This window comes from Yimella radicis (assembly GCF_054778255.1).
The window spans coordinates 399363-455758 of record NZ_BAAGZR010000009.1 but is presented as its reverse complement, the minus strand read 5'-3'; the positions used below and the strand labels follow the sequence as shown (position 1 = coordinate 455758).

At 67.3% G+C, this 56396-nt stretch carries 56 protein-coding genes and 2 tRNA genes (2 of these 58 cut by a window edge); 34 read left to right on the top strand and 24 right to left on the bottom strand.

Annotated features, from left to right (window positions below):
• On the bottom strand, positions 1 to 743 hold the beginning of the coding sequence (pepN, locus tag ACYU8W_RS09265; RefSeq protein ID WP_499468493.1) for an aminopeptidase N. It extends 1831 nt beyond the left edge of the window; 743 of the gene's 2574 nt are visible here — the first part of the coding sequence; it begins with the start codon at positions 741 to 743; its stop codon lies beyond the left edge, outside the window.
• A gap of 147 nt (positions 744 to 890) precedes the next feature.
• Here pepN and ACYU8W_RS09260 point away from each other — a divergent pair, with 147 nt between their 5' ends.
• The 3 genes from ACYU8W_RS09260 (at position 891) to ACYU8W_RS09250 (ending at position 3251) form a co-directional block, all read left to right on the top strand.
• Positions 891 to 1508 carry a mycothiol-dependent nitroreductase Rv2466c family protein gene (locus tag ACYU8W_RS09260; RefSeq protein ID WP_499468572.1) on the top strand — a complete coding sequence of 206 codons (618 nt, stop codon included), beginning with the start codon at positions 891 to 893 and terminating at the stop codon, positions 1506 to 1508.
• Between the two features lie 16 nt (positions 1509 to 1524).
• Positions 1525 to 1992, top strand: a complete 468-nt coding sequence (locus tag ACYU8W_RS09255) for a ribose-5-phosphate isomerase (protein WP_499468491.1) — start codon at positions 1525 to 1527, stop codon at positions 1990 to 1992.
• A gap of 128 nt (positions 1993 to 2120) precedes the next feature.
• Positions 2121 to 3251, top strand: coding sequence for a PP2C family protein-serine/threonine phosphatase (locus tag ACYU8W_RS09250; protein WP_499468489.1), 1131 nt, complete (start codon positions 2121 to 2123; stop codon positions 3249 to 3251).
• A 148-nt stretch (positions 3252 to 3399) separates the two neighbouring features.
• Here the strand turns inward: ACYU8W_RS09250 and ACYU8W_RS09245 are convergent.
• A tRNA-Pro gene (locus ACYU8W_RS09245) sits at positions 3400 to 3473 on the bottom strand.
• Positions 3474 to 3587: 114 nt separating this feature from the next.
• Between ACYU8W_RS09245 and ACYU8W_RS09240 the strand changes: the two genes are divergently transcribed.
• The 5 genes from ACYU8W_RS09240 (at position 3588) to clpX (ending at position 8102) form a co-directional block, all read left to right on the top strand.
• Positions 3588 to 3661: transfer RNA gene (locus tag ACYU8W_RS09240), tRNA-Gly, on the top strand.
• Positions 3662 to 3702: 41 nt separating this feature from the next.
• Positions 3703 to 5088: a trigger factor gene (tig, locus tag ACYU8W_RS09235; protein ID WP_499468487.1), complete on the top strand. Its 1386-nt coding sequence runs from the start codon at positions 3703 to 3705 to the stop codon at positions 5086 to 5088.
• A 270-nt stretch (positions 5089 to 5358) separates the two neighbouring features.
• Entirely contained in the window at positions 5359 to 5946 is a 588-nt protein-coding gene (locus tag ACYU8W_RS09230) for an ATP-dependent Clp protease proteolytic subunit (RefSeq protein WP_129624971.1), read from the top strand.
• 29 nt (positions 5947 to 5975) lie between these two features.
• Positions 5976 to 6623 (top strand): ATP-dependent Clp protease proteolytic subunit, encoded by a 648-nt coding sequence (locus tag ACYU8W_RS09225; protein ID WP_129624882.1) that lies wholly within the window; start codon positions 5976 to 5978, stop codon positions 6621 to 6623.
• A gap of 204 nt (positions 6624 to 6827) precedes the next feature.
• Positions 6828 to 8102, top strand: a complete 1275-nt coding sequence (clpX, locus tag ACYU8W_RS09220) for an ATP-dependent Clp protease ATP-binding subunit ClpX (RefSeq protein WP_129624883.1) — start codon at positions 6828 to 6830, stop codon at positions 8100 to 8102.
• 68 nt (positions 8103 to 8170) lie between these two features.
• On the opposite strand, the gene ACYU8W_RS09215 is transcribed toward clpX, so the two are convergent.
• The 11 genes from ACYU8W_RS09215 to valS all read right to left on the bottom strand — a co-directional run bounded on the left by ACYU8W_RS09215 (position 8171) and on the right by valS (position 18749).
• Positions 8171 to 8929 carry an iron ABC transporter ATP-binding protein gene (locus tag ACYU8W_RS09215; RefSeq protein ID WP_499468485.1) on the bottom strand — a complete coding sequence of 253 codons (759 nt, stop codon included), beginning with the start codon at positions 8927 to 8929 and terminating at the stop codon, positions 8171 to 8173.
• Positions 8926 to 9954, bottom strand: a complete 1029-nt coding sequence (locus ACYU8W_RS09210) for an iron chelate uptake ABC transporter family permease subunit (RefSeq protein WP_499468483.1) — start codon at positions 9952 to 9954, stop codon at positions 8926 to 8928. Before ACYU8W_RS09210 ends, ACYU8W_RS09215 begins: the two co-directional genes overlap by 4 nt.
• Positions 9951 to 10964 (bottom strand): ABC transporter permease, encoded by a 1014-nt coding sequence (locus ACYU8W_RS09205; RefSeq protein WP_141927964.1) that lies wholly within the window; start codon positions 10962 to 10964, stop codon positions 9951 to 9953. Before ACYU8W_RS09205 ends, ACYU8W_RS09210 begins: the two co-directional genes overlap by 4 nt.
• On the bottom strand, positions 10961 to 11980 hold the full coding sequence (locus ACYU8W_RS09200) for a siderophore ABC transporter substrate-binding protein (RefSeq protein WP_499468481.1): 1020 nt from the start codon (positions 11978 to 11980) through the stop codon (positions 10961 to 10963). The genes ACYU8W_RS09205 and ACYU8W_RS09200 overlap by 4 nt, the downstream gene beginning before the upstream one ends.
• Positions 11981 to 12066: 86 nt before the next feature.
• Positions 12067 to 12564 (bottom strand): hypothetical protein, encoded by a 498-nt coding sequence (locus tag ACYU8W_RS09195; RefSeq protein WP_499468479.1) that lies wholly within the window; start codon positions 12562 to 12564, stop codon positions 12067 to 12069.
• A gap of 26 nt (positions 12565 to 12590) precedes the next feature.
• On the bottom strand, positions 12591 to 13034 hold the full coding sequence (locus tag ACYU8W_RS09190) for a hypothetical protein (RefSeq protein WP_499468477.1): 444 nt from the start codon (positions 13032 to 13034) through the stop codon (positions 12591 to 12593).
• Positions 13035 to 13053: 19 nt separating this feature from the next.
• Positions 13054 to 13866 carry a DUF58 domain-containing protein gene (locus tag ACYU8W_RS09185; RefSeq protein ID WP_499468475.1) on the bottom strand — a complete coding sequence of 271 codons (813 nt, stop codon included), beginning with the start codon at positions 13864 to 13866 and terminating at the stop codon, positions 13054 to 13056.
• On the bottom strand, positions 13859 to 14845 hold the full coding sequence (locus ACYU8W_RS09180; RefSeq protein ID WP_499468473.1) for an AAA family ATPase: 987 nt from the start codon (positions 14843 to 14845) through the stop codon (positions 13859 to 13861). Before ACYU8W_RS09180 ends, ACYU8W_RS09185 begins: the two co-directional genes overlap by 8 nt.
• On the bottom strand, positions 14842 to 15333 hold the full coding sequence (locus ACYU8W_RS09175) for a hypothetical protein (RefSeq protein WP_499468471.1): 492 nt from the start codon (positions 15331 to 15333) through the stop codon (positions 14842 to 14844). The genes ACYU8W_RS09180 and ACYU8W_RS09175 overlap by 4 nt, the downstream gene beginning before the upstream one ends.
• Complete coding sequence (locus ACYU8W_RS09170) at positions 15326 to 16012, bottom strand: DUF4129 domain-containing protein (protein ID WP_499468469.1); 687 nt, start codon at positions 16010 to 16012, stop codon at positions 15326 to 15328. The genes ACYU8W_RS09175 and ACYU8W_RS09170 overlap by 8 nt, the downstream gene beginning before the upstream one ends.
• Positions 16013 to 16109: 97 nt before the next feature.
• Complete coding sequence (valS, locus tag ACYU8W_RS09165) at positions 16110 to 18749, bottom strand: valine--tRNA ligase (protein WP_499468467.1); 2640 nt, start codon at positions 18747 to 18749, stop codon at positions 16110 to 16112.
• Positions 18750 to 18889: 140 nt separating this feature from the next.
• Between valS and ACYU8W_RS09160 the strand changes: the two genes are divergently transcribed.
• The 7 genes from ACYU8W_RS09160 to ndk all read left to right on the top strand — a co-directional run bounded on the left by ACYU8W_RS09160 (position 18890) and on the right by ndk (position 26769).
• A complete protein-coding gene (locus ACYU8W_RS09160) occupies positions 18890 to 19456 on the top strand; it encodes a GAD-like domain-containing protein (RefSeq protein ID WP_499468465.1) in 567 nt (188 codons plus the stop codon).
• Between the two features lie 403 nt (positions 19457 to 19859).
• Positions 19860 to 23186, top strand: coding sequence for an isoleucine--tRNA ligase (ileS, locus tag ACYU8W_RS09155; protein WP_499468463.1), 3327 nt, complete (start codon positions 19860 to 19862; stop codon positions 23184 to 23186).
• Entirely contained in the window at positions 23183 to 23713 is a 531-nt protein-coding gene (locus ACYU8W_RS09150) for a GNAT family N-acetyltransferase (protein WP_129624896.1), read from the top strand. Before ileS ends, ACYU8W_RS09150 begins: the two co-directional genes overlap by 4 nt.
• Positions 23710 to 25101 (top strand): bifunctional folylpolyglutamate synthase/dihydrofolate synthase, encoded by a 1392-nt coding sequence (locus ACYU8W_RS09145; protein ID WP_499468461.1) that lies wholly within the window; start codon positions 23710 to 23712, stop codon positions 25099 to 25101. The genes ACYU8W_RS09150 and ACYU8W_RS09145 overlap by 4 nt, the downstream gene beginning before the upstream one ends.
• Positions 25098 to 25481 (top strand): DUF4233 domain-containing protein, encoded by a 384-nt coding sequence (locus ACYU8W_RS09140; RefSeq protein WP_499468459.1) that lies wholly within the window; start codon positions 25098 to 25100, stop codon positions 25479 to 25481. The genes ACYU8W_RS09145 and ACYU8W_RS09140 overlap by 4 nt, the downstream gene beginning before the upstream one ends.
• Entirely contained in the window at positions 25481 to 26320 is an 840-nt protein-coding gene (locus ACYU8W_RS09135) for an undecaprenyl-diphosphate phosphatase (protein WP_129624898.1), read from the top strand. The genes ACYU8W_RS09140 and ACYU8W_RS09135 overlap by 1 nt, the downstream gene beginning before the upstream one ends.
• A 26-nt stretch (positions 26321 to 26346) precedes the next feature.
• The gene (gene ndk / locus ACYU8W_RS09130) at positions 26347 to 26769 is read left to right on the top strand and encodes a nucleoside-diphosphate kinase (RefSeq protein WP_499468457.1); all 423 of its coding nucleotides are present in this window, start codon (positions 26347 to 26349) and stop codon (positions 26767 to 26769) included.
• Positions 26770 to 26845: 76 nt separating this feature from the next.
• Here ndk and ACYU8W_RS09125 read toward each other — a convergent pair whose 3' ends face one another.
• Positions 26846 to 27388, bottom strand: coding sequence for a MarR family winged helix-turn-helix transcriptional regulator (locus tag ACYU8W_RS09125; RefSeq protein ID WP_141927973.1), 543 nt, complete (start codon positions 27386 to 27388; stop codon positions 26846 to 26848).
• A 317-nt stretch (positions 27389 to 27705) separates the two neighbouring features.
• Here ACYU8W_RS09125 and ACYU8W_RS09120 point away from each other — a divergent pair, with 317 nt between their 5' ends.
• The 7 genes from ACYU8W_RS09120 (at position 27706) to ACYU8W_RS09090 (ending at position 35212) form a co-directional block, all read left to right on the top strand.
• Positions 27706 to 27843 carry a hypothetical protein gene (locus ACYU8W_RS09120; protein WP_499468455.1) on the top strand — a complete coding sequence of 46 codons (138 nt, stop codon included), beginning with the start codon at positions 27706 to 27708 and terminating at the stop codon, positions 27841 to 27843.
• Positions 27844 to 27877: 34 nt separating this feature from the next.
• Positions 27878 to 28906: a rod shape-determining protein gene (locus tag ACYU8W_RS09115; protein ID WP_281279542.1), complete on the top strand. Its 1029-nt coding sequence runs from the start codon at positions 27878 to 27880 to the stop codon at positions 28904 to 28906.
• Positions 28907 to 28955: 49 nt separating this feature from the next.
• Complete coding sequence (locus ACYU8W_RS09110) at positions 28956 to 30284, top strand: aspartate aminotransferase family protein (protein WP_499468453.1); 1329 nt, start codon at positions 28956 to 28958, stop codon at positions 30282 to 30284.
• Between the two features lies 1 nt (position 30285).
• Positions 30286 to 31119, top strand: coding sequence for a rod shape-determining protein MreC (gene mreC, locus ACYU8W_RS09105; protein ID WP_499468451.1), 834 nt, complete (start codon positions 30286 to 30288; stop codon positions 31117 to 31119).
• Positions 31116 to 31604 carry a hypothetical protein gene (locus ACYU8W_RS09100; RefSeq protein WP_499468449.1) on the top strand — a complete coding sequence of 163 codons (489 nt, stop codon included), beginning with the start codon at positions 31116 to 31118 and terminating at the stop codon, positions 31602 to 31604. The genes mreC and ACYU8W_RS09100 overlap by 4 nt, the downstream gene beginning before the upstream one ends.
• Positions 31605 to 31618: 14 nt before the next feature.
• Positions 31619 to 33646: a penicillin-binding protein 2 gene (gene mrdA / locus ACYU8W_RS09095; RefSeq protein WP_499468447.1), complete on the top strand. Its 2028-nt coding sequence runs from the start codon at positions 31619 to 31621 to the stop codon at positions 33644 to 33646.
• Positions 33647 to 33883: 237 nt separating this feature from the next.
• On the top strand, positions 33884 to 35212 hold the full coding sequence (locus ACYU8W_RS09090) for a prenyltransferase/squalene oxidase repeat-containing protein (RefSeq protein WP_499468445.1): 1329 nt from the start codon (positions 33884 to 33886) through the stop codon (positions 35210 to 35212).
• A 363-nt stretch (positions 35213 to 35575) separates the two neighbouring features.
• Here ACYU8W_RS09090 and ACYU8W_RS09085 read toward each other — a convergent pair whose 3' ends face one another.
• On the bottom strand, positions 35576 to 36166 hold the full coding sequence (locus tag ACYU8W_RS09085; RefSeq protein WP_499468443.1) for a hypothetical protein: 591 nt from the start codon (positions 36164 to 36166) through the stop codon (positions 35576 to 35578).
• Positions 36167 to 36220: 54 nt separating this feature from the next.
• Between ACYU8W_RS09085 and ACYU8W_RS09080 the strand changes: the two genes are divergently transcribed.
• The 5 genes from ACYU8W_RS09080 (at position 36221) to ACYU8W_RS09060 (ending at position 42873) form a co-directional block, all read left to right on the top strand.
• Complete coding sequence (locus ACYU8W_RS09080; RefSeq protein ID WP_499468441.1) at positions 36221 to 37372, top strand: energy-coupling factor transporter transmembrane component T; 1152 nt, start codon at positions 36221 to 36223, stop codon at positions 37370 to 37372.
• Entirely contained in the window at positions 37369 to 38997 is a 1629-nt protein-coding gene (locus ACYU8W_RS09075; RefSeq protein ID WP_499468439.1) for an ABC transporter ATP-binding protein, read from the top strand. Before ACYU8W_RS09080 ends, ACYU8W_RS09075 begins: the two co-directional genes overlap by 4 nt.
• A complete protein-coding gene (locus tag ACYU8W_RS09070; RefSeq protein ID WP_499468437.1) occupies positions 38994 to 39818 on the top strand; it encodes an ECF transporter S component in 825 nt (274 codons plus the stop codon). The genes ACYU8W_RS09075 and ACYU8W_RS09070 overlap by 4 nt, the downstream gene beginning before the upstream one ends.
• A 122-nt stretch (positions 39819 to 39940) precedes the next feature.
• Positions 39941 to 40210 carry a 30S ribosomal protein S15 gene (rpsO, locus tag ACYU8W_RS09065; protein ID WP_129624911.1) on the top strand — a complete coding sequence of 90 codons (270 nt, stop codon included), beginning with the start codon at positions 39941 to 39943 and terminating at the stop codon, positions 40208 to 40210.
• A 179-nt stretch (positions 40211 to 40389) separates the two neighbouring features.
• Positions 40390 to 42873, top strand: coding sequence for a polyribonucleotide nucleotidyltransferase (locus tag ACYU8W_RS09060; RefSeq protein WP_499468434.1), 2484 nt, complete (start codon positions 40390 to 40392; stop codon positions 42871 to 42873).
• Positions 42874 to 42942: 69 nt separating this feature from the next.
• Here ACYU8W_RS09060 and ACYU8W_RS09055 read toward each other — a convergent pair whose 3' ends face one another.
• Complete coding sequence (locus ACYU8W_RS09055) at positions 42943 to 43392, bottom strand: META domain-containing protein (protein ID WP_499468433.1); 450 nt, start codon at positions 43390 to 43392, stop codon at positions 42943 to 42945.
• 52 nt (positions 43393 to 43444) lie between these two features.
• Here ACYU8W_RS09055 and ACYU8W_RS09050 point away from each other — a divergent pair, with 52 nt between their 5' ends.
• From ACYU8W_RS09050 to ACYU8W_RS09035, 4 genes are all read left to right on the top strand, one after another.
• On the top strand, positions 43445 to 43786 hold the full coding sequence (locus ACYU8W_RS09050) for a hypothetical protein (RefSeq protein ID WP_499468431.1): 342 nt from the start codon (positions 43445 to 43447) through the stop codon (positions 43784 to 43786).
• 80 nt (positions 43787 to 43866) lie between these two features.
• Entirely contained in the window at positions 43867 to 44910 is a 1044-nt protein-coding gene (locus tag ACYU8W_RS09045; protein WP_499468429.1) for an LLM class flavin-dependent oxidoreductase, read from the top strand.
• 118 nt (positions 44911 to 45028) lie between these two features.
• Positions 45029 to 46675, top strand: coding sequence for an alkaline phosphatase D family protein (locus ACYU8W_RS09040; protein WP_499468427.1), 1647 nt, complete (start codon positions 45029 to 45031; stop codon positions 46673 to 46675).
• Between the two features lie 93 nt (positions 46676 to 46768).
• Entirely contained in the window at positions 46769 to 47719 is a 951-nt protein-coding gene (locus ACYU8W_RS09035; RefSeq protein ID WP_499468425.1) for a class I SAM-dependent methyltransferase, read from the top strand.
• Positions 47720 to 47726: 7 nt separating this feature from the next.
• On the opposite strand, the gene ACYU8W_RS09030 is transcribed toward ACYU8W_RS09035, so the two are convergent.
• On the bottom strand, positions 47727 to 48005 hold the full coding sequence (locus tag ACYU8W_RS09030; RefSeq protein WP_499468423.1) for a DUF6457 domain-containing protein: 279 nt from the start codon (positions 48003 to 48005) through the stop codon (positions 47727 to 47729).
• The gene (gene mobA / locus ACYU8W_RS09025; protein ID WP_499468421.1) at positions 47998 to 48591 is read right to left on the bottom strand and encodes a molybdenum cofactor guanylyltransferase; all 594 of its coding nucleotides are present in this window, start codon (positions 48589 to 48591) and stop codon (positions 47998 to 48000) included. Before mobA ends, ACYU8W_RS09030 begins: the two co-directional genes overlap by 8 nt.
• A 72-nt stretch (positions 48592 to 48663) precedes the next feature.
• Here mobA and dapB point away from each other — a divergent pair, with 72 nt between their 5' ends.
• Positions 48664 to 49410, top strand: coding sequence for a 4-hydroxy-tetrahydrodipicolinate reductase (gene dapB, locus ACYU8W_RS09020; RefSeq protein ID WP_499468419.1), 747 nt, complete (start codon positions 48664 to 48666; stop codon positions 49408 to 49410).
• A gap of 69 nt (positions 49411 to 49479) precedes the next feature.
• On the top strand, positions 49480 to 50151 hold the full coding sequence (locus ACYU8W_RS09015; protein ID WP_239702094.1) for a DedA family protein: 672 nt from the start codon (positions 49480 to 49482) through the stop codon (positions 50149 to 50151).
• Here the strand turns inward: ACYU8W_RS09015 and ACYU8W_RS09010 are convergent.
• From ACYU8W_RS09010 to ACYU8W_RS08995, 4 genes are read right to left on the bottom strand one after another with little or no spacing between them, the layout of a single operon-like run.
• Positions 50135 to 50761: a LutC/YkgG family protein gene (locus tag ACYU8W_RS09010; RefSeq protein ID WP_499468417.1), complete on the bottom strand. Its 627-nt coding sequence runs from the start codon at positions 50759 to 50761 to the stop codon at positions 50135 to 50137. The genes ACYU8W_RS09015 and ACYU8W_RS09010 overlap by 17 nt on opposite strands.
• Positions 50758 to 52224 (bottom strand): LutB/LldF family L-lactate oxidation iron-sulfur protein, encoded by a 1467-nt coding sequence (locus ACYU8W_RS09005; protein ID WP_499468415.1) that lies wholly within the window; start codon positions 52222 to 52224, stop codon positions 50758 to 50760. The genes ACYU8W_RS09010 and ACYU8W_RS09005 overlap by 4 nt, the downstream gene beginning before the upstream one ends.
• Positions 52221 to 52961 carry a (Fe-S)-binding protein gene (locus tag ACYU8W_RS09000; RefSeq protein WP_129624924.1) on the bottom strand — a complete coding sequence of 247 codons (741 nt, stop codon included), beginning with the start codon at positions 52959 to 52961 and terminating at the stop codon, positions 52221 to 52223. The genes ACYU8W_RS09005 and ACYU8W_RS09000 overlap by 4 nt, the downstream gene beginning before the upstream one ends.
• Complete coding sequence (locus ACYU8W_RS08995) at positions 52961 to 54694, bottom strand: L-lactate permease (RefSeq protein ID WP_239702093.1); 1734 nt, start codon at positions 54692 to 54694, stop codon at positions 52961 to 52963. Before ACYU8W_RS08995 ends, ACYU8W_RS09000 begins: the two co-directional genes overlap by 1 nt.
• Before the next feature lie 152 nt (positions 54695 to 54846).
• Between ACYU8W_RS08995 and ACYU8W_RS08990 the strand changes: the two genes are divergently transcribed.
• On the top strand, positions 54847 to 55569 hold the full coding sequence (locus ACYU8W_RS08990) for a FadR/GntR family transcriptional regulator (protein WP_499468414.1): 723 nt from the start codon (positions 54847 to 54849) through the stop codon (positions 55567 to 55569).
• Positions 55570 to 55582: 13 nt separating this feature from the next.
• On the opposite strand, the gene ACYU8W_RS08985 is transcribed toward ACYU8W_RS08990, so the two are convergent.
• Both ACYU8W_RS08985 and ACYU8W_RS08980 read right to left on the bottom strand, forming a co-directional pair.
• Positions 55583 to 55897, bottom strand: coding sequence for an AzlD domain-containing protein (locus tag ACYU8W_RS08985; protein ID WP_499468413.1), 315 nt, complete (start codon positions 55895 to 55897; stop codon positions 55583 to 55585).
• Positions 55894 to 56396 carry the 3' portion of an AzlC family ABC transporter permease gene (locus tag ACYU8W_RS08980; RefSeq protein ID WP_499468411.1) on the bottom strand. The gene runs 286 nt beyond the window's last position, so 503 of the gene's 789 nt are visible here — the last part of the coding sequence; its start codon lies beyond the right edge, outside the window; its stop codon occupies positions 55894 to 55896. The genes ACYU8W_RS08985 and ACYU8W_RS08980 overlap by 4 nt, the downstream gene beginning before the upstream one ends.

Sequence of the window (56396 nt, the reverse complement as noted above, 5' to 3'; positions counted from 1 at the left end):
AATCCGCGTTTGGTGCAGTCGAACACGTTGTCGGAGTCGAGGAACTCGCTCAACGACCTGCGGCAGTAGATCGCCAGCGGCACCTCGCCGCGACGGGTCGAGACGCTGTCGCGGACGACGTCGTACGGGCCTGCGACGAGCGCAGTGATGTAGGACGACATGACCGGGGTGGCCCCGAACGACCAGGTTGCGGTCGGGCGCTCGTTGCCGGAAGGGTCGCGCCAGGTGTGCTCGGCGGGCTGCGGTTCGGGGGTCGGCTGGTTGGAGACGATCTGCCAATGGGCGGGCGCGGTGACGGTGAAGCGGAACGTGGCCTTGAGGTCGGGCTGATCCCACACGGCGAACATCCGGCGGCAGTCGGCGACCTCGAACTGGCTGTAGAGGTAGACCTCGTTGTCGACCGGGTCGACGAAACGGTGCAGGCCCTCACCGGTGTTCATGTAGGTGCCGGTGCCTTCGACCCGCAGCCGGTTCTCGCCGGAGCGCACCGTCAACGCGATGCGCGCACCGTCGTAACTGCCGGCGGCGTCGAGCGATTCGCCGTTGAGTTCGAGGCCGGTGACGGTGCCGTCGACGAAGTCGATGAAGGTGTCGCCGTCCTGCTCGGCGGTGAAGACCACCTCGGTGACGGATCCGAACGTTTTCTCCTCGCTCGTCAGATCGAGGGTCACGTCATAGGACGCGACGTCGATCAGTGTCGAGCGGCCCTCGGCCTCGGTACGGGTCAGGTTGGTGGTTGCCACCGATGAACTCCTTCGTGGGGATCCGGACGTGAGCACTTCGTCGGGCGCACGCGGACGACATGCTCCCACGCGGGCGTCCGACGCGTTTGGCAGGATGAGCACGTGACTGACACCGACGCCCCGCAGGGCGGCCGAAAGACGGCCGAGATGTTCTTCGATCCGATGTGCCCGTGGGCCTGGATGACCTCCCGCTGGATGATGCAGGTCGAGCAGGTCCGTGACGTCGACGTCACCTGGTCGGTGATGTCGCTCAGCGTCCTCAACGAGGGCCGCGATCTGCCGCAGAGCTACCGCGAGATGCTCGACCGCGGGTGGCTGCCGGTGCGAACGGTGATCGCCGCCGAACTCTCGGTGCCGCAGGACGAGCGGAACGACGTCCGTAAGAAGCTGTACGACGCGATGGGTCAGCGCATCCACCTCGAAGGCCGCGGACGCGACGAGCAGGACCTGCGTCAGGTCTGCGTCGAGGCGCTCGAGGACGCCGGTCTGCCGGCCGATCTGATCGACCGCGCCGAGAACGTCCCCGGTGACGAGGTCGACCAGGCGTTGCGTGCTTCGCACCAGCGGGCGATCGACCTGGTCGGTGACGAGGTCGGGACGCCGGTCGTGGCGTTCGAGGGCGTCGCGTTCTTCGGCCCGGTGGTCACCCCGGCACCCAAGGGCGAGGCCGCCGGCAAGCTCTGGGACGGCTGCCTGCTGGTCGCCGGCACGCCCGGCTTCTACGAACTCAAGCGCACCCGCGACGCCGACCCCGACTTCAGCTGAAAGAGAGAGAAGCCTCATGCGAGTTCACATCGGTGGCGACCACGCCGCCTACGAGATGCAGCGCGGCCTGGTCGAATGGCTGGTCGAGCAGGGCCACGAGGTGGTCGACCACGGTCCGGCGCAGTACGACGAGCAGGACAACTACCCGGTCTATGTGCTGCGCGCCGCCGAAGGTGTCGCCGCAGACCCGGGATCGTTGGGCATCGTGCTCGGCGGGTCCGGCAACGGCGAGCAGATAGCGGCCAACAAGGTGAAGGGCATCCGCGCGGCGCTGTGCTATTCGACGGAGTTGGCGCAGCTCGCCCGTGAGCACAACGACGCTCAGATCATCTCGTTGGGTGGACGCTTCCATACCCAGGAACAGGCCCAGGCGATGGTGAAAGTGTTCCTCGAGACGCCGTACGCCGGAGTTGCCCGTCATCAGCGGCGCTTGGACATGGTGACTGCGTATGAGAACAGTGGAGAGTTGCCCGCCGAGGACTAGCCCGACACACCCGCACGGGTGCTTGGCGGGAGGGCAGGGTACGCCCCTCGCGGCTCGATAGGGGAGAAACGGGTATGGATTTGTCCAACTCATTTCCCTATACATCGCCGGACGGTTAGCGTGGCGGCATGGGAATCGAGCAATCGCTGTCACCGGGACTGTCGTCCCGGCCGATGCGCTGGCTCCTGCGTCGGCAGCGGACGGCGGCACCCACCTTCGACCTGCCACGCTCGGCCTGGATCGTCACCGCCGCAATCGTCACGATCGCGACGTTCCTGGTGTTGTTGTTCGAGGTTCGTCCCGACTACAGCTACGCGCTCTTCCTCCCGCCGGTGCTCGCGAGCGGTCTGATGCTCAGTGGCCGGCTCATGGGGATCGCGCTCGCGTATTGCTGTCTGGCGTTCGTCCTGGTCGCCTTCATCCTCACTCCCGACCTCACCGAGCGTGCGGCCACCAGCGCGATCGCGATCGGCGTGACCGCCGCCGTCGTGGCGGCCCTGGACCGCACCTGGACGCGCAGCAGCGGCATCTCCCACCAGGTTGCGACGACCCTGCTCACCGACCTGCGCCGGCGGCACGAGGTGCAGACCCACATGCCCGACCTGCCACCGGGCTGGAGTCTCGACAGCGCGGTGATGCCCGCTCACGACGAGGCGTTCTGCGGCGACGTCGTGGTCGGTTGCGAGGTCAGCGGAGTCTTCAATGCTGCGGTGCTCGACGTGTCGGGCAAGGGCTCGACCGCCGGATCCCGGGCCGTATTGCTCGGTGGCGCTGTCTCCGGTCTGCTCGGTGCCCTTGAACCGTCCCGCGTCCTGCCCGCCATCAACGACTACCTGGTCCGTCAGGGCTGGACCGACGGTTTTGCGACCGCGACCCACGTCGCCGTCGACCTCGCCGACGGTGCCTTCTCGCTCGGTTCGGCCGGGCATCCGGCCGCCGTGCAGTTTCACGCCGGCGCCGGACGCTGGGAAGCGATGACCACTGAGGCCGGGGTCGTCCTCGGCATCATCGACCACCTCACCGAGCGCGACTACCCCCGGGTGCGCGGGCAACTGCTGCCCGGCGACATCCTGGTGCTGTTCAGTGACGGCGTCGTGGAGCACAAGGACGTCGACATCTCCCAGGGCATCGACCGCATGCTCGGTCATGCGGAGCGCGAGATCAGTTCCTCGATCGTGGGCTCGGCCAAGCGCATCTGCCAGACCGCCCGGGCCGGCGAGACCGACGACCGCACGGTCGTCGTCCTGCGCCGTAACTGACCCCTCTCGCCGACTTCGGCTCGGCGGCTTTTCAGGCCGTCGATTTCGCCCCCGTGTTCGGCAACGCGCGAGTCCTCGACAGTTGCGCACGCTATGACCTGCGCGACCGTCGATAACTCGCGCATCTAGTACAGGCGACGCCCGGACGTCGGGGTAGCCGGATTCGAACCGGCGGCCTTCCGCTCCCAAAGCGGACGCGCTACCAAGCTGCGCCATACCCCGTATCGGTATGTTGCTGACCGGTTTTTGCTGCGGTCGGCAGAGTAGGTAGGCTAACCCCTCGGTACATCAGACCGGACGTCGGGCCGCCCGACGCGAAGGTCGCCGATGTTCCGTGCGGGCGTAGCTCAATGGTAGAGCCTCAGTCTTCCAAACTGATTACGCGAGTTCGATTCTCGTCGCCCGCTCCAGTAATGAGCGAGACCGTTCCCAACCCTTTGGAGTGCCTGTAGTGAAGAGCGCCGTCGAGACCCTCAACCCGACCCGGGTCAAGCTGACCGTCGAGGTGCCGTTCGAGGAGCTCAAGCCGAGCCTGGACGCCGCGTACACCGCGATCGGCAACCAGGTTCAGATCCCCGGCTTCCGCAAGGGCAAGGTGCCGGCCCGGATCATCGAGCAGCGCTTCGGCCGCGGTGCGGTCGTCAGCGAGGCGATCAACGAGGCCCTGCCGAACTTCTACGCCCAGGCCATCGAGGAGAACGACCTGCAGCCGCTGGGTCAGCCCGAGGTCGACGTGACCGGCGCTCCGACCGAGGGCGACGACCCGCTGGTCTTCACCGCCGAGGTCGACGTGCTTCCCGAGTTCGACCTGCCCGACTTCTCGGCCATCAAGGTCGAGGTCGAGCCGTTGAAGGTCACCGACGAGGACGTCGACGCCGAGGTCGAGGCGCTGCGTGAGCGTTTCGGCACCCTGAAGACCGTCGAGCGCGCCGCCACCAAGGGCGACTTCGTGACGATCGACCTCAAGGCGTCCATCGGTGACGAGGAGATCGACAGCGTCGAGGGCATCTCCTACGAGGTCGGTGCAGGCAACATGCTCGAGGGCATGGACGAGGCACTCGAGGGCCTGCAGGCCGGCGAGTCCAAGGACTTCACCGCGGCGCTGGCCGGTGGCGAGCACGAGGGTCAGGACGCGTCCTGCACCGTGACGCTGCAGGCGGTCAAGGAGCGCGAGCTGCCCGAACTCGACGACGACTTCGCCCAGCTGGCCTCCGAGCACGACACGATGGACGAACTGCGTGAGCAGTTGAGCCAGCAGGCGGAGAACTCCAAGCGTTTCCAGCAGGGTGTGCAGGCGCGTGACAAGGTGCTGGAGCACCTGCTCGAGAATGTCGAGATCGCGCTGCCGCAGAGCATCATCGACGCCGAGGTCAACAACCACCTTGAGGGCGAAGGCCGCATGGACGACGACGAGCACCGCGCGGAGGTCGACGAGTCGACCCGCCGGGCGCTGAAGTCGCAGATCCTGCTGGACAAGATCGTGGCGCAGGACGACGTCAAGGTCTCCCAGGAGGAACTCATCGAGTACCTCATCATGTCGGCGCAGCAGTACGGCATGGACCCGAACACCTTCGCGCAGGCGCTCGACCAGCAGGGCCAGGTGCCGCAGGTGATGTCCGAGGTCGGTCGCCGCAAGGCGCTGGCGTCCGTCCTGGAGAAGGTCGAGGTTGTCGACACCGACGGCAACACCGTCGACCTGAACCAGGAGATGGAGGTCGAGGACGACTTCGACGGCGAACTCGACGGCAGCGACGAGGACGACATCGAGACTGAGACCGAGACCGAGACCGCCGATGTTTCGACCGAGGTCGAGGACGAGGGCACGAAGGACGCCTGATCAGGCTCCGCACACTGCGCGAACACCGCGTGAAGGCGCACGAGCACCCGCTCGTGCGCCTTCGCCGTCCCCGGGGCGGACCGACCGAAAAATGTGCGGACGGTGGCTCTTGCGCTCAGGGCGAACAAGGGTCCGGGTCGGGACGAAACCGTCGGTGGTGCGCGTTAGGGTCGAGTGGAAGTGGACATCGGTCCCGTAGGAACGACAGAACGAACAGATGGAGTAACGATGACGGAGCGCAGCAACGCGCCGGTCGGCACGCCGGTCGGCATGGCCACCCAGCCGGTCGCCGGCCTCGACGACCAGATCTACAACCGGCTGCTCAAGGAACGCATCATCTTCCTGGGCTCGGACGTTCGTGACGACAACGCGAACGCCATCTGCGCGCAGCTGCTGCTGTTGGCGGCCGAGGACCCGGAGAAGGACATCTGGCTGTACATCAACAGCCCCGGTGGTTCGGTGACCGCAGGTATGGCGATCTACGACACGATGAACTGGATCCCCAACGACGTCGCGACCGTGGCGATGGGCCTGGCTGCCTCCATGGGCCAGTTCCTGCTCTCGGCCGGCACCAAGGGCAAGCGCTACGCCACCCCGCACGCGCGCATCATGATGCACCAACCCTCCGGTGGTATCGGCGGTACGGCCTCCGACATCCGTACCCAGGCCGAACTGCTGCTGGGCATGAAGAAGGAACTCGCCGAACTCATCGCCGAGCACACCGGCCAGTCGGTCGACCAGGTCGAGAAGGACTCCGACCGCGACCGTTGGTTCTCGGCCCGTGAGGCCAAGGAGTACGGCTTCGTCGACCACGTCTTCGAGCGTTCGGTCGACGCCCCGGGTGAGGTGCAGGCATGAGCTACTCGATGAATCCGCTTGGAGCACAGATGAATTCGAACAACCAGGGCGGGCTCTACGTGCCGCCGAGCAACCGCTACATCCTTCCGCAGTTCGAGGAGCGCACCTCGTACGGCATGAAGCGGTCCGACCCGTACAACAAGCTGTTCGAGGACCGCATCATCTTCCTCGGCGTGCAGGTCGACGACGCGTCCGCGGACGACATCATCGCCCAGTTGGTCGTGCTGGAGAGCCAGGACCCCGACCGCGACATCCTCATGTACATCAATAGCCCGGGTGGTTCGTTCACCGCGCTGACCGCGATCTACGACACGATGCAGTACATCCAGCCGGATGTGCAGACCTTCGTGATCGGGCAGGCCGCCTCGGCTGCCGCCGTCCTGCTCGGCGCGGGTGCACCGGGCAAGCGGTTCGCATTGCCGAACGCGCGCATCCTGATCCACCAGCCGGCGATGGAGGGCTCGGGCGGTACGGCCTCCGACCTGGAGATCACCGCCAACGAGATCTTCCGGATGCGTGACTGGCTGGAGCAGACGATCGCCACGCACACCGGCCGTTCCAAGGAGCAGGTCGAGCGTGACATCGAGCGCGACAAGATCCTGACCGCCGCCGAGGCCAAGGAGTACGGCCTCATCGACGAGGTGCTGGCTTCGCGTAAGGCCTCGCTTCAGCCGTGAGCGCCCGGTGATGGTGCGCACGTGAGGTGAGGGTCCCGATCCCGGGTGGATCGGGACCCTCAGCGTTAAGCCCTCGGCGGACACGCGTGACGCGACGCCCGACACCGGGGTTCAATGAAGGTGGCTGTCGTAGCCAGCAGGTAGCGTCGTCCGAGTCATGCGAACCAAGGACGCATGGCGAGTCGAGCAGGGAGAAGGAAGCGCGTGGCACGTATGGGAGAGAGCAGCGATCTGCTGAAGTGCTCGTTCTGCGGAAAGAGCCAGAAGCAGGTCAAGAAGCTCATCGCCGGACCGGGCGTCTACATCTGCGACGAGTGCATCGACCTGTGCAACGAGATCATCGAGGAAGAGCTGGCCGAGACCAGCGAGCTGGGCCTGGAGAAGCTGCCCAAGCCCAAGGAGATCTTCGAGTTCCTCGAGCAGTACGTCATCGGTCAGACTCCCGCCAAGCGTTCGCTGGCCGTCGCGGTCTACAACCACTACAAGCGCATCCAGGCCGCCGAGCAGGCGCCGAAGAAGGACGCCGACGGTGTCGAGATCGCCAAGAGCAACATCCTGCTGATCGGCCCGACCGGGTGCGGCAAGACCTACCTGGCGCAGACCCTCGCCCGCATGCTCAACGTCCCGTTCGCGATCGCCGACGCCACCGCGCTGACCGAGGCCGGTTATGTCGGTGAAGACGTCGAGAACATTCTGCTGAAGCTGATCCAGGCCGCCGACTTCGATGTGAAGAAGGCCGAGACCGGCATCATCTACATTGACGAGATCGACAAGGTCGCCCGCAAGAGCGAGAACCCCTCGATCACCCGCGACGTCTCCGGCGAGGGCGTGCAGCAGGCGCTGCTGAAGATCCTGGAAGGCACCAGCGCCTCGGTGCCCCCGCAGGGCGGACGCAAGCACCCACACCAGGAGTTCATCCAGATCGACACCACCAATGTGTTGTTCATCGTGGGTGGAGCGTTCGCCGGCCTGGAGAAGATCATCGAGAGCCGCGCCGGCCGACAAGGCCTGGGCTTCGGCTCCGAACTGCGTCAGGCGTCCGACCCGATGTCCAGCTTCGCCGAGGTGTTGCCCGAGGACTTGATGAAGTTCGGTTTGATTCCCGAGTTCATCGGGCGTCTGCCGGTCATCACCACCGTCGAGCCGATCGACCGCGACGGCCTGGTGTCGATCCTCACTGAGCCGCGCAACGCGTTGGTGAAGCAGTACCAGAAGATGTTCGAGATCGACGGCGTCGAGTTGGAGTTCACCCCGGACGCGATCGAGGCCGTTGCCGAGCAGGCGAACCTGCGCGGCACCGGCGCTCGCGGCCTGCGCGCGATCATGGAAGAGGTGCTCATGCCGGTCATGTTCGACGTCCCCAGTGACGACGACATCGCTCGTGTGGTGGTCACTCGTGAGGTCGTGCTCGACAACGTCCTGCCGACGATCGTGAAGCGCGAGCCCCGCAAGCGCACGCAGCGCAAGGAATCTGCCTGACAGACAACGAAATCGGCCCCCTCGAGATCCATCTCGAGGGGGCCGATCTGTTCGGTCGCGTGGCGGACTCACTCGAAGTAGACGGCCACGCGGCGTCCGCGCGCCTCGAGCACCTCGACGTCCACCTCGTACACCTCACGCAGCACGTCCGGGTCGATGATGAGTTCGGGGGAGCCCTGCGCGAGCACCCGACCGTCGCGCATCGCGATGATCTGGTCGCAGTAGGCGGCGGCGATGTTGATGTCGTGCAGCACGACGACGACGGTCTTGCCGAGGTCGTGCACCAGTGAGCGCAGGCGTTGCATCATCGCGACCGCGTGCTTGATGTCGAGGTTGTTCAGTGGCTCGTCGAGCAGGATGTGCGGGGTGTCCTGCGCGAGCACCATTGCGATGAACGCGCGTTGTCGTTGGCCGCCGGACAGCTGGTCGAGGTAGCGGTCTCGCAGGTCGACCAGGTCGGCGAAACGGATCGCCTCCTCGACGTGGCGGTGGTCCTCGGGGCGCAGGCGTCCCTTGCAGTGCGGGAAACGTCCGAAACGGACCAGATCGGCGACGGTCAGCCGCGCGGTGAGGTGGTTTTCCTGCCGCAGGATCGACACGACCTTGCTGATCTCGACGTTGGGGCTGTGCTGCACGTCGAGCCCGCCGACCAGGGCGCGCCCGTTGGTGGGCTTCAGCAGACGCCCGGTCACCGACAGCAGCGTCGACTTGCCCGCTCCGTTCGGACCGACGAGCGCCGTCAGGCAACCGACCGGGATCGACAAGGACGGGACGTCGAGCACGGTGGCCTCGTCGTAGCGGACGGTGAGGTCGTGGAGCTCGATCACAGGCGGACTCTCCTCATGAGCAGGTAGATGAAGTAGGCGCCGCCGATCAGATTGATCACGACCGACAGCGGCGCGCCGAAGTTGAGGACACGGCTGACCAGCAACTGACCGAACACCGTGGCGCAGATGCCGACCAGCATCGCGCCGAGGATCAACGGGCCATGCCCGGGGGAGGCGACGACCTGGCGGGCGACATTGGCGACGATCAGGCCGAGGAAGGTCATCGGTCCGACCAGTGCCGTGGAACTGGCGACCAGCACGGTGATCACGGTGAGCGTCAGGCCGACGACCAAGCGGTAGCGCAGGCCGAGGACGATCGCGCGCTCGGTGCCGAGGTTCAGCAGGTCGAGGTACTTCAGCAGTGGAACGCATGCCGCCACAGCCACGGCGGTGAGGACTGCTGTCGCCTTCAGCACCGACTCGTCGGCCGTACTGAAGGAGGCGAACATGATGTCCTGCACGGTCAGGAAGTCGGTGGGGGACAGCATCCGGGAGGCGAAGGACCCCAACGAGGAGAACAACGCGCTGCACACCATCCCGATGAGCACCATCACCACAAGGTTGCGCCCAGAGACATGCAACAGCAGCCCGAAGATAACCACGCCGAACAGGCTCAACGCTGCGGCATTCAGGACAGTCGTGGTGACCGGTGACATGCCGACGAGCGTGTCGGTGCCGAGCATCAGCACGATCAGCGTGCCGAGCAGCACGTACAGCGCATCGAATCCCATTACTCCGGGAGTCAGCAGGGGAGAACCGGCGGGGGTCTGGAAGAGAACGGCCGAGACACCGCACGAGACGCCGGCGATGACCAGGGTCGCGAGCTGGCGACGGCGCAGGTCGAGCGCGTAGGAACCGGCGCTCGGTAGGTCCCAGAACTGGTAGACCGCGACGGCGGCAACGGCGACGGCCGTCAGAACCAGGAGTCCGATGTGGATCCGACGGCGGCGGGCACGCTCGAACTCGGTGACGATCGGCCGGTCGGCAGGTGCGTGATCGGCAGGGCGCGTGGTGGTCGTGGTCATCGCAGGTCACCTCGCGCAGCCCGCAGGATCAACACGATGAACACGGCGGCACCGATGATGCCGGCGATGGTTGCGAACGGCACCTCGTACGGGAAGCGCACCAGGCGTCCGACCAGGTCGCAGGCCACGACGAAACCGGCGCCGGCCAGCGCGGTGATCGGCAGCACGCGTCGGACGTTGTCGCCGAGCATCATCGAGACGATGTTCGGCACGATCAGGCCGAGGAAGGGGATCGCCCCGACCACGACCACGACGAGCGCGGCCATCATCGAGACCACCACCAGGCCGATGTACAGGACGCTGCGGTACTTCACACCGAGATTGGTGGCGACGTCCTCACCCATACCGACGACGGTGAAGCGGTCGGCGAACAGATAGCCGATCGCGCCGACGGCGAGCACCAGGTAGAGCGGTTCGTAGGTGCCTTCGCGCAGCGACGAACCGGCGCCGGTCGTCCAGAGTTCGAGCATCTGCAGCAGGTCGGCCTGGTAAGCCAGGTAGGCACCGACCGCGCCGAGGACACCGCCGTACATCATGCCCACGAGCGCGACGGTGAGCGTGTCGGCCCGGCGCAGGGTCTGCAGCAGAAAGAGAAATCCGATGGTGCCGATGATCGCGGTACCGATCGCAAAACCCATCTGCGCCAGCAGGCCGGCGGACGGGACGAGGAGCGCGCTGGCGATGACGCCCAGCACGGCGGCCTCGACGGTGCCCGAGGTGCTCGGTGAGACGAAGCGGTTGCCGGTGATTCGCTGCATGATCAGACCCGCGACCGCCATGGCGGCACCTGCCAGCAGCAGCGCGACCAATCGAGGGATGCGCGAGACGCGCAGGATTTCCCACTGCGCGGCGTTCGGGCTGAAGACGTCGAGCGGGCCGACGCCCGCGACGCCGACACCGAGCGACAGTGCGCTCAGGACGACGACCAGGACGCCGGCCACGGACACCGGGGACGGACGCAGCGAACGACCCTCCCCGGACGCCTTCACTGCGGTGGCCGAAGCGCTCACAGCACCTTTGTGAGGTCGTTCGCAGCAGCGATGTAGGACAGCGGCGTGTCCGAGGCGAGGTACCAGGAGAAGCCGTCGACGGTGGAGATCTTCTTGTTCTTCGCGGCGTCGGTCTTGTTGACCAGCCCGGAGTTCAACACGTCGAGCGCGGGCTTGCCGGACTGGCCGATCGCGCGGCTGCGGTCCAGCACCACGATGCGGCTGGGGTTGTACTTCAGGAAGAACTCCTGGTTGATCTCCTCGCCGTGACCGCCGTCCTTCTTGAACGGTGCGTTCACCGGCTTGAATCCGAACTCGGACCAGACGGCGCTGAAGCGCGAGCCGGGCCCGTACGCGCTGACCTTCCCGCCGGAGACCTGGACGAACATCGTCGTGCCGCCGGCCTTGGCGGCCTTGGTCTTGACATCACTGATCGACTTGTCCATCGCGGCGAGGTTCGTCCTGGCCTGCGCGGACTTGCCCCAGATGGAGGCGAGCGTCTCGTAGCGGTCGGCGACGACCTCCATGCGCTGCTTCGGGTCATCGGTGCGCACGGACATGTCGATCACATTGGGAGTGATCTTGCTCATTTCCTTCAGCACTTTCGCATTACCCGAACGGCCGCCGATGATGATGAGATCGGGCTCGAGTTCGGCGATGCCCTCATAGTCGGGTTCGAACAGCGTGCCGACCGTCTTGACCGACTTCAGCGGCGTCAAGTCGGTGGGTAGTTCACCGTTGGGCTTCGGCAGGGCGGCGATCGGCACACCGAGCTGGGTCAGGCTGCGGGCGACGCTCCAGTCGAGGACGACGACCTTGCCGGGGTTCGCGGCGACCTTCACCGCACGCCCCTGAGCGTCCTTGACGGTCACCGGGCCGTTGGCCTTGCCGGCGGAGGTCGTGGAGTTCTGGCCGGTACCGGCGGCAGCAGTCTCGGTCTTCTTCTCGGCGGACCCAGAGCCGCAGGCGGTGAGGACCAGGCCGAGTGCGGCGGTCAGGGCGATGGTGCGGGCTGAGCGTGAAGCGGAGACGAGCACGGGGAAACCTTTCCGAGGCTGCATAAGGTGACCCTAAGATAACTAAGGCGCACCTAATCGTCCAACCCGGGGGTCTACTCGGCCGGTCAGTCGGTCGGCACGTGCGTACGTGCGACGGCGACGAAGGTGGCGGCGATCACGCAGAGTCCGAGCGGCACGAGCCAGCCGGCCGATGGGCGCGGTGCGCCGGTGGCGAGCAACACCAGGGATGCGCCCGCTGCGACGAGAGCGCTCGCTGTGAGGGTACGAGTGGCCCAGCGGTTCAGCACCGGTCTCGCGATCGACGTCTGATCCGCGCCACCGGTCGCCAGCAGGAAGCAGCACTGGAACCCCAGCAGGCACAGCGCCGCGGGCAGGCTCCACCAGGTGTCGGGGGCGAAACCGGCGGAGACCCAGGTCCAGACGGCGGCCAGACCGAGCAGGCCGACGGAGGCGCCGGTGGTCTCGAAGGCGGTGACCGACGCTGCCACGGCGAGAGTGGTCAGGGGTATGGGATCGGGTGCTCCGCCGAACGAGGTGACAGCAGCGAACAGCGCGACGAACATCCACGCCATCAGGTGCGCGATGCGGCGATCTCGGTGCATCGACGCCCATCGGGACAGCAGCCGGCTCATCGGGCAGCCGCCCGCGCGGGAGGTCGCCGAGCCAGCCGGCGCATGACATCGTCCAGCGTTCCCGGCCCATGCCACGCGACCACCGGCACTCCGCGACGACGCAGGGCATCGATCTCCATCTGCCGCTCGAGAAGCCGGATCCTCATGGCGATCAGGTGTCCCGGGTCCTGTACTGCGTCGAGTGGTTCGGTCGGCAGAGTGTCGACGACCACGATGGTGAGACCGCGTGCTGCGAGGGTGGCCGCGACGGTCGAGGCGAATTGACCGAGCAGCGGCGACATCATGACGACCGTGGCTCCCGACGGAATGTTCCATCGCAAGCCGGACGCATCTCGATCACCGAGCCGGCCGGGGTTCACGGCGCTGAGCAGATCGAGCACACGGCGATGGTGCTGCAGACCGAGGGACGGTCGCAGATTCAACGGTCGTTCGCTGCCCACCACTCGCAGCCCGACCCGGTCACCCCTGGCGCAGGAAGAACTCGCTGATGCCCGCTGCCGCCCGCAGGCCGGTGTCGATCGTGGTCCCTCGCGACCGGTCACCGAAGTCGACCGAAGCGTCGACCACGAGATGGACTTCGGCGTCCTGTTCGGCGTAGTTGGTGCGACTGTGCAACGTGCCCGTGCGAGCGGTCAGCGGCCAGTGCACCGAGCGCAGCCGGTCTCCCGGCCGGAACTCGCGCACGTCGGCGAACTCGGTGCCGGAACCGGGACGACTCGAACGGTGCAGGCCGACGAGGCCGATCGGATGTGGCACCGGGGTGCGACTGTCGAAAGCCTCGGCACGGGGCAGGGCTCTCGCTTCGAGCGGCGGTAGGTGGAGCGCACCGAAGCGGTAGGCGCCCCACGGTGACGAGAACTGAACGTGGACGCCGCCGACCCACACCGGGCCGGTTCGGCTCGGCCACCAGGTCAGCTCGATCCGGTCGACGTCCGCAAGGGCCGATGTCACGGATTTGTCCCAGCGCACCCGTGCCGTCCGGTCCGTCTGGACGGTCCACGACTCCGCGCCGTCCAGACCGCGAGCTTCGACGATCAACCTGGTGCGCTCGGCTTCGGTCGGGGTCGTCCGTTCCAAACCATGCCGGACCGTCGGTCGGGACCTCGGGCGGGTGGCGATGGACCACGTGCTCAACACGACGAAGGGCAGACCGAGGACGAGCAGATCGGCTCGGCGGAACGCGACAGCGGCTGCGAGCAGCACGCCTGCCCACAGGATCAGCTGCAGCAGCAGCGAACTCGGCACCCAGCGGGTGGGATTGTCCTCAGCCATCGACGCGGGCGGGTGCGACGGTCACGGAAGGCGCCGGAACGCTCGACAGCAATTCGTCGACGATGGTCGACGTGGTCAGATTCGACATCCACAGCTCCGGGCGCAGATTGATCCGGTGACCGAGTACGGCGGGGGCGATGGCCTTGACGTCGTCCGGGGTGACGAAGTCCCGGCCGCGGATCACCGCGATCGCACGCGAAACGAGCATGAGCGCCAATGATCCTCGGGGTGATGCGCCGATGAGGACGTGCTGGTGGCTGCGGGTCGACGAAGCGAGGTTCACGCAGTATGCGCGGACGGTGTCCTCGACGTGAACCTGCTCGACGGACCGTTGCATGGCGAGCAGGCCGGCCGGGTCGGTGACGGCGTCCAGGACGGTCGCCTCCTGTTGGCGTTCCATCCGCCGGGTGAGGACCCCCAATTCGTCTGCTGCAGAGGGGTATCCGAACGAGACGCGGGTGAGGAACCGGTCGAGTTGTGCCTCGGGCAGGGGATAGGTGCCCTCGTACTCGACGGGGTTCGCGGTCGCGAGGACGTGGAACGGTTCCGGGAGGGGGAAGGTGCGTCCCTCGACAGTCACCTGGCGTTCCTGCATCGCCTCCAACAGCGCAGCCTGCGTCTTGGGTGGCGTTCGGTTGATCTCGTCGGCGAGCAACAGTCCGGTGAAGACGGGGCCGGGTCGGAAGTCGAAGTCGCTTCGGGACTGGTCGAACACGAACGACCCGGTGAGGTCTGACGGCAACAGGTCGGGTGTGAACTGCGCACGGGTGAAGTCGAGACCCAGCGCCTGGGCCAGGCTGCGGGCGGCAAGAGTCTTGCCGAGTCCGGGGTTGTCCTCGAGCAGCACGTGCCCACCGGCGAGGACGGTCGCCAGCACGGTTTCCAGCGGACCACGTTTGCCCACGACCACCTCTTCGACCCGGTCCAGGAGGCGGCCGGCAAGATCCGAGGTCTCGGCGACGGTGAGGTGCTGGGTCATAGTTGCTCGATTCGATCGACGATGGCGTTGAGGTCGGCGAGGGTCAGGCGGGGCGGGGGATCGGACTCCAGGTAGGCGCGCAACTCCTGGGGGAGTTCCTTCGAGGAGACGAACTGTGCCCCGGAGGGATTGATCCGATGCTCCACCACGGTGCGCAGTGACCGTTGAAGGTTTCGATCGGCGTGCCCGACCCGGTGAGTTTTGGCGGTGACGTCGGAGCAGATGTTGTGCAGGGTGAACAGGCGACCCTCGTTGCGGGTGGACGGTTCGTAGCTCTCGTCCCGAGTGTGCAGGTTGTTCGTGATCGACCACCCCTCTCGCACATCGCGGACGTAACCGGTGCAGACGGCGATCACTATGCCGCCCGCGATGAGCGCCGGAAGGTTCGCCGGGGTGTCGAACACACGCAGCACGGTCCAGAAGCTCGCACCGAACACTGCGCCGATCGCGATGCGTTTGAACCAACGCCGGAACTCGGGCTCATTCACGGGTCCCGACCTCTTCTCGCGCTCCGAGCGAGTGCTGGACTCGGTCCAGGGCGTCCTGCGCAGCGAGGCGGTGTTCGTCGGTGAGTGGGTGGTCGGAGAACCGCGCCTCGCGGTAGAGGTCGGCCAGTTCGTCGAGTGCGTCGTCGTCGACATCCAGGTCGGACATCACCCGCTGCATCACATCTGTGGCCGTCTCGGACGGGTGCGCCTGCAGTCCGAGTGCCGCGACCCCCTCCAGGAGGGCCGTCCAGCACGCGATCACCGCGTTCGAGGGGGTGTCGGTGCGCAGCAGCTCCCGGCTCCGGCTGACCGTCTGCTCGATCGCCGCTCTGCTGTCCTGCTCCGGCTCCGGAACGGTGCGCTCCCAGCGCAGTCGGAACAATGCACGTACCCCGAGCACAAGCAAGCACAACAGCGCGATTGCGGCGGCCACGACGATCGCCTTGATCACCCATTCGGTGAAGGCCAACGGGGTCGAGTCAGCGCCACCGGCCGTCGGCGGTTTCGGGATGTCGGTGCGCGTCGGCGTCTGTTGGGGCTGCCGCTCCGGGCGACTGCCGGTAGGCGTGCCGATGACCGGGTCACCGGTGGAGACAACCGCAACAGTCGCCAACCCGAAGACCGCGGAGGCGACCAGCACGGGCACCATCCACGGCGCGCGCGCTCCCCGTCGACTCATGCACCGACCCTATGCGTCACGTCCTACGTTGTCCTGCAACTGGATCCGAGGCGCGGATGAGTTGACCTTCATCAACAGGATCTGCGCTGCACGTCGTTCAGCTCTGCGCGGGCGTCTTCGGCGGCGGCGGGATCAGTTCTGCGTCGCGCACCTCGAACGTTTCGCCGTCCGCGTACTGCAGCGCGGTGATCTTGCCCGCCGCGCGCAGGTCGGCCTCGCCCGCACGGACCCGGTCGGTGATCTCGGCCGGCCCGGCGAAGGTCACCGAACTCACCTCGGCACGCATGCCCATCTTGGCGTCCGACTTCGCCTTACGGACGCCCGCGAGCGCCTGACCGACGGCGCCGAGCACCGTCGGGTCCCCGTCGGTTCGGAGTTCCTCGAGGCTCGGCCACGCCTGCCGGTGCACGCTGCCCTCCTGCCACCACGACCAGACTTCCTCGGTCGAATAGGGCAGGAACGGGGCGAACAGACGAAGCAGCGTCTTCAGCGTCAGGCGGAGCGTGGCGCGGGCGCTCGCCGCCTCCGCCTCGCCCTGACCGCCGTACGCGCGGTCCTTGACCAACTCGATGTAGTCGTCACAGAAGGTCCAGAAGAAGGTCTCGGTGACCTCCAGGCTGCGGGTGTAGTCCCACGTCTCGAAGCCCTTGGTGGCCTGCTCGACGACTTCGCGCAGGTTCGCGAGCACCGACCGGTCGAGTTCGTTGGTGATCGGGGCGTCGTCGGCGACATCGCCCATCGTGAGCGCGAACTTGCTTGCGTTGAGCAGCTTCATCGCCAACCGCCGGCCGACTTTCATCTGGCTCTCGTCGTAGGCCGCGTCGACGCCGAGGCGTCCGGCGAGCGCCCAGTAACGGACGGCGTCCGCGCTGTGCTGGCGCAGCACCTCCTCGGGCGTGACCGCGTTGCCCTTCGACTTGCTCATCTTCTTGCGGTCGGGGTCGAGGATCCAACCGTTGATCGCGGCGCCGGTCCACGGGACCGTGCCGTTCTCGAAGTGGGCGCGGACGACGGTCGCGAACAGCCAGGTGCGGATGATGTCGTGGCCCTGCGGACGCATGTCCATCGGGAAGATCTTCGCGAAGAGTTCCGCGTCGTTACGCTCACCGGCGTTGCTCGCGACCGGCCACCCCGTCGCGATCTGCGGAGAGAGGGACGAGGTCGCCCAGGTGTCCATGATGTCGGGGTCGCCGACGAATCCGCCTGCCACGCCACGCTGTTCGGCGTCGTAGCCGGGCGGGACGTCGGTCTGGGGGTCGACCGGCAAGGTCTCTTCCGCGGCGAGGATCGGGTGGTCGTAGTCGGTCTCGCCCTCTGCGTCGAGCGGGTACCAGACCGGGAACGGCACCCCGAAGAAGCGCTGTCGGCTGATCAACCAGTCGCCGTTGAGCCCGCTGATCCAGTTGGTGTAGCGGCTGCGCATGAACGCGGGGTGGAAGTCGATCTCCTGGCCACGCGCGATGAGTTCGTCCTGCAACTCCTTGCTGCGTCCGCCGTTGCGGATGTACCACTGGCGGCTGGTCACGATCTCGAGCGGCTTGTCGCCCTTCTCGAAGAAGTTGGCCTTGCGCTGCGTCTTCACCGGCTCACCGATCAGGTCGCCGCTCTCGCGCAGGGCGTTGACGACCGCCTCGCGGGCCGAATGCACCGTTTTGGTCGCGAGCTGCTCGACGTACAGGGATTCTCCGGCGCCGCCGGTGATCCACTCCGGAGTCTCACCGCTGATACGGCCGTTGCGCGTGATGATCGAACGGATGGGCAGCTGCAGTTCGCGCCACCACATGACGTCGGTGAGGTCACCGAAGGTGCAGCACATCGCGATGCCCGCGCCCTTGTCCGGCTCCGCCGCCTGGTGGGCGAGCACGGGGATCTCGACACCGAACAACGGGGAGGTGACGGTGGTGCCGAAGAGGTCCTGGTACCGCTCGTCGTCCGGGTGGGCGATGAGGGCGACGACGGCCGGGATGAGTTCCGGACGGGTCGTCTCGATCTCGACCGTGCCGCCGTCCGGCTTGTGGAAGCTCACCTTGTGGAACGCGCCGGGGTAGTCGCGCGCTTCCAGCTCGGCCTGGGCGACCGCGGACTGGAAGGTGACGTCCCAGAGTCCGGGCGCCTCAGCCTGATAGGCCTCGTCGCGCTCGACGTTGCGCAGGAAGGCCTGCTGTGCCACGGCGCGTGAGCGGTCGTCGATCGTGCGATAGGTCTGGTTCCAGTCGATCGACGCGCCGAGAGTGCGGAACATCGACTCGAACGACTTCTCGTCCTCGGCCGTGAGCTCTTCGCACAGCGGGATGAAGTTGGCACGGCTGATCGGCACCTGGTCGGCGGCCTTGACCGACTTGCCCTCGGCGCCCTGCAGCGGCGGGGTGAAATTCGGGTCGAAGGCGGCACCGTGGTCACCGCGCACGCCGTAGTAGTTCTGGACGCGGCGCTCGGTCGGCAGGCCGTTGTCGTCCCAGCCGATCGGGTAGAAGACCTCCTTGCCGAGCATCCGCTGGTAGCGCGCCATGCAGTCGGTGTGGGTGTACCCGAAGACGTGGCCCACGTGCAGGCTGCCGCTTGCCGTCGGCGGGGGTGTGTCGATCGAGAAGACCTGCTCACGGGGCAGCGACAGCGCACGCTCGCGGTCGAACGCATACGTTCCCTGCTCCTGCCATACCGCTCCCCACTTGTCCTCCAAGCCGTCGACGGTGGGCTTGTCGGGGACCCTGGTGGGCGTGGCGTTGGCGTCAGTCATGCCGCCTATGTTCCCATCCGCCCGGGGTGCTTTTTTCACCCGGGTTTCGAGTGCTCGGCGCCTCGCGCCGACCGCCGTGCTCCCTCGTCCATCCCCTCGTACGCCCGCGCTGCGGCGATGCGCTGGTTAGCATGTGGCGCATGAGCATCACCGTGCAGCGTTTCGTCGACACCTACGCCCCCGACTCGGACGTCGAGGTGCCCGGCCGCGCCTTCCTGGAGTACGCGGCGCAGCACGCGCCGCAGGAACTCGTGGAGTTGTGGAGCACCCACGGCCTGGGCTTCTACGGCGAACAGCGCATCGCGCTGGTCGACCCGGCCGAGTGGACGCCGGTGCTGCAGCGCTGGCTGGGCAGCGACGTCCGCAGCATCCCGTTCGCCGTGACCAGCTTCGGTCACGTCTACCACGTGGAGGGCGACGGCCCGGTTCAGTGCCTCGACCCGCACTTCGTGACCAACAACTTCGTCGCGCCCGATGTCGTCGGATTCTTCAACGACCACCTGCCGAGCTCGTCCTCGCACTTGGCCGATCTCGAAGGTCCGCGCGGGGGCGCTCGTTCGCAGTTCGGTGAACTCGAAGAAGGACAGATCTACTGCTTCAACCCGCCGCTCAGCCTCGGCGGGCACGTCGGCCCCGACACCCTGGATCTCGCCGACGGCATCGCCAAGCTCACCGAGATCCACGAAGGCACCGCAGCCAACCGCTGACCCTCCGCGAACCAACTGTTTCCTGCCGAACCCACTGAGTACACCGAGTAGGTTCGGCTGTGATGTCTCGTGACTTCCGGGGACACCCAGAAGTCACGAGACATCACAGCCAGTAGGTTCGGCGGGAAATCGTAGGTTCGCCGGCGGGTTGGAGAAGCTGCCCGATGCAGGCGTAGACTGCGCAGCAGAAGCGTCCGAGCCGTCATCAGCGGCGAGCTTCCGGAAGAACAGAGCGCGAGCTCCCAGTAGACCCGGACGGGACGAGCCCGTCACAGCTCACGAACAAGCGGTCGCAACATCTGCTGCGGCAAGCGGGGTGGTACCGCGGTGCTGCCGGACGATTCCGGCGACGTCGTCCTCGATCGATGACCGAGTTGATGATCACGCGAAAGAGACGCACCCGATGGCGTACCCCAAGGTCGACCTCACCGCCGACTCCGGCGAGTCCACCGGCACCACTGCAGCTACCACTGCCGCCGGTGTCTCCTCGACCCCGAACTTCCCGGCGATCGAGCAGGCAGTGCTGCGCTACTGGGACGAGGACGGCACCTTCCGGGCGTCCGTCGAGCAGCGGGACGCGGGCGTCGACGGGGCCAACGAGTTCGTCTTCTACGACGGTCCGCCCTTCGCCAACGGGCTGCCGCACTACGGCCACCTGCTCACCGGCTACGCCAAGGACGTCGTCCCGCGCTTCCAGACCATGCGTGGCAAGAAGGTCGAGCGCCGGTTCGGTTGGGACACCCATGGTCTGCCCGCCGAACTCGAGGCGATGCGCCAGCTGGGTCTGAAAACCAAGGACGAGATCCTGGCGATGGGGGTCGAGAAGTTCAATGCGGCCGCGCGCGCGTCGGTGCTGAAGTACACCGACGAGTGGGAGGCCTATGTCAACCGCATGGGCCGCTGGGTCGACTTCGAGAACGACTACAAGACACTCAATTCCACCTTCATGGAGTCGGTGCTGTGGGTGTTCAAGCAGTTGCACGACAAGGGCCTGGCCTACGAGGGCTTCCGGGTGCTGCCGTACTGCTGGAACGACGAGACCCCGCTGTCGAACCACGAACTGCGCATGGACGACGACGTCTACCAGATGCGCCAGGACCCCGCGGTCACTGTCGGATTCCGATGCGGCAGCGGTGAACTCGAAGGTGCGCACTTCCTGATCTGGACCACCACGCCGTGGACGCTGCCGAGCAACCTCGCGGTGATGGTGCACCCCGACATCGACTACGTCGTGGTCGAGTCCGACTTCACCGGTAGCACCGAGCGCTACGTCATCGCCGAGGCGCGGGTGCAGAGCTACGCCAAGGAGTTGTTCGGCGACGCCAAGGCCGAGTGGGCCGACAAGGTCGTGCGCCGCCTCAAGGGCCGCGACATGTTCGGCGCCACCTACACCCCGCCGTTCTCCTACTACCTCGGCCACGAGAACTCCTTCCGGGTCGTCGAAGCCGACTTCGTCACCACCACCGACGGAACCGGGCTGGTGCACAGCGCCGGTGCATTCGGCGAGGACGACATGATGGTCACCGACCGGGAGGGCATGGCCCCGGTGATCCCGGTCGGGCCCAACGGCGCGTTCACCTACCCGGTGGCGGAGTACGAAGGCATGCAGGTCTTCGACGCCAACCCGCATGTCATCGACCACCTGCGGGCTGCTACCCGTGGCGACGGCGAGCGTGGCGCGGTCACCGAGGGCACCGTGCTGCTGCGGCGCGAGACCTACGACCACAGCTACCCGCACTGCTGGCGTTGCCGTAACCCGCTGATCTACATGGCGGTGTCGTCGTGGTTCGTGTCAGTCACCTCGATCAAGGAGCAGCTGCTGGCCAATAACCAGCAGATCAACTGGGTGCCCGGCAATGTCAAGGACGGCCAGTTCGGCAAGTGGTTGGAGAACGCCCGCGACTGGTCGATCTCACGAAACCGCTTCTGGGGCAGCCCGATTCCGGTGTGGAAGTCGGACAATCCGGAGTACCCGCGGGTCGACGTCTACGGCTCCTTCGCGCAGTTGGAGGCCGACTTCGGCACCCTGCCGAAGAACGCCGACGGCGAACCCGACCTGCACCGTCCGTTCGTCGATGAGCTCACCCGTCCCAACCCCGACGACCCGACCGGGCGGTCCACGATGCGCCGGGTGGAAGACGTGCTGGACGTGTGGTTCGACTCCGGTTCGATGCCCTACGGCCAGGTGCACTACCCGTTCGAGAACGCCGACTGGTTCGAGCACCACTACCCGGCCGACTTCATCGTGGAGTACATCGGTCAGACCCGCGGCTGGTTCTACACGCTGCACGTGCTCGCCGGCGCGCTGTTCGACCGTCCGGCGTTCGAGAACGTCATTTGCCACGGCATCGTGCTCGGCTCCGACGGTCAGAAGATGAGCAAGTCGCTGCGCAACTACCCCGACGTCAACGAGGTCTTCGACCGCGACGGCGCGGACGCGATGCGCTGGTTCCTGATGTCCAGCCCGATCCTGCGCGGCGGCAACCTGATCGTCTCCGAGGAGGGCATCCGCGGCGGCGTGCGTCAGGTGATGCTGCCGCTGTGGAGCAGCTGGTACTTCTTCAGCCTGTACGCGAATGCCGCCGGGTACGAGGCGAAGTGGTCAACAGCGTCCACCAACGTGCTGGACCGCTACTTGCTCGCCAAGACCCGCGTGCTGGTGCACCAGGTGCAGGACCAGTTGGACGCGTACGACGTCGCGAGTGCGTGTGACTCGATCGCCGCCTTCGCCGACGTGCTCACCAACTGGTACATCCGTCGTTCCCGTGACCGGTTCTGGTCGGTGGGCAAGGACGCCGACGAAGAGGCCTTCGACACCCTGTACACCGTGCTGGAGACGCTGACCCGCGTCGCCGCGCCGTTGTTGCCGTTCACCGCCGAGCAGGTGTGGCGTGGCCTGACCGGAGGACGTTCGGTGCACCTGACCGACTGGCCGGTCGCGGACGACCTGCCGGCCGACGACGCACTGGTCACCGCGATGGACCGCGTCCGTGCGGTCTGCTCGACCACCTCGAGCCTGCGCAAGGCGGAGAACCTACGCGTGCGCCTGCCGCTCGGCGGGCTCACCGTCGTGGTGCCCGACCCCGCGGCCATCGAAGGTTTCGCCGCACTGATCGCGGACGAGGTCAACGTCAAGAAGGTCGACCTGGTCGACCTGGCGGACGCGTCCGAGGAGGACTTCGGCCTCACCCGTCGACTCACCGTCAACGCCCGTGCGGCCGGACCGCGTTTGGGCAAGGACGTTCAGCTCGCGATCAAAGGCAGCAAGAGCGAGGACTGGTCGGTCGCCGACGACGGCACGGTCACCAGCGGTGGTCTGGCCCTCGAAGAGGGCGAATACACGCTCGAAACCGTTGTCTCCCAGGGTGCTTCGCAGGCCAAGGCGCCCGCCATGCTGCCGGGTGGCGGGTTCGTCGTGCTCGACACAGAGGTCTCCGACGCGCTGCGCTCGGAGGGCATCGCCCGCGACGTCGTCCGCGGCGTCCAGCAGGCCCGTCGCGAGGCCGGCCTCGACGTCAGCGACCGGATCAGCGTCGCGATCATCGGTGACGAGCCGGTGTGGCAAGCCGTGCTGGAGCACCAGGGCCTGATCATGGGCGAGACCCTCGCCGTCCAACTCGGTGCGGCCGGCGGTGACCAGGTGTTGCCGAACGCCACCCCGATGACGCTGTCCGACGGACTGAAGGCGAGTGTCGCGCTGAAGAAGGTCGACTCCGGAGCCCGGTCGTGAACCAGGCGCCGGCCGCGGTGATCCGGCAGGCCGGGGGAGAGGACCTGCAGGCGGTCATCGAGGTCGGGCTGCGCACCTGGCCCGCCACCTACGCGCCCATCGCCGGCAAGGACTACGTCGCGATGGGGCTGTCGAAGTGGTGGACCGACGAGGCGACGATCCCCGCGATCCGAGCCGGACGCGTCCTGGTCGCCGAGGTGGACGGCGAGATCGTCGGCATGACCTCGTTCGGCCCGCTCGACGGACACTTCATGATCTGGAAGCTGTACGTCGTCCCCGAAGCCCAGGGCGCCGGGCTCGGACACCGCCTGCTCACCGCGGCGATCAATCGCGCGCACAGCGAGGACTACGAGCAGGTCCGTCTGTCCTACCTGGTCGGCAACGATCACGCGGCGACGTTCTACGAGCGTCACGGATTCGTGGAATACGAGCGCGAACACGGCGGTTCCGGCATCCCGGACTCGATCTGGGTGCGGCTGCAACTGCGCGACCCCAAGATGCGCAACCCCAAGGAGAACGACCGATGACCCCACGTCCTGACGCCGCCCAGGTCGAGGCCGCGCGCAAGCTCGAGGTGCACAAGCGGATCCGGGAGATCGAAGCCGAGATCCTCGCGCGTACCCCGGAGAACAATCCGGAGCCCTCGCTCGACCGGGTCGCCGAGTGCATGACGTTGATGGGGGACCCGCAGCACAACTTCCCGATGATCCATCTGACCGGCACCAATGGCAAGACCACGACGACGCGCATCATCGAGCGGATCCTGCGGGAGATGGGTCTGTCGACCGGACGGTTCACCTCACCGCACCTGCACGACATGCGTGAGCGGATCTCCTTGAACGGCATGCCGATCGAACCGCAGCGGTTGATCGACGTCTACGACGACGCATTGCCCTTCACCGAGATGGTCGACCAGAAGTCGCAGGCCGCGGGTGGCCCGCGGATGACCTACTTCGAGGTCATGGTCGTGCTCGCCTATGCAGCCTTCTCGGATGCGCCGGTCGACGTCGCGATCGTCGAGGTCGGCCTGGGTGGAGTCTGGGACGCCACCAACGTCGCCGACGGGAAGGTGTCGGTGATCACCCCGATCTCCATCGATCACCAGCGCCTGCTCGGCAACACGGTCGAGGACATCGCCACCGAGAAGCGCGGCATCATCAAGCCCGACTCCATCGCGATCGTCGGACGCCAACTGCCCGAGGCCGACGAACTCATTCGGGAACGAGCCCAGGAGGTCGACGCCGAGCTCGAACGCGACGGCATCTCCTTCGGCATCACCGAACGCGAGACCGCGGTCGGGGGTCAGCAGATCACCGTCCAGGGCCTGGCCGGTCAGTACGCCGACCTGTTCCTGCCGCTGTTCGGGGAGCACCAGGCTCACAACGCGGCCATGGCGATCGCCGCCGTCGAGGCGTTCATCGGCGGCGGGGAACAGCCGCTGGACCGCGACGTGCTGCAGACCGCGCTGGCCGAAGTGAGCTCTCCGGGACGACTCGAGATCGTCCGCCGCTCACCCACGATCGTGGTCGACGCCGCGCACAACGGCGGGGGTGTGCTCGCGCTGCGCGAGGCGATGAACGACTCGTTCACCTTCACCCGGCTCATCGGACTTGTGGCGATCATGGGCGACAAGGACGCCGAATCGATGCTCGAGCAGTTGGAGCCGGTGCTGGACGAGATCGTGGTGACCCGCAACTCCTCGCCGCGCTCGATGAGCCCGCGCGACCTCGGTGAGCTCGCTGCCGAGGTGTTCGGAGCGGACCGGGTGCACGTCGAGCCGCATCTGGTGGAGGCGATCGACAAGGCCGCGAATCTCGCCGACGAACAGGGCGGTGTCGGCGGTGGCGTACTGGCCACCGGGTCCGTCGTGACGGCCGCCGACGTCCGCGCTGCACTCGGGGTGACCGACACGTGAGGGACGTCTTCTTCCACGGCGTCGGGGAGAAGATGACGCGGCGCTTCGCCGCCATCGTGATCGGCTCGCAATCGCTGGTGGTCTTCTTCGGCGCACTCGTGGCCTACGGCATTGCGAAGGCGCAGGACGATTCCTCGCACACCACCTACCTCGTCGTCGGGTGCGTGCTCGCCGTGCTGTGCATCGTCGCCGCCGGCGCGATGCGTCGTCCGTGGGGTGTCACGCTCGGATGGGTCATCGAAGTGGCTACCCTGGCAGCGGCATTCATCGTTCCGATGATGTTCTTCGTCGGTCTGGTCTTCGGTGCTCTGTGGATCACCGCGCTCGTCCAGGGTCGGAAGATGGACCGACTGACCCGTGAATTCTCCGGAGCTTCGTAGTGGACTTCTTCCAAGCCATGGTGCTCGGCATCGTGCAGGGACTCACCGAGTTCCTGCCGATCTCGTCGTCGGCGCACCAGTTGATCGTCAGCCGGTTGTTCTTCGACAACGACGGCGGCGGGGCGGCCTTCACCGCCGTCACACAGCTGGGCACCGAGACGGCCGTGCTCGTCTACTTCTGGCGCGACATCGTCCGCATCATCAAGCAGTGGGCCTTGTCGTTGGTCGGCAAGGTGCCGAGGAGCGACCCTGACGCGCGCATGGGTTGGTGGGTCATCATCGGCACCATCCCGATCAGCGTGCTCGGAGTCCTGCTGAAGGACGTCATCCACGGGCCGGTGCGCAACCTGTGGGTCACCGCGACGATGTTGCTTGTCTTCGCCCTGGTCATCGCGGTCGCCGACTCGACCGCGTCGCAGCGAAAGACGCTGGAGAACCTCAACGCGCGTGACGGCGTCATGTTCGGACTGGCCCAAGCGTGCGCGCTGATCCCGGGTGTCTCCCGCTCGGGCGGAACGATCGCCGGTGGGCTGTTCATGGGGTACCGCCGCGAGGACGCCGCGCGCTACTCATTCCTGCTCGCCATCCCGGCCGTGCTCGCGTCCGGCTTCTTCGAACTCGCCGACATCGCCGGTAAGCCGAACCCGGACGGATGGTGGCCGATCGTCATCGCGACCGTCATCTCCGGACTCATCGGGTACGCGGTCATCGCGTGGCTACTGCGCTACATCTCGACCCACGACTTCAAGGCGTTCGTCTTCTACCGGATCATCCTGGCGATCATCCTGTTCGTGCTGCTCGGCTTCGGTGTGATCGACAGCGCCCCGCCGGTGGCGTGACGACGCGGTGTCCTAGGCTCGGCACCGTGAGCGAGCAGATCGAACGCACCCTGGTCATCGTCAAGCCGGACGGCTACCGCCGTGGACTCACCGGGGAGGTGCTGCGGCGCATCGAGGCCAAGGGCTACACCCTCGCCTCCCTGCAGGTGATGACGCCCGATCGCGAGCGCCTGGCTCAGCACTACGCCGAGCACGAGGGCAAGCCGTTCTACGAACCGCTGGTCGACTTCATGAGCAGCGGTCCGGCCACCTTCGTGGTCGTCGAGGGTCAGCGCTGTATCGAGGGCTTCCGTGTGCTTGCCGGAGCGACCGATCCGACGGCCGCGCTTCCCGGCACCATCCGCGGCGACCTCGGTCGCGATTGGGGCAAGAAGGTGCAGGAGAACATCGTGCACGGCTCGGACTCGCCGGAATCCGCAGAGCGGGAGATCGGCATCTGGTTCGCCTGATCACTCTCGGAGCAACGCACGGGGCCCGTCACCGATCGGTGACGGGCCCCGTGCGTATCCCGGACGTGGGGTGGGTTCAGCCAGCTGCTTGATCGCGGGTGGAGGACAGGTCGTCCAGCCCGGCGATCGCCTTTTCCAACAGGGTGGCCAGCTGCTCGCGCTGCGGCCCGGTGAGGCGGGCCAGCACGTCGGACTCCAGCAGGTCGCTTTCGCGGATGACCTGTCGGAAGGTCTCCCACCCGGTCGTGGTCAGCGTGACCAGCACCCGCGTGCGGTTGGTGGGGTCGGGGCTGCGCTCGATGAGACCGCGCTCGGCCATCTTGTCCAGGCGGTGCGTCATCGACGACGGGGCCACTGCCACCGCCTCGGCGAGATGGGACGGCGTGACGGCGGTGTCGCGCGGCTGCAGGGCGAGGTTGGACAACACCGACCACTCGCCGCTGGTCAGACCGACCTCGGACAGGCTCACCGCGTACCACTGGGACAGCTTGCGGGTGAGGCCCTGAACGGCCGTGATCACCCGCTGGACCTGCTCGTTGCCGCCCGCTTCGACGTACGCCGCGACCTCGGCCTCGTACTCCTGACGGACCGACTTACGTCTCGATTTGGAAGGACTCATCCCCTCAAGTGTGCCACCGCTGCGGCTCTGCTGCGCACGACGTCCGGCCCACCGAGCGCGATTGTCGGAACCGGGCCAAAAACGGGGCCCAGCGCGGGTGCTGAAGTACCCCGGTGTTCAGCAGGTGACGCCGGTCGACCTCGACCCGGCCGTCGTCCGCCTGGCCAGCGGGCCTACTGGACCATCCAGGCCACCTTGCGCAGTGTAGGCCTGAAGACCGCCGCCTATCACGTCGATGTGCCGGCTTCGGCGACTGGGGATTCCACCTCGCCGCGCGCAGCACGCCGCGGGTAGCGGTGCCCGGCGATGCATCTGCGATGAGGTTCGTCGACTCGTGGGTGCTCCTCGCGGCGCAGACCTTCCCGCCCGATCGGGCACAGCTCATGATGCCGCCGTCGACCCTGTTGCACCCGGCCATCCTCGACGCGATCAAGGGGTCGTACCGCGGGTACTGAACGGGCAACCGGCGCAGCCAATTACGATCAGTTGGTGACCCGACGACTGCTGCCCACCGGGCGTGACCTAGCAGTCGATCTCGGCACCGCCAACACCGTCGTCTACGCGCGCGGGAGCGGCGTCGTGCTCGACGAGCCGTCGGTCGTCGCGCTCGAAGTAGGCACCGGACGGCTCATCGCGGCCGGATCCAAGGCCCGCGAGATGCTCGGCCGGACGCCCGGCCACGTCGACGTGATGAGGCCGCTGCGCGATGGGGTGATCAACGACGCCGACGTCGCCGAACGGATGCTGCGCTACTTCATCGCCCAGGTGCACCCGTCCCGACTGCTGCGTCCGCGCATGGTGGTGTGCGTGCCGAGCGAGGTCACGGGGGTCGAACGCCGGGCGCTGGAGGATGCGGCCACCCGTGCCGGCGCCCGCCGGGTCTACGTGATCGAGGAAGCGATGGCGGCTGCGCTCGGCGCTGAACTCCCGGTCGAAGCGGCCAAGGCGAGCATGGTGCTCGACATCGGCGGCGGTACGACGGACGTCGCCGTGATCAGCCTCGGCGGCATCGTCCAGGCCCGCTCGATCCGGGTGGGCGGCGATGAGATCGACGAGGCGATCGTCGCGTTCGTGAAGAATGAGTACTCGTTGCTGCTGGGGGAGCGCAGCAGCGAGGACATCAAGGTCGAGATCGGATCGGCGTTCCCGCTGCGTGAAGAACGCACCATGCGGGTGCGCGGGCGCGACCTGGTGAGCGGCCTGCCCAAGACGGTCACGGTCACCTCCCAGGAGGTGCGGCGGGCGATCGACGTGCCGCTGCTGCAGATCTGCGAACTGGTGCGCGCGACGTTGGACGTCTGCCCGCCCGAACTGGCCGGCGACGTCCTCGATCACGGCATCGTGCTCACCGGCGGCGGGTCACTCCTGCGCGGCATCGACGCGCGATTGCGCCATGAACTCGGCGTACCGGTGCGCGTGGCCGATGAGCCGCTGCGCTCGGTCGCTCGGGGTGCGGGACGATGTGTCGAGGAGTTCGGCACCTTGCAGCGAGTGCTGGTAGACAGCAAGCGGTACTGACTTCTCCGCCCTCGAATCCACTCGTGCCCTGCAACCCGGAAGGAACCCGATGAGCCCCTCCCGCGCCTTCGAACTCGACCGCGCCCACGTCTTCCACTCCTGGTCGGCTCAGCGCAAGATCAACCCGATGGTGGTCGACCGCGCCGAGGGCTCCTACCTGTGGGACGACGAGGGCAAGCGTTACCTGGACTTCACCTCACAACTGGTGTTCACCAACATCGGTCACCAGCATCCGAAGGTCGTCAAGGCGATCCAGGACCAGGCGGCCAAGCTGTGCACCATCGCGCCGGCGCACGCGAACGCCGAGCGTTCCGAGGCTGCTCGCCTGATTGCCGAGATCGCACCCGGTGACATGAACCACACCTTCTTCACCAATGCCGGCGCGGAGGCGATCGAGCACGCGATCCGGATGGCGCGGCTGCACACCGGACGCATCAAGGTGTTGACCCGCTACCGCAGCTACCACGGGGGCACCCAGACCGCCCTCAATGCGACCGGCGACCCGCGCCGGTTCGCCAGCGACTACGGGAACGCCGGCATCGTCCACTTCCGCGGTCCGTTCCTGTACCGCTCGCAGTTCCACGCCACCACCGAGCAGGAGGAGTGCGAGCGCGCGCTGGCCCACCTGCGCAGCACCGTGGAGTTGGAGGGTCCGTCCACGATCGCGGCGATCCTGCTGGAGACCATCCCCGGCACCGCCGGCATCATGCCGCCGCCGCCGGGATATCTGCAGGGTGTGCGCGACCTGTGCGACGAGTTCGGCATCGTCTACATCGCCGACGAGGTGATGGCTGGGTTCGGCCGCACCGGCACCTGGCTGGCGCTGGACCACCACGGCGTGGAACCCGACCTCATCACGTTCGCCAAGGGCATCACGTCCGGATACATCCCGCTCGGCGGTGTGATCGTCGGGCCGAAGGTGTTCGAGTCGTTCGCCGAGAAGCCCTATCCGGGTGGCCTGACGTACTCCGGACACCCGTTGGCGTGTGCCACCGCTGTCGCCACGATCAACGCGATGCGCGAGGAGGGGATGGTGCAGAACGCCCGCCGCCTGGGCGACGACATCATCGGGCCGGCCCTGCAGAAGATGGCGGGCGACCATGCCTGCCTCGGCGAGGTACGCGGTGTCGGCGCCTTCTGGGCGCTGGAACTGGTGCGGGACAAGGAAACTCGCGAACCCCTCGCACCGTACGGCGGATCGAGCCCGGCGATGGACGCGATTGTCGCCGAGTGCAAGAAGAACGGTCTGCTGCCCTTCGTCAACTACAACCGGATCCACGTCGTGCCCGCCCTGAACATCCCCGATGACCAACTGCGGGAGGGGCTGGCCATTCTCGACGCCGCTCTCGAGGTCGGGGACGCGCAGGCTCAAGGCTGAGATGGCGTTCCGGCCACAGACCCGACGGCGGGTCCTCGCCGTCGGCCTGGCCGGGTGCCTGGCGATCGCCGTCGTCGACCAGGCGGCGCCCTCGGCGACCGCCCCGCTGCGCCGAGCGGCCGCCGAGATCGTCTCTCCGGTACAGGACGTGTTCACCGGGCACGACGACGAGATCGCGCGGCTCACGCGCGAACGGGACGCGGCCCGGCGGTCGTCCGCAGACACGAGATCGAACGCTGCCGACCTGGCCGCGTTACGGACGTTGCGCGGATCGGCGGCGGCCGACGGTCGCACCTTCGTCGCGGCGCAGGTCATCGGGTTCACCCCCGGAGGCACTGTCGGCAGGTTGAAACAGGTCACCATCGATGCCGGGTCGAGCGACGGTGTCCGGACCAACCTCACGGTGATAGCGGCCGGAGGTCTTGTCGGCCGGGTCGTCTTGGTGAGCACCCGTTCGGCGACCGTTCAACTGCTCACCGACCCGTCCAGCGTGGTCGGCGTACGGGTGGGGGGCGACCGGCTGCTCGCCTCGCTCGCGTCCACCGCCCCCGCAGGACTGCCCGGCCGTGAAGCAGGACTGCTCACGGTACGGATCGCCGGTCAGACGCCGCCGAAGGTCGGAGACCGGGTCACCACCCTCGGCAGCATCGAGGAGACCCCGTTCGTGCGCGAGGTTCCGGTGGGCACGGTGGTCGCCGTGGATCCCGACCGTGGACAGGGCGGCCCGACCGCGGTCGTCCGACCGGCGGTCGATCCGACGCGCCTCGACCTCGTCGGCGTCGTGTTCCCTGCGGGCAGTGTTCCTGCTCGTCCGGCGATCCGGGGCGGCTCGTGATCCCCAGCCGACTCACCGTCCTGCGGGCGCTGCTGTTGTCGCTCGCCGCGCTGCTCACCGTCACCGTGCTTCCGTCCGTGGGTGTACCAGCGGATCTGGTGCTCGTCCTCGTCGTCGCAGTGGGCCTGAGTTCCGGCACTCAGGCCGGTGCGCTGTTCGGCCTCGCGGCCGGGCTGACGGTCGACCTGGTGCCACCGGGTTCGGCACCGCTGGGTCTCACTGCCCTGATCCACGCTGCTGTCGGTGCCGGCTGCGGGGTGCTTCAGCGCTCGGTGCGTGCCTCGATCCTGGTGCCGATCGTCACCGTGGCGCTCGCGGCCACCGGGATCCAGTTGCTGCGTCTGCTGACCTCGCTCGTTGCCCGGCAGACGCCTAACCTGACCCATGCATCCGCATTGATCGTCTGTACCGCACTGGCCGGCGCGGTGATCGTGCCACTCGTGATCCGAGCGGAGTCCTACCTGGTCGCAAGGGGTCTGGCGTGAGGTGGCGTCGCGACTTGATCGAGTATCCGCGTGGCTACCGGGCGAACGTCGCAGCGCCGTACACAGCCCGCCTCTGGGCGATCCTGATCATCACCGTGCTCGTGCTCGGCGTGCTCGCAGGACGATTGTTCCAGTTGCAGGTGGTCGACGGTCCCGCGATGAAGCAGGCCGCACAACGGATCAACACGCGCACCGTCGACGCCCCCGCGACCCGCGGCCGCATCCTGGCCGCGGACGGGACACCGCTGGTCACCAATGGTTCCACCTGGGTGCTCACCATGGACCCGACGACCCTCGCCGAGAGCCGGGACGGTGGGCGCGCGGTCCTCACCCGCGTCCAGCGCCTGATCGGCGGTGACGTCGAGGAGATGCTCGGGCGCACCAAGGCGTGCGGCACCAAGGACGCCCCGCCGGCACCGGTGTGCTTCTCCGGCAGCCCCGTCGAGTCGATACCCGTGCTGAGCAACGTCGACCCCGGGCTGTCGATGACACTGCTCGAGCGTCCGGAGGACTTCCCGGGACTGGCTGTGCGTCAGCAGCAGGTACGCCGGTTCCCGGCACCGTCGGCAGTGAATGCCGCTCAGGTGATCGGCTACCTCGGACGCACCAATGCCGCTGACCTGCAACGTGATTCGTCGCTCAACGCCGCCGACCTGCTCGGCCGCAGCGGACTGGAGTCCAGCTACGACAAGGTGCTGCGCGGCACCTCCGGACGCACCGTGCTGGCTGTCGACGCGCGCGGACTGCCGGTCAGGACGGTCAGCACCACCCCGGCCGTCGGTGGCCAGGACGTCCTGACGCACCTTGACGTGCCGGTGCAACGAGCCGCCGAGTCCGCACTCGCCGAGACGATCGGTCGGTTACGCACGGCGAAACGACCGGTGACCGGGGGAGCGGCTGTGGTCCTGGACGCGTCCTCCGGGGCTGTGGTCGCGATGGCCAGCAACCCGACGTACGACCCACTCGTGTGGACCGGGGGCATCACCGCGGCGGAGTACCGCAAGCTCAGCGATCCGAAGGCACACAATCCGCTGACCAACCGGGTGATCGGAACTCTGCAACCACCGGCGTCCACGTTCAAGGCGGTCACCATGCCGGCGGCCATCGCGTCCGGCGTCGACCCGAAGGGGCGGTACGAGTGCTCCTCGCAGGTGACGGTCGGCAGCCGGGTCTTCAAGAACTACGAATCGGCCGCCTTCGGCGCCATCGACATGCCGGCGGCCCTGCAGGTGTCGTGCGACACGGTGTTCTATCGCTGGGCGTTCGCCCATTGGATCTCCGAGGGAGGCCTGAAGGGCGACGTGAGCAAGACCGGTCCGTATTCGCAGATGGCCAAGCAGTTCGGCTTCGGCCGACGCACGGGCATCGACCTGCCCGGTGAAGTGGCGGGCAATGTCCCCAGCCGCGCGTGGAAGCTCGAGCGTTGGAACACCACGAAGGCATCGATGTGTCGCCGGGCCAAGAGCGGCTACCCCGAGGTCTCTGACACGAAGCAGGCGGAGTACTTCAAGCAGTTGGCGCAGGAGAACTGCTCCTACGGTTATCAATGGCAGGCCGGCGACGCGGTGAACCTCTCGATCGGACAAGGAGACGTGCTCGTCTCGCCGCTGCAGCTGGCGGTCGGGTATGCAGCCGTCGCGAACGGCGGCACCATCTGGCAACCGCAGGTCGCCGCGGCCACACGCACCTCGGACGGTTCTGCCGCCTCACGGATCTCGCCGGTCGCCAACGGGCGGCTCGTGTTGTCGGCCGCCGCTCAGACGGTTCTCACCGACGGGTTGCGTCGCGTCGTCACCGAACCGACCGGCACCGCGCACCCGGCGTTCGTCGATTTCCCCGACGACTACCCCATCTCGGGCAAGACCGGCACCGCTGAGGTGTACGGAAAGGACGCCACCGCGTGGTTCGCCTCGTACGGCCCGAAGACCAGAAGCGGCAAGCAGTACGTCGTGGTGGTCATGATCGAACAAGGCGGTCTCGCAGCGCGAGCTGCGGTGCCGGCTGCCCGCCAGATCTGGGACGTGTTGCGCACCCGCCCCTGAGTTCGCGATGTGCAGGGTGGTTCATGGGCTCGGCACGGGCGAGTAGCATGTGTTGCGCATCAGTGGGGGGAAAGCCGGTCCAAGTCCGGCGCTGACCCGCAACCGTAGGTTCCTCGGCAACGAGGAACGAGCCGGAGCTCCTTAGCCGATGTCAGCTCACATCCCCGTCGAGGTCTACGGGCGAGCGCCGAACCTCTTTCGGCGGCCCGCGCCCAGGGCCGTCTGGAAGAAGGAACCATGACTCTCCTCACCACCGCCCGTGCGGGTTTCGCGGGCACCGCGACCCTTGCCGCATTTGCGTTCGCCGTCGCGCCGGCCCACGCCGCCACCACCCCTGATGACGCCGCGTCCGCCTTCATGGCGGGCCAGCTCGCCGCGAAGGGCAACTACCTGAACGCCGAGTTCGGTGGCGAGAGCTACCCGGACTACGGCCTCACGATCGACGCTCTGCTCGGTGTTGCCGGTACCGGCACCGGTACGGCGCAGATCTCCAAGACCGCCGACTGGTTGGTCGCCAACGGCACCTCGTACTACGGAGCCGGTTCCGAGGCGTATGCCGGGTCGCTTGCCAAGCAGGTCGTGATGCTGCAGGCCACCGGCCGTCCCTCCGGCGCCCTGCTGACCAAGCTCAAGAGCATGCAGACCGCCGCGGGTCGTTTCAGCGACAAGTCCGAGTACGGCGATTACTCCAACACGATCGGCCAGTCGTGGGCCTTGATCGCACTCAAGCGTTCCGGTGAGGCGGTCCCGACCAAGGCGATCGACCTCCTGGTCGCGCAGCAGTGCGCCGACGGTGGCTTCCGTCTCGAACTCGGCGCAGCGAAGTGCACCAGTGACTCCGATGTGACCTCGTTCGCCGTGCAGGCTCTCGCGGCCAACGGCCGCACGACCGCGGTGTCGAAGGCCGCCGGCTACCTGGCCACGCAGCAGGTCGCATCGGGTGGAGTGCGCGGTGGCACCTCGACCGAGAGCCCCAACTCCAACAGCGCCGGACTTGCCGCCGTGGCCTTCACCCTGGCCGGCCGCACCGACAACGCGGCGAAGGCGACGGCCTTCGTGAAGACGCTCCAGTTCGGCTGCTCGGCGCCCGCTGCGCTGCGCGGTGCGATCGCCTACGACAAGCCGGCGTTCGATGCGAAGATCGCCGCCGGCTCCCGCGCGGTGGTCACCGACCAGGAGACGCGCGCGACCCCGCAGGCGATGCTGGCGCTCACCCTCACGCCCTACGTCCGGACCATTGCGGGCGGCTCCGCCGGTGTCACGGCACTGGACTGCGGAACGAACCCGACCTCGTCTCCCACGGCTACGGCTTCGCCGAGTTCGACCTCGAGCCCGTCGAGCTCGACATCCACCACGACGTCCAGCACGACATCCAGCACGACGACGACCTCGGCCGGTACTGCGACCACGTCCTCGTCCACGTCGATCGTCACCGGCCCGCCGGTTGTCACCGACGGTCCGACCTCCACCGACGGTGGAGCGGACCTCGGCGTGCTGGCCGGCGTCGGCGCGTTCTTCGCAAGCATCTGTGCGGGGGCAATGGCTCATGGCCGTCGTCGTCGCTGATTCCCGTACGCGGGTCTGGGCGCGACTGTTGGCTGCGCTCACGCTCGCATTCGCTCTCGTCGGCGTCGCTCCCGCACATGGGCAGGCAAGCAGCTCGGTGCGGACCGCCGCTGCGAGTTGCTCGGGTGTGACCGTGGTCGTGCAGTACACCGGGGGAGCCAGCACCCGCTGCGCCCCGGGCTCCTACGGTTCCGCGCTCGATGCATTGCGCGCGGCGGGACACACCCCGCAGCGGGCGCAACTGCAGCCCGGCTACTTCCTGTGCCGGATCGACGGCAACCCGACCTCCGACCCGTGTATGCGCACTGCTCCGGCCAGCGCCTACTGGGCCTTCTTCCACGGTCGCGCGGGCTCGGGGTGGACCTACTCCAACACCGGTGTCGCCACGTTCTCGGCTCCGGCCGGCACCTGGATCGGCTTCCGGTTCGGATCCGGGGGAGCGCCCTCGGTGGTGCCCACGGCGCCGAAACCGACCGCCACCCCGACGCAGACTCCGCGACCGAGCACCACGGCGCCGCGGCCGTCGAGCACGTCGACGAGCAGGCCGACAAGCACTGCGCCCCGTCCGTCGTCGAACGCGCCACGTCCGACGTCGAGTTCGAAACCGTCGTCGACCTCGGGCCGGCCGGCGGGAACGCAGCCGAGCACGACAGCGTCCGGGGCCTCGCCGAAGCAGAGCGCTTCGGCGTCCTCCAGCGCTTCGAACAGCGCTGCGGCACAGTCGAATTCACCCAAGGGATCCACGTCGGCGACGGCCGGTTCGAGTGCTGCGAACAAGGCGTCCGCGTCCAGTGCGCAGCCGTCATCGGTTGCCTCGAACCAGCCGTCGGCCACCTCCAGCGTTGATGGCCCGGCGGCGACTGGGCAGCGCACCGAGGTCGCGGCCTCGCAACGCACGAACTCCGGTGGCGGCGGCGGCACGAACCTCGGCCTGGTGATCGGCGGTGGTGCCACGGTCGCGCTCGCCGGCCTGGCGGGCGTGCTGGCGCTGCGCCGTCGACCGCAGGAGTGAGCGCACCGGGTCGGTCGTCGGCCCAGGCTGCCCGGTTCGTACACCCGGGCGCCTGGTGGCTGTGGGCATGCTGCCTCGCGGCAGCGGTCACCCGCACGACCAACCCGGTGCTCCTGCTCCTGGCCCTCACCGTCGTCGTCCTCGTCGTGATCGCGCGCCGTCCGGACGCACCGTGGGCGAGATCGTTCACGATGTACGCCTGGCTGGGACTGTTCGTCATCGTCACCCGCATGGTGCTGTTCGTGCTGATCGGATCCAAGACCGGCCCGACGATCCTGGTGACCCTGCCGACGGTCGACCTTCCGTCCTGGGCTGCGGGTATCCAGTTGCTCGGCCCGATCCCGCTGGAAGACCTCATCGCGGCCTTGTGTGAAGGCCTGCGCCTGGCGACCATGTTGCTCTGCTTCGGCGCCGCCAACGCGCTCGCCAACCCGCGGCGTCTGCTGCGCGCGCTGCCCGCTGCCGTCCGGGACATCGGCACCGCGGTCGTCATCGCGCTCACCGTCGTCCCGCAACTGGCCGAGAGCGCCAAGCGTGTGGCCCGGGCGCGAGAACTTCGCGGGACCTCGGTCAAGGGGGTGCGTGCCCTGCGCGTGATCGCGCTCCCGGTCCTGCAGGACACCCTCGACCGTTCGTTGTTGCTGGCTGCCTCGATGGACTCACGCGGGTTCGGCACGCGCCACTCGGTGAGCCATCGTGACCGCCGCCTCATCGGAGTGCTGTCGCTCGGCGGGCTGATGGCGGTGTGTGTCGGGCTCTACGGACTGCTCGACGATCGCGGTGACCAGGCCATCCCGCTGTGGGCCACGGTCGCGACCGTGGCCGGCCTCGTGCTCGGCGCGCTCGCGGTCTGGTGGGGCGGACGTCGGGTGCCGCGTTCGGTGTACCGGTCGGATCCGTGGAAGTCCGCCGAGACGATCGTGTCGCTGTGCGGGGTCACCGCTCTGGTCGCGATGATCGTTGCGCTGGAACGAAACCCGCTCGCGACGATCATGCCGCTCGAGCCGACCCTCGGCACCCCGCTCGTGCCGCTCACTGCGGTGCTCGGGCTGCTCGTGGCGGCGTTGCCCGCCTTCGTCACCCCGCCGCTGCCGCCCAAACCCAAGCGGGGACCCCGACAGAACCAGCAGATGCAGGAGATCTCATGAGCTTCCCGGCGATCGAGTTCGACCGCGTCACCATCACCTACGCCGACGAACCCACACCCGCAGTACGCGATGTGAGCATCGAACTGGAGCAAGGTGAACTCGCGGTGCTCGTCGGACGCACCGGGTCGGGCAAGTCGACGCTGCTCGGCGCGATCAACGGACTCGTGCCGCACTTCACCGGCGGACTGCTCACCGGGCACGTGCGGGTACACGGACGTGATACCCGCGAGCATCTGCCGCGGGAGATGGCCGACCTCGTCGGGTATGTCGGGCAGGACCCGCTCGCGGGGTTCGTCACCGACACCGTCGAGGAGGAACTCGCCTACGGGATGGAGCAATTCGGCATCCCGCAGCAGGTGATGCGCAAGCGCGTCGAGGAGACGCTCGACCTGCTCGGCATCGCCGACCTGCGGCATCTGGCGCTGCGTGACCTGTCCGGGGGTCAGCAACAACGTGTCGCCATCGGCAGCGTGCTGACCCTGCAGCCCCAGGTGCTCGTGCTCGACGAACCGACCTCCGCGCTCGACCCCACCGGAGCCGAGGACGTGCTGGCGACGATCACCCGGCTGGTGCACGACCTGTCGGTCACGGTTGTCATGGCCGAGCACCGCATCGAGCGTGTGCTGCAGTACGCCGACACGCTCATCCACGTCACGCGGGACGGGCTGGTCGAGGTGGGGGAGCCCGCCGAGATCATGCGCACCGCCACGGTCGCGCCGCCCGTCGTCGAACTCGGGCGTGACCAGGGCTGGTCACCCTTGCCGCTGTCGGTGCGGGACGCGCGGCGCAAAGCGCGCGGACTGCACACCGAACTCGAACAACACGACGACCTGGAGCCACCCGCGAACCCCACCAGCGGTCCGGTCGCCTTGCGTGCCAAGGGAGTTCGCGTCACCTACGGCGACTTCACCGCGGTGAACGATGTTGACCTGGAACTGCGTCGAGGCGGCATCACCGCACTCATGGGGCGTAACGGGTGCGGCAAGTCCACGCTGATGTGGGCGCTGCAGGGAGCCACCCGTCCGGCGTCCGGCACGGTGACTGTCGACGCTGACGGAACGTGGGTCGAACCGTCCAAGATGGCTGTGCCGCAACGCCGTTCGCGTGTCGGGTTGGTGCCGCAGAGTGCGAGTGACCTGCTCTATCTCGACACGGTCTGCGCTGAGTGCACTCAGGCGGACGCCGAGAGCGACGCACCGTCGGGCACCTGCGAGGGCCTCCTGCGCGAGATGGTGCCCGACATCGTCCTCGACCGGCACCCCCGCGACCTTTCCGAAGGTCAGCGCCTGGCTCTCGTGCTCGCCGTCCAATTGACCGCGCGACCCTCGGTCGTGCTGCTGGACGAACCCACGCGCGGCCTCGACTACGCCGCCAAGGCGGCCCTGCGCGCGACGCTGCGGACGTGCGCCGATCGTGGCCAGGCCGTGCTCGTGTCCAGCCACGACGTCGAGTTCATCGCCGAAACGGCCGACGACGTGATCTTCATGGCCGATGGCGACGTGGTCGCGTCCGGAACGACTTCGGACGTACTGCTCGGCTCGCCTGCGTTCGCGCCTCAGGTGGCCAAGATCCTGGCGCCGTTGCCATTGCTGACCGTCGACCAGGTCAGGCGCGGGCGCTCATGACGGCCACCACCACGCATGTACCCAGCGGTCGGGCGAAGGCGATCCCCTTGCGTCCGCGCTCCGCGCTCGCGATCGCGCTGGTCAGCATCGTGGGCGTGATCGGGTTCGCGTGGCCGTTGTTCATCACGGCCGACTCGACGCTCGCCTCGCACACCAATGATGCTCCGTTGCTGTTCGCACTGATGCTCCCGCTCCTGCTGGCGGTCGTGTTGTCGGAGGTGAGCGAGGGCGGCATCGACTCCAAAGCGATCGCGATGCTCGGTGTGCTGTCGGCCGTCGACGCGATGATGCGGCCGCTCGGCGCCGGCACCGGGGGCATCGAGGTGATGTTCTTCCTGCTGGTGCTGTCCGGACGGGTCTTCGGCGCCGGCTTCGGCTTCGTCCTCGGATGTACGAGCATGTTCGCCTCGGCGATCCTCACCGCGGGCATCGGTCCCTGGCTGCCCTTCCAGATGCTCGGGGCGGGGTGGATCGCGCTCGGCGCCGGTCTGCTGCCACCGCTGCGCGGACGGGCGGAGATCTTCATGCTGATCGGCTACGGAATCATCTCCAGCCTGCTGTACGGCTGGATCCTGAACTTCTATTTCTGGCCCCTCGGCACGACCGGGGAGCCCGCGATCTCGGTCGTTCCCGGTGGTCCGCTGCTGACCAACCTCAAGCACTTCCTGGCGTTCAACCTGGCCACGTCCCTCGGCTGGGACCTCGGCCGCGCGATCACCACGTCCGTCCTGATCGCCCTCACCGGACGTCCGATCCTGCTCACCCTGCGTCGCGCGTCCCGCAAGGCAGCGTTCGGTCGACCGACGAGCCTCGCCGATTAGGGCGGGACGCCGGGCCGCTGGTACCTTTGGTAATGCCGTCCAACGGCCGCGGATCCAGAGCGCCCTGGTGAACAAGCCCAGGTGCACCGCGCAACAACATGACGAAAGGTAGTCGCCTCAACATGCCACTCACCACCGCCCGTAAGGCCGAGATCGTTGCCGAGTACGGCAGCGCCGCAGGCGACACCGGTTCGCCCGAGGTGCAGGTCGCACTGCTCACCGAGCGCATTCGTGAGCTCACCGAGCACTCGCGCCAGCACCCGCACGACCACCACAGCCGTCGTGGTCTGCTGCTCCTGGTCGGTCAGCGCAAGCGCATGCTGCGTTACCTCGAGGAGATCGACATCGAGCGTTACCGTTCGCTGATCAAGCGCCTGGGCCTGCGCCGATAATTGAAGACTTGCGTCACGAGGCGATCCACCTGCGGGTGGATCGCCTTGTCGCGTAGGAGGGGACCGTCCGCGAGGTAGGACGTACCGAATGCGTCGCCTCACCCGATCCCCTTGAGAAGAAAGCCCGTTCGCACACAACGACGATGTGCGACGAGATTGAGAAGAACAGGAGGGCCCACATGGAGGGTCCAGAAATCACGTTCGCCGAAGCCACCATCGACAACGGCAAGTTCGGCACTCGTACGGTCCGGTTCGAGACCGGACGCCTCGCCAAGCAGGCCGGTGGAGCTGTGCTCTGCTACCTGGACGAGGACACCACCCTGCTTGCGACCACTGCGGCCGGCAAGCAACCGAAGGACCAGTTCGACTTCTTCCCGCTGACGGTCGACGTCGAAGAGCGCATGTACGCCGCCGGCAAGATCCCCGGCAGCTTCTTCCGTCGCGAGGGTCGTCCCTCGACCGACGCGATCCTCACCTGCCGTCTGATCGACCGCCCGCTGCGTCCGGCCTTCGTCAAGGGTCTGCGCAACGAGGTCCAGGTCGTCATCACGGTGCTGTCGTTGAACCCCGACCACCAGTACGACGTGCTGGCGATCAACGGTGCCTCGGCGTCGACCCAGATCTCCGGTCTGCCGTTCTCCGGCCCGATCGGTGCCACCCGCGTCTCGCTGATCGACGGTCAGTGGGTTGCGTTCCCCAACTTCTCCGACATCGAGCGCTCGACCTTCGACATGGTCGTCGCCGGTCGGGTCGTCGGCGACGACGTCGCGATCATGATGGTCGAGGCCGAGTCGACCGAGTCCACCTGGGACCTGGTGAAGAACCAGGGTGCTCAGGCGCCGACCGAAGAGGTCGTCGCCCAGGGTCTGGAGGCCGCCAAGGGCTTCATTCGCGTGCTCTGTGAGGCGCAGTCGGAGCTTGCTTCGAAGGCTGCCAAGGAGGTGCAGGAGTTCCCGCTGTTCCTGGACTACCAGGACGACGCCTACAAGGCTGTCGAGCAGGCCGGCCTCGCCGACACCGAAGCTGCGATGCAGATCGGTGACAAGCAGGAGCGCGAGCACCGACTCGACGAGATCAAGGACTCGCTGAAGGCCGACCTGGGCGGCGAAGGCCGTCCGTTCGAGGGCCGCGACAAGGAGATCTCCGCTGCGTTCCGTTCGCTGCAGAAGAAGCTCGTCCGCGAGCGCATCCTGCGCGACAAGGTGCGCATCGACGGCCGTGGCCTGAAGGACATCCGTGCGCTCTCGGCCGAGGTCGAGGTGCTCCCGCGCGTTCACGGCTCGGCGATATTCGAGCGCGGCGAGACCCAGATCATGGGTGTCACCACGCTGAACATGCTGCGCATGGAGCAGCAGCTCGACACCCTTTCGCCGGTGTCGCGCAAGCGCTACATGCACAACTACAACTTCCCGCCGTACTCGACCGGTGAGACCGGCCGCGTGGGTTCGCCCAAGCGCCGCGAGATCGGTCACGGCGCCCTGGCCGAGCGTGCGCTCATGCCGGTGCTGCCGACCCGCGAGGAGTTCCCGTACGCCATCCGTCAGGTCTCCGAGGCGCTCAGCTCCAACGGTTCGACCTCGATGGGCTCGGTCTGCGCGTCCACCCTGTCCCTGCTGAACGCCGGTGTGCCGCTGCGCGCCCCGGTCGCCGGCATCGCCATGGGTCTGGTTTCCGCGGAGGTCGACGGCGAGGTGCAGTACGCCGCGCTGACCGACATCCTCGGTGCCGAGGACGCCTTCGGTGACATGGACTTCAAGGTCGCCGGTACCAAGGAGTTCGTCACCGCGATCCAGCTCGACACCAAGCTCGACGGCATCCCCGCCGACGTGCTCGCCGGTGCGCTGACCCAGGCCCGCGACGCGCGCCTGCACATCCTCGACGTGATGAACGAGGCGATCGACGCTCCCGACGAGATGTCGCCGTTCGCTCCGCGCGTCATCGCGGTGAAGGTGCCGGTCGACAAGATCGGTGAGGTCATCGGCCCGAAGGGCAAGATGATCAACCAGATCCAGGAGGACACCGGCGCCGACATCTCCATCGAGGACGACGGCACCGTCTACATCGGTGCGACCGATGGTCCGTCGGCCGAGGCTGCGCGCGCGGCGATCAACGCGATCGCCAACCCGCAGATGCCCGAGGTCGGCGAGCGCTTCCTGGGCACCGTCGTCAAGACGACCACCTTCGGTGCGTTCGTCTCCCTGACGCCGGGCAAGGATGGTCTGCTGCACATTTCCGAGGTGCGCAAGCTCGTCGGTGGCAAGCGCATCGACTCGGTGGACGACGTCCTGAAGATCGGCCAGAAGGTCCAGGTCGAGCTCAAGGAGATCGACCCGCGCGGCAAGCTCTCGCTTGCCGTGGTCGAGGCTGCAGGTTCCTCCGACGACTCGGCCCCGGCCGCTTCGTCCGATGTGCCGGACGCCGCCACCGGCCCGGTTGCCGACGCTCCGGCGTCCGATGACCGGTCCGAAGCTCAGGTCGACACCCAGGCCGTCGAGGTCAAGGGCGACAACCACGCCGACGCCGAGGGTTCCTCGGACGAGTCGGGCGATGGTGAGGGCGAGCGTCGCCGTCGCCGTCGTGGTGGTCGCGGACGTGGCCGCAAGAACGACGAGGGTGACAACAACGGTGACAACAACGAGGGGTCGGACTCCGACTCCGAGTGATCCTCACTCCAGGCGAAGGCCGTCGATCCGAAAGGGTCGGCGGCCTTCGTCGTGCGTGGCCGGTTGCGGTCAGCGGCGGTCGAACACCAGGCGCCAGCCGTCGTCCGTCGTCGCAACCAGGCGTCCGTCCTTGGAGGTGAGGGAGAAGTTTTCCGTGCCCAGCAACGCGTTCATCGCCTCGATCGAGCCGCCCTTGCCGGCCTGTGGGTTGAGGCAGGCGACCGTCGCCATCGCGACGGCGTCCGTCGAATAGCGAGCGCCCGCCTTCTCCACGAGTTTGCCCCTGAACGGTGCACAGCCGTCGCTGCCCTCGATGTTGTTGCCGCTCAGTTGGATTCGCGCGCCGGAGCCGGACGCGTCCTGACTGGGAGAGCCGGGTTCGGTGACCGAGGCGAGCGTCCAGGAGCGACCGGTGAGTCCGGCATTCGACTCCGCAGAGGAGGACCACGCGATGGCGGCAGCAAGGCCGGCTGCGGCGACACCGCCGGCCGCGATGCGCTTGTTCCTCGCTCCCATCACGAAACCATTGTCCCCTACGAGTCGGCCGACGGACTTTACGAAGTGCTTACCTGTGGAAATCGGTGGTCAGAAGGATATTCCGGCCACCGATCGGGTGCGGATCAGCTACGACTGTGCAGGCTGGGGCGACCGGGCTCGATCGGATGCGCGCAAGGCCACGCTGGTCGGCACCCAGGCGGTTCGGATGCAACGGACCGGGGCCATGACGCTCGCCATGGTCACCCTCGACTTCGACTGGACGGCTGCGTCCGACAAGTACGAGCTCTGGTTCAGCCCTGAGGTCGCCAAGGTGATGAAGGGGGTCGACGCAACCCACCCACAGCCTGCGCCGCCCTGCTGTGTTGATGCTGCTGCTCGCAGTTCCCGACAGTGGAAAGCCATCGGTGCTCGGTAGTGGGACGAGGTTCCTGCTGCCCCGCGCGTAGTCGGGCAGGACCCTGGAACAGCAACGACCGGCCCGTGGTTGTCGTATCCATGAAGGCTTTCGGTTTCTTGAGTTTCGGCCACTACGGCTTCTCCGGCTACGAAGCCCGCGAGATGTTGCAGCAGGCCGTGCAGTTGTCGGTCGGTGCCGACGCGATCGGCGTCAACGGCGCGTACTTTCGCGTGCACCACTTCGCCAAGCAGGCGGCGTCCCCGATGCCACTGCTGAGCGCCATTGCTGCGCGCACCGACAACATCGAGGTGGGCACCGGCGTCGTCGACATGCGCTACGAGAACCCGCTCTACCTCGCGGAGGAAGCGGCGGCCCTGGACCTGCTGTCGGACGGCCGGGTGGCGCTGGGCGTGAGTCGTGGGTCACCCGAACCGGCGCTGCGCGGCTGGGAGGCGTTCGGGTACACCGGTTCCGCCGACCCCCGCGGCGCCGACATCGCGCGTCCGAAGTTCGAGCGTTTCATGGACGCCGTACGTGGAGTGCCGGTGGCCGACGCCGACCCGGCCCAGTTCGGTCCCGGCCAGAAGCTGCGCATCGAACCGCACGCACCGGGGTTGGACCGTCGGATCTGGTGGGGAGCGGGTAGCCGTGACACCGCCGAGTGGGCTGCGGCACAGGGCGTGAACCTGATGAGTTCCACCCTGCTCACCGAGGCCACCGGCCAGGCGTTCGGTGACCTGCAGGCGGAGCAGATCGATCGCTACCGCACTGCGTGGAAGGCCGCCGGGCACGACTGGACGCCGCGAGTCTCGGTGAGCCGCAGCGTCTTTCCGTTGATGAACGCGCAGGACCAGATGTACTTCGGTCTGCGATCGGGCGACAGCGCCGACCAGGTCGGTGTGATCGACGGCTTCCGCTCGACGTTCGGCAAGACCTACGCCGCCGAGCCGGACGTGCTCATCGAACAACTGCGCGACGACGCGGCGGTGATGTCGGCCGACACCCTGATGTTGACCATCCCGGCTCAGCTGGGCGTCGAGTACAACCTGCACGTGCTGCGTTCGTTCGCCGAACATGTCGCGCCGACGCTCGGCTGGAAGCCGAACACCGACGGTCCGGTGCAGGGTGATCCGATCGGCTGAACGACGCCGGTTCCGGTCGTGATGGCGACCGGAACGCTGAACTACGGGTGTAGAGACGTGATGGATTCGCCGGTCTCGGACAGCCGTTCCAGGCCCCTTCAAGTGGTGGGATGAGGGCATGGCTTCGTTGGTTCTTGGTCCCGTCCTGCGCTATGTGGGCGAGACGAACGCGACGATCTTCGTCGAGACCGACGAGCATTGCCGGGCGACCGTTCGCAGCGAGGGGCGCGAGTGGTCGTGTCAGACCTTCTCCGCGCACGGACACCACTACGCGATCGTGCTCGTCGACGGCCTCGAGCCGGCCAGCATCCAGGACTATTCGGTCGATCTCGGCGACCGGCAGGTCTGGCCCGAAGCCGACAGCGAGTTCCCGCCGAGCCGGATCGCAACGCTCGACCCCGCCAAGGACGCGTCCTTCCTGTTCGGTTCGTGCCGCACCTCGGTGTCGCACGACAAAGAGGGCACCGACCTGCACGGCGTCGACGCGATGCGTTCGTATGCGTACGAGATGCGGCGCAACCCCGACCACTGGCCCGACTTCGTGCTCTTCCTCGGTGACCAGTTGTACGCCGACGACACCTCGCCGCAGATGCGCGACTTCATCGAGAAGCGGCGAGGCCTCGACGACCCGCCCGGCGAGGAGGTCAAGGACTTCATCGAGTACGCCGAGCTCTACCGCCTCGCCTGGACCGAACCGGCCAACCGGTGGCTGCTGTCCACGCTGTCGAGCGCGATGATCTTCGACGACCACGACGTCCGTGACGACTGGAACACCTCGGCCGCCTGGCACGAGGAGATGAACAAGAAGCCGTGGTGGCACGAGCGCATCGTCGGCGCCCTCGGTTCGTACTGGATCTATCAGCACGCCGGCAACCTCGACCACGAGGCGCTGCATGACGACAAGATCTGGAAGATCATTGCTGCACACCGCGATTCGAGCGAGCTCGACCTCACGGAGGTCGTCGACGCGTTCGGTGAGGAGGTCGACAAGGACCCCACCACGTACCGCTTCTCGTTCACCCGTGACCTGGGGGAGTCCCGCGTCATCGTGATCGATTCACGGGCGGCGCGCGACCTGCGTCCGGACCACCGGGCGATGCTCGACGCCGACGAACTCGCCTGGCTCGACGAGCAGATGCGCGGCGACTGCCAGCACCTGTTCATCGGATCGTCCTTGCCGTTCCTGCTCCCGACCGGAATCCACGACCTGGAGTCGATGAACGAGACCTGGGCGCAGGGTGACCGTCCTCGCCTGGCGAAGCTCGGTGAGAAGGTGCGGCAGGCCGTCGACCTCGAGCACTGGGCCGCGTTCGAGAAGTCCTTCCGCGACGTCTCGCAGATGGTGATGCAGGTGGCGCGCGGCGAGCGCGGCAAGGCGCCCGCCACGATCACCTTCCTGTCCGGCGACGTCCACAACTCATACGTCAACGAGGTCACCAGGACCCGCGAGCCGATCGAGTCCAAGATCGTCCAGGCCGTCTGCTCGCCGATCCGTAACCCGCTGCCGCGCCACGTCCGCATGCTGCAGGGCACGCTCGCGGGCTGGATGGGCGGCCCGATGCGCTCGCTGGTCAACAAGTTCCCCAAGGTCAAGAAGCCCGGTTTCGACTGGGAGACCACCCACGGTCCGTGGTTCGACAACAACCTGGCCCGCGTCGAGGTACTCGGTCCGCGGTTGCTGCTCACCTGGGCCCGCGGTGACGTCGAGGGTGACGATTACGACAACCCGGGGCTCGTCCGCGTCGCAACGGTTCTCATCGATTGACACCGTCTTGTCGAGTGGCCGGGCTATGACCTGGTGGCCGGGATATAGCCCGGCCGGTGGTTCATGGCCCGGCCACTCGGCAAAGATGGGGGGATGCATCTGATCGTCACCTGTGCCGTCGGCCTCGAAGACCTCCTGCGCGGCGACCTGCAGCAGGCGGGCGCCCGAGCGGTCGTCAGCGGCGAGGGTGAATTGACAGTCACCGTGGACGAGATCGATGTGGTTCGCTCGAACCCCATGGTCGACAGGGTGGCCATGTCCTGGTCGCCCGGAGCGCCGCTGGAAGATGCTGAAAAGCTCTGCCGCGCGGCCGGATTCGACGGCGACGTCGCGTTCCGGGTCCATGAGAAGGACCCCACCGTACGGGATGGGATCGTCCGGGCGGTCGGACATCAGACCGGATGGCGCAATGAACCGGGGGACTGGCAGGTCAACCTTGTTCCGGGGACGGATCGAGCCGAGATCGGCCCGCTCGCCTGGGCAGCCCGGTTCGGTGCGATGGAGCGTCTTCCCGCGACCACTCCGCCGTCGGTCGCGGCCGGCGTGCTGCGTTTGGCGAAACTGCAGCCCGCAATGGCGCTGCTCGACCCGTGCGGCGGTGTCGGCACGATCCCCATCGTGGACGCGATCGGACGAGAAGGGCGCGGATTGATCGTCGACCTCAGCTCCGAGTCGATCGCGTTGGCGCGCAACAATATTCGCACGTTCGGTCTGAAGGACCGGGTGTTCGCCGAAGAGGGGGACGCCACCTACCTCGACCTGGCGGACGCGTCCGTCGATCGGGTCGTCTCCGATGTCCCGTTCGGCAAGCGGATCGGTTCGAACCAGGAGAACGACACGTTGTACCCCGGCCTGGTGCGGGAACTGGGTCGAGTGCTGACTCAGGACGGGCGGGCGGTGATCATCACCGACGACAAGCGCCGGTTCGCCGATGTCGTTGCTCGTGACCGGTCATTGAAGGTCGTCAAGGAAACGGCGCTCCGATACAACGGAGTGACCCCGACAGCGTTCTCGATCACCAGAGTTCGCGCCCGAGGGCGCTGAGATCCGGTCAGTCGGATGCAGGGGGAAGCGTGTTGACGATCTTGTCGGCGATCGCCTTCTGATCCACCGGCCCCCCGGAGGCAGCCGCCAACCCGACGGCGATCCCGAGTGCGTACGAGCTCACCGGCGCCATCGGCCGCACGAAGCGGTGCGCCACCTCCTTGGTGACGTCAAGCACGAGTCCGACATCCAGCAGATCCGGGTCGACACCGATCTCGACGCACACCGCGCGCAGCCAATCCTGCTGCTCCTTGCGGGTGGGTTCGGCGGGCTTGTCGTCAGTCATCGGGATCTCCTTCGATGAAGTAGTCGTTCCAGGAGGCGACCTGGTCCCAGGTGTCGACGTCCTCGCAGACGCGGTTGGGCGCTTCGATCGCGGTGACGTCGATGCCGCCGAAGAGGGCGCGCATCGATTTGTCGGTGGGATCGTGCAGGGCTGACGCGGCCCGCACGAGCGGCTCGGTGCGGTACACACCTGCGACCCATTGGGTATGCCCGCGGCCGTCGGCCAGCACGCAGCCATCGCGATCGCGACCGGCGAGCAACAGCGGCACGGCCTCCCGCGCCAACGGCAGGTCACAGGCGAGCACCAGCGTCCACGGTGCGCGTTCGCCCTCGAGTTTGCGCAGACCGGTGACCGTTGCGGCAGCCGGTCCGCCGAAGACGGGGTCCTCCCGAATCTGGTGCACGCTCGGCGGCAGGTCGCGAGGCGGGCCGACGACGACGACATTGCGTGCGCTGTCGACCGCCTTCAGCACTCCGTCCAGAAGTGGACCGTCACCGACGTCGAGTGTCGCCTTGTCGACCAGGCCGAGCCGTGACCCACGGCCGCCGGCCAGCACGATCGCGTCGTACGCGTCCGAGTCGAGCATCCTCGCGTTCCCCTTCGTGTGCGAAGTGGACAGTCTTGCAGAGTCCGGGGTGTCACCGCCTAGGGTTGCCGGGTGACTGAGCGCATCAAGGTGGCAGTGATCGGTGCTTCGGGCCGCATGGGTTCCCAGGCGGTGCAGGCGGTGCAGGACGCCGTCGACCTCGAACTCGTGGGCACCTTCGACCAGGGCGACGACCTCGGTGACCTCGGCGGAGCCCAGGTTGCTGTGGAGTTGACCGTTCCGTCGGCGTCAGCGGCGAACATCGCCCATTGCGTCCGTCAGGGAGTCCATGCCGTGGTCGGCACGACCGGCTGGGACCAGGAGAAGCTCGCCGCGTTGGAGAAGGAGTTGGCTCAGCAGCCGGAGGTCGGCGTGCTCATCGCGCCGAACTTCGCCATCGGCGCGCTGCTGATGATGTCGTTCGCCGAGCAGGCGGCCCGTTTCTATGAGTCCGTCGAGGTCGTCGAGACCCATCACCCCGACAAGGTGGACGCGCCGTCCGGCACCGCCGTGCGGACGGCCCGGATCATCGCTGAGGCACGGCGCGAGGCCGGTCTGGGCGACGTCCCGGACGCCACCGAGCACGACCCGGACGGTGCCCGCGGAGCCGTCGTCGACGGCGTCCCTGTGCACGCGCTGCGTCTGCGCGGACGCGTGGCGCATCAGGAGGTCGTGTTCGGCGGAGTCGGTGAGGCGTTGACGATCCGGCACGACTCGTTCGACCGGATCAGCTTCATGCCGGGCGTCCTCACCGGTGTCCGGGAGGTCGGCAAGCACCCGGGTCTGACCGTCGGTCTGGAGAACTTCCTGGGTCTATGACCCGTCCCGGCCACATGTCGTTCAACTGGATGTTGCTCGACGTGGTTAGCGTCCGCCCATGGGGACACGATGTTCGACGGTCTGCTGAATGCCCTCGGCGATCTCATGGGGTCGCTGTGGATCTACCCGCTGATCGCCGTCATCTCCCTGGTCGATGCGATCGTGCCCATCTTCCCCAGCGAAGCGCCGTTGATCATGGCCGGTGTGTACGCGGGATCGACGGGCTCACCGAACCTGATTCTGATCATGCTCTGCGCGGGCGCCGGGGCGATGGCAGGCGACCACGTCGCGTATTCGATCGGTCGGGCCGCAGCCGGCAAGATCGATCGAATCCCGCAGCACACCCGTCGCGGTAGGGCGATCGCCGGCGCGAAGCGGTTGCTGGATTCCCGTGGTGGCATGGCCCTGGTCATCGGCCGGTTCATTCCCTGGGGACGCATCGCCACCACGGTCGTCTTCGGCGCGATGCGTTATCCACGAATGCGGTTCACCATGTTCGACGCGATCGGGGTGACGGCGTGGGCACTGCACGGCACGCTGATGGGCTACATCGGCGGCCACGCCTTCGAGCAGGAACCACTCAAAGGACTCGCGCTCGGCCTCGGTCTGGCGATCGCGGTCTCGGCTCTCATCGAACTGGTCCGCTGGCTGCTCGCTCGGCGCCAACGCAGCGGGTCCCCGGCCGAAGCCGAGGACCCGCAACCGACGGGCAACACCGATCGGATCAGCGCACGAGGATGACCTCGAGGTTGCGAGGCCCGTGCACTCCTTCGACCCGGTTCAACTCGATGTCGGAGGTGGCGCTCGGACCGCTGATCCAGGTGAGCGGACGCCCTGCTTCCACGGACGATCGCAGCCGGGTGATCGCCTCCGGCACGGAGGTCACCACCTGATCGGCATGCACGACGCAGATGTGCACGTCCGGCACCAGCGACAGTGCTCGCCGGGCCTGACCGGCGCAGTGGTCCAGCACGATGGTTCCGGTGACCGCGATGCCGACGCTCGACGTGGTCACCACTGCGGCGATGTCGTCGAGTGCCGTCGCCGACAGATCATCGTCGACGGTCGTCTCGATGGACGTGGGTGCTACTTCGGGCGGTAGATCCGGCGGGACGACGACCGTGTGGCAACCGTGTTCGGCCAGCACCGCGTCCACGGCCGCAGCGATGCCGTCGACCGACACCTCACGCACGATCGCCCGGTAGTCGCGCATGTTCTCCACGAACAGATCAAGCATGGCCTCGGTCTCCATCGGTTCCGTGGCAGGAGCGGGAGCCACCGAAACCGTTGCAGCCGAACCCGATTGCGTCGACCTGATGCGGCCGAGGATCTCTTCGCGTGCGCTGCTCATGCCTGACCTCCACCGGTACGGTCCCACCACTGCCGGAACGTCTCCTTGGGTGGCACGGGCACGTCGCGAGCGCTGCTCCACGAGGACGCGGGCCAGGGGAGTGCCCCCAGGGCTGTCCGGCGACCCAACAACTTCCCACCCAACGTGGATGCCTTCTGTGCCTTCGCCAATCGGCGGCTGTCGGCGAACATCCATGCCGCCGCCTGCATCGTCCTGGACTCCACGGAATTGTGCCCACGGTGCTCGTCGACGACCTGCGTGCGCAGTTTCACCAACAGGCGCGGGATGTCGATGCGCACCGGGCACACCTCGAAACACGCACCGCAGAGGCTGGACGCGTACGGCAACGACTGGTCGATCGCACTCGATGTACCGCGCAGCTGCGGCGTGAGCACCGCGCCGATGGGTCCGGGGTAGACCGAGCCGTAGGCGTGGCCACCGGCGCGTTCGTACACCGGGCAGACGTTGAGGCAGGCCGAGCAGCGGATGCAGCGAAGCGCCTGCCGTCCGACCTCGTCCGCCAGTACGCGCGTGCGTCCGTTGTCGATCAACACGACGTGCACGTTCTGGGGCCCGTCACCTTCGGCCGGGCCGGTCCACATCGTCGTGTACGGGTTCATCCGTTCACCGGTCGAGGAGCGCGGGAGCAACTGCATGAACGTGCCGAGGTCCTCCCAGGTCGGCAGCACCTTCTCGATGCCGACGACGCTGATCAGGGTCTCGGGCAGGGTCAGGCACATGCGTCCGTTCCCCTCGGACTCCAGCACCACGAGTGTGCCGGTGTCGGCGATCGCGAAGTTCGCTCCGGAGATCGCGACTTTGGCCCGCAGGAACTTCTCCCGCAGGTGCAACCGCGCTGCCTCGGCGAGTTCGCGTGGAGCGTCGGTCATGTCTTCAGGGGCAGGGCGGCCGACCTTGCCCATCTCCTGGCGGAAGATCTCTCGGATCTCGGCGCGGCCGCGGTGGATGGCCGGCACCAGGATGTGCGAAGGACGGTCGTGGCCCAGCTGGACGATGAGTTCGGCCAGGTCGGTCTCCCACGCATGGATTCCTGCAGCCTCGAGCGCCTCGTTGAGCTCGATCTCCTGGGTGGCCATCGACTTCACCTTGACGACCTCGTCGACACCCTCGGCGCGAACCAGGTCGAGCACGATGCGGTTGGCCTCTTCGGCATCACGTGCCCAGTGCACGGTCGCACCGCGCTCGGTGAGCTTCTCCTCGAACTGCAGCAAGTAGCTGTCGAGGTTGGCGAGCACCTCGTCCTTCACGTCGGCACCGTTGAGTCGCAACGCCTCCCACTGAGGCACCTCCTCGACCACGGACGCTCTCTTGGCACGGATCGTGTGCGTGGCGTGTAGCAGGTTGCGCCGCTGCTGGGTGTTGGCCAGAGCATCCTTGGCCATGGCCGGGAACTTCGGCATCCCGACGAAGGTCGGCGTGGTCTTCGCAAGGGGGGCGCTCATAAGACATCTCCGTCCGTCGAGGCGAGGATCTCGGCCAGGTGCAGGGTGCGGACGCCGGAACGCTGGCGACCGAGCAACCCACCGATATGGGCGAGGCAGGAATTGTCTCCGGCGACGACCACTTCGGCCTCGGTGTCGCGGATGCGGCGCACCTTGTCGCTGCCCATCGCCACCGACACGTCGGCGTTCTTCATCGCGAACGTGCCGCCGAAGCCACAGCACTCGTCGGCGGCGGGTAGTTCGACCAGGTCGATGCCTCGAACCTGCCGAAGGAGTTGCAGCGGCTTGTCGCCCACCTTCAGCATGCGCAACGAGTGGCAGGTCGGGTGGTAGGTGACCCGGTGTGGGAAGTACGCACCGACGTCCGTCACGCCGAGCACGTCAACGAGGAACTCCGAGAGTTCGTAGGTCTTGGGCGCGACCTTCGCGACACCGTCGGCGAGCGCGGCGTCGCCCGACCGGGCGGCCAGGTCCGCGTACTGCTCACGCACCGAACCAGTGCACGAACCGCTGACCGACACGACAGCGTCGTAGCCCTCGAACACGTCGACGAACTTGCGCGCCAGCGGAATTGCCTCGTCGGCGTAGCCGGTGTTGGTGAACATCTGGCCGCAGCAGGTCTGCTCCGAGGGGAACTCGACGTCCACCCCGAGGCGACGGAGCAGGCGCACCGTCGCCTTCGGGGTTTCGGGCCACATGGTGTCGTTGAAACACGTTGCGAAAAGTGCGACTCGCATCAGGGCAGCATCCACGACAGGACGGTGGCCTGCAGGCCGACGAGCACGCACATGAGCGCGAGCAGACCGAGCGACCAGAGTACGACCTTGCGGAAGATGTCCGACTCGCGACCGAGCAGACCCACCGAGGTGGCGGCGATCGTGAGGTTCTGCGGGCTGATCATCTTGCCGACGACACCGCCGGAGGAGTTGGACGCGACCAGCAAGGTCGGGTCGATGCCCGCCTTCTGCCCGGCCGTCTGCTGCAGCGTGGCGAAGAGCGCGTTCGCGCTGGTGTCGGACCCGGTGACTGCGGTGCCCAACCAGCCCAGGATCGGGGACAGGAAGGCGAACGCGGTACCGGTGCCGGCGATCCAGGTGCCGATGGTGATCGTCTGGCCCGACAGGTTCATCACGTACGCCAGCGCCAGCACGGATGCGACGGTGAGAAAGGCGAAGCGCAGCTTGATCGCGCTCTCACCGAACTCCTTGGCCCACTTGCCCAGCGACACCTTGTACACCAGCGCCGTGATCAGCGAGCAGATCAGCAGCAGGGTGCCGGGGGAGGAGAGCCACTGGAAGTTGTAGGTCGTGGTGGACGACACCTTGCCGGCGGCGTTGACGATCTCGCCGTGCAGACCGGGCCACTCGATCTTCTGGTCCGTGCCGACCAGGAACTCCTTGATGGGTTCGATCAGCTTGGCTGCGGCGAACACCGCGATGACCAGCAGGTAGGGGAACAGAGCCATTCCGATGCGTCCGGGAGTCAGGTCGCGAGCGCGGGCGTCCATGTCCTCCTTGCTCTCGACTGCGTCGTCCGCGTCCGCGTCCGCGTCATCGGCGAGCGAACCCGATCCGGCCGAACCGGAGCCGACCGAGGCCAGCTCCCGCTTGCGGGCGGCGGCGAGGTCGGCGAGCGCCTCTTCGCGTCCCGTCGGCTGCCAGAAGCGCAGCATGACGACGGCGGCCGCGAGCGCGACGAGTGCGGCGATGACGTCCGTCAGTTCCACCGAGATCCAGGTGGCCGAAACCCATTGGGCAACGGCGAACGCGAAGCCGACGACGAGGGCGATCGGCCAGGTCTGCTTCATGCCGCGCTTGCCGTCGACCAGGGCGACTAGCATGAGCGGGACGAACAGGGCCAGGACCGGCGTCTGGTGGCCGACGTACGCGCCGATCTCGTTGTAGTCGATCTTGGTGAGCGTGCCTGCGGTGATGATCGGGGTGCCGACGGCGCCGAACGCGACCGGCGCGGTGTTGGCCAGCAGAGCAACAGCGGCGGCACGCAGCGGCGAGAAGCCGACGGCCATCAGCATGACTCCGGTGATCGCGACGGGCGCTCCGAAGCCGGCGAGGGCTTCGAGCATCGCACCGAAACAGAAGGCGATGATGATCGCCTGGATACGCGGGTCGTCCGAGACGAGGTGGAAGGATGCGCGCAGGTCGTCGAAGCGGCCGCTCACGACGGTGATCTGGTAGAGCACGATCGCGCAGAAGACGATCCACATGATCGGGAAGAGACCGAAGACCGCACCCTCGGACGCGGACAGCAGTGCGAGGTTCACGGGCATCTCGAACGCCAGGACGGCGACGAGGATCGCGACGGCCAGCGCCGCCAGGCCGGCCCAGTGGGCCTTCCATCGCAGTGCGCCGAGCGTGATGAAAACGGTGAGGAGGGGCAGCAGGCCCACCAGTGCGGACAGCCAGAGGCTGTCGGCCACCGGCGCCAGCGGTGGGGTGTAGGTGCTCGTCATCTGGGAGCCTTCCGTACGCGACCAAATGGTCAGACCAAAGATGTGATGCACACCATAGCGGCATCACTTCGGTTACCGGCAAGTCATTTCGCCGCTCTCGCGTGTCGTCGGCGCCTGCCGGCTTCGTCCGGGGCACGGCCTACGCTGCTCGGATGCCGGAAGATGACGCACGGCCTTCGGGGGCCAAGACATGGGAAGTGGTCGTCGGCTGGGTGGAGGAACGGATCCTCGACGGTCGGCTGGTTCGTGGATCGATGCTGCCCGCCGAACGCGAGCTGGCCACGCAACTGGGGGTCAGTCGAGCAGCCGTGCGCGAGGGCGTCCGCACCCTGCAGGCCAGCGGGGTGCTGTGTCCCAACGTCGGCGCGGGCGCGACCGGGGGGACGATGGTTGCCGGCGAACCACACGTGGCGCTGACCCGGATGTTGCGCATGCACGTCGCGCTCGCGAACTTTCCCGCCCGCGACGTCACGCAGGTGCGCGTCGTGCTCGAGCGTTTGTCGACCTCACTGGCCTGCGCCCACGCGGACGACGGCGCGCGTGCCCGGATGCGCGAGGCACTGAATGCGATGGACGACGATGAACTGACCCGCGAGGAGTTCAACCGGTTCGACACCGGGTTCCACGTCGCGATCGCGCGTGCCGCGGGCAACCGGCTGGCCACCGACCTGACCGTGGCGATCCGTGAGTCGATGCGGCAACCGATCATGCGCGGCTTCGACGAAGTTGCCGACTGGCACCTGCTGCGCAGTCAGTTGCGCGGTCAGCACCACGCGATCATGTCCGCCATCGACGCGCGGTCCGCCGCCGAGGCAGCCGATCTGGTAGAGCACCACATCTGGTCCGCCTACGAGGCGATGCCCCGGCTGCACTGAACCAGACCCGGGCCTAGCCCCAGCCGATCGCCCGCAGGATCGCCGCGGTCGCTCCAGCAAGCACGATCACCAGCAGGAACGGCGCTCGCAGACACAGTGCGAGGATCGCGACGAGGAGCCCGGTGGCGCGGGCGTCCACGACGGTCGAACCCTGCGGTCCGCCGAATGCCTGCACCGCGACGAGTGCTGCCAGCAGGGCGATCGGCAGGTACTTCATGATCCGGCTGATCAACGGTCCACCGAGCCAGTCGTGCGGGACGAGATAGCCCAGCAGCTTGGTGACCAGCGACAGCGCTCCGGCGAGCAGCACGATCGTCCACAGACTCATCGGCTGTCGTCCTGTGGGTCGATCGTCTTGTCGAGGTGATGCCCGAGCGTGTCCTGCAGGTCCTCGTCCACGATCGCCTCGCCGTCGGACCCCTCGGACGCGTCCGGCAAGGCACCGGCGACAACTGCTGCGAGTGCAGCGATGAGGATCGGCGTCCCCGCCGGTGCGTGTGGCGCCACGATCAGCGCGATCGCTGCCGCGGCCACGGCGGTGAGCCGCGTCCGCAGCGTCGTCAGTCGCGGCCAGAGCAGCGCTATGAAGGCGCCTGCCGCTGCGGCGTCCAGACCCCATTTCTTCGGATCGCCGAGTGCGTTGCCGAGCAGAGCGCCGGCGAAGGTCATCAGATTCCAGAAGACGAAGACCGCAATACCGGTCCACCAGAAGCCGACCCGGGTGCGCTCGCGATCGGGCTGTGCGATCGCGACGGCAGTCGACTCGTCGATCGTCAGGTGGGCAGCGACCACCGTGCGCCAGCCGCTCGCCTGAAGCAGTCGCGAGA

Excerpts from the sequence above, each read along its gene's own strand:
- ACYU8W_RS09260 (WP_499468572.1), top strand. The coding sequence starts at position 891 with ATGTTCTTCGATCCGATGTGCCCGTGGGCCTGGATGACCTCCCGCTGG.
- ACYU8W_RS09255 (WP_499468491.1), top strand. The coding sequence starts at position 1,525 with ATGCGAGTTCACATCGGTGGCGACCACGCCGCCTACGAGATGCAGCGC.
- ACYU8W_RS09250 (WP_499468489.1), top strand. The coding sequence starts at position 2,121 with ATGGGAATCGAGCAATCGCTGTCACCGGGACTGTCGTCCCGGCCGATG.
- ACYU8W_RS09230 (WP_129624971.1), top strand. The coding sequence starts at position 5,359 with ATGGCCACCCAGCCGGTCGCCGGCCTCGACGACCAGATCTACAACCGG.
- ACYU8W_RS09225 (WP_129624882.1), top strand. The coding sequence starts at position 5,976 with ATGAATTCGAACAACCAGGGCGGGCTCTACGTGCCGCCGAGCAACCGC.
- ACYU8W_RS09210 (WP_499468483.1), bottom strand. The coding sequence starts at position 9,954 with ATGACCACGACCACCACGCGCCCTGCCGATCACGCACCTGCCGACCGG.
- ACYU8W_RS09195 (WP_499468479.1), bottom strand. The coding sequence starts at position 12,564 with ATGCACCGAGATCGCCGCATCGCGCACCTGATGGCGTGGATGTTCGTC.
- ACYU8W_RS09185 (WP_499468475.1), bottom strand. The coding sequence starts at position 13,866 with ATGGCTGAGGACAATCCCACCCGCTGGGTGCCGAGTTCGCTGCTGCTG.
- ACYU8W_RS09180 (WP_499468473.1), bottom strand. The coding sequence starts at position 14,845 with ATGACCCAGCACCTCACCGTCGCCGAGACCTCGGATCTTGCCGGCCGC.
- ACYU8W_RS09170 (WP_499468469.1), bottom strand. The coding sequence starts at position 16,012 with ATGAGTCGACGGGGAGCGCGCGCGCCGTGGATGGTGCCCGTGCTGGTC.
- valS (WP_499468467.1), bottom strand. The coding sequence starts at position 18,749 with ATGACTGACGCCAACGCCACGCCCACCAGGGTCCCCGACAAGCCCACC.
- ACYU8W_RS09160 (WP_499468465.1), top strand. The coding sequence starts at position 18,890 with ATGAGCATCACCGTGCAGCGTTTCGTCGACACCTACGCCCCCGACTCG.
- ileS (WP_499468463.1), top strand. The coding sequence starts at position 19,860 with ATGGCGTACCCCAAGGTCGACCTCACCGCCGACTCCGGCGAGTCCACC.
- ACYU8W_RS09145 (WP_499468461.1), top strand. The coding sequence starts at position 23,710 with ATGACCCCACGTCCTGACGCCGCCCAGGTCGAGGCCGCGCGCAAGCTC.
- ACYU8W_RS09125 (WP_141927973.1), bottom strand. The coding sequence starts at position 27,388 with ATGAGTCCTTCCAAATCGAGACGTAAGTCGGTCCGTCAGGAGTACGAG.
- ACYU8W_RS09120 (WP_499468455.1), top strand. The coding sequence starts at position 27,706 with ATGAGGTTCGTCGACTCGTGGGTGCTCCTCGCGGCGCAGACCTTCCCG.
- ACYU8W_RS09110 (WP_499468453.1), top strand. The coding sequence starts at position 28,956 with ATGAGCCCCTCCCGCGCCTTCGAACTCGACCGCGCCCACGTCTTCCAC.
- mreC (WP_499468451.1), top strand. The coding sequence starts at position 30,286 with ATGGCGTTCCGGCCACAGACCCGACGGCGGGTCCTCGCCGTCGGCCTG.
- ACYU8W_RS09090 (WP_499468445.1), top strand. The coding sequence starts at position 33,884 with ATGACTCTCCTCACCACCGCCCGTGCGGGTTTCGCGGGCACCGCGACC.
- ACYU8W_RS09075 (WP_499468439.1), top strand. The coding sequence starts at position 37,369 with ATGAGCTTCCCGGCGATCGAGTTCGACCGCGTCACCATCACCTACGCC.
- ACYU8W_RS09070 (WP_499468437.1), top strand. The coding sequence starts at position 38,994 with ATGACGGCCACCACCACGCATGTACCCAGCGGTCGGGCGAAGGCGATC.
- rpsO (WP_129624911.1), top strand. The coding sequence starts at position 39,941 with ATGCCACTCACCACCGCCCGTAAGGCCGAGATCGTTGCCGAGTACGGC.
- ACYU8W_RS09060 (WP_499468434.1), top strand. The coding sequence starts at position 40,390 with ATGGAGGGTCCAGAAATCACGTTCGCCGAAGCCACCATCGACAACGGC.
- ACYU8W_RS09045 (WP_499468429.1), top strand. The coding sequence starts at position 43,867 with ATGAAGGCTTTCGGTTTCTTGAGTTTCGGCCACTACGGCTTCTCCGGC.
- ACYU8W_RS09040 (WP_499468427.1), top strand. The coding sequence starts at position 45,029 with ATGGCTTCGTTGGTTCTTGGTCCCGTCCTGCGCTATGTGGGCGAGACG.
- ACYU8W_RS09035 (WP_499468425.1), top strand. The coding sequence starts at position 46,769 with ATGCATCTGATCGTCACCTGTGCCGTCGGCCTCGAAGACCTCCTGCGC.
- ACYU8W_RS09030 (WP_499468423.1), bottom strand. The coding sequence starts at position 48,005 with ATGACTGACGACAAGCCCGCCGAACCCACCCGCAAGGAGCAGCAGGAT.
- mobA (WP_499468421.1), bottom strand. The coding sequence starts at position 48,591 with ATGCTCGACTCGGACGCGTACGACGCGATCGTGCTGGCCGGCGGCCGT.
- ACYU8W_RS09015 (WP_239702094.1), top strand. The coding sequence starts at position 49,480 with ATGTTCGACGGTCTGCTGAATGCCCTCGGCGATCTCATGGGGTCGCTG.
- ACYU8W_RS09010 (WP_499468417.1), bottom strand. The coding sequence starts at position 50,761 with ATGAGCAGCGCACGCGAAGAGATCCTCGGCCGCATCAGGTCGACGCAA.
- ACYU8W_RS09005 (WP_499468415.1), bottom strand. The coding sequence starts at position 52,224 with ATGAGCGCCCCCCTTGCGAAGACCACGCCGACCTTCGTCGGGATGCCG.
- ACYU8W_RS09000 (WP_129624924.1), bottom strand. The coding sequence starts at position 52,961 with ATGCGAGTCGCACTTTTCGCAACGTGTTTCAACGACACCATGTGGCCC.
- ACYU8W_RS08995 (WP_239702093.1), bottom strand. The coding sequence starts at position 54,694 with ATGACGAGCACCTACACCCCACCGCTGGCGCCGGTGGCCGACAGCCTC.
- ACYU8W_RS08990 (WP_499468414.1), top strand. The coding sequence starts at position 54,847 with ATGCCGGAAGATGACGCACGGCCTTCGGGGGCCAAGACATGGGAAGTG.
- ACYU8W_RS08985 (WP_499468413.1), bottom strand. The coding sequence starts at position 55,897 with ATGAGTCTGTGGACGATCGTGCTGCTCGCCGGAGCGCTGTCGCTGGTC.